Raw genomic sequence first — 56,539 nt, 5'->3', positions numbered from 1 at the left:
ACCGTATAGCCAAGCTCACGCAGGCTTTCGGACGAGACGCTGCGGACCCGCTCATCGTCCTCGACGACGAGGATGGTCTCGCCCTGAAGGCTTGCACCGGGATGCGCCGCGCCTGGCGACGAAGTCGAGACAGCCTCTTCGCCCGCGAAGCGCGGAAGATAGATCTTCACCGTCGTGCCGACGTCGACTTCCGAGTAGATTTTCACGTGCCCGCCCGACTGCCGCACGAAGCCGTAGACCTGACTGAGGCCGAGACCGGTGCCCTTGCCCACGACCTTGGTCGTGAAGAACGGATCGAACACCTTTCCCAGCAGGTCGGTCGGAATTCCGGTGCCGTTGTCCGTGACCGCAATCAAGACGTACTGCCCGGGCGACAATGCATATTCCCGGGCATATTTGCGGTCGATCGAGGCGTTGCTGGTCTCCAACGTCAACCGGCCGCCCTTCGGCATGGCATCGCGCGCATTGACCGCGAGATTGATAATGGCGCTTTCCAGCTGGGCCGGATCGGCCTTGACGCGCCAAAGGCCGGCCGCCAGCACGGTCTCGAGGCGAATAAGCTCTCCGAGCGAGCGTTCGAGCAGCTCGCTCATCCCCCCGACCATCTTGTTGATGTCCACGACTTCAGGCGCCAGAGGCTGTTGCCGCGAGAACGCGAGCAGCCTCTGTGTCAAGGTGGCCGCGCGGTTCGCACCGTCGATGGCCCCCTCGAGAAAACGGTCGATGTTGACCTCTCCCTTGCCGAGCCGTCGCTTGGCGAGATTCAAGCTGCCGAGAATCACGGCCAGCATGTTGTTGAAGTCGTGCGCGATCCCGCCGGTCAGCTGCCCGACGGCTTCCATCTTCTGGGATTGCCGCAATTGCTCCTCGGCCTTCATGCGCTCGGCGATCTCGTCGGCGACGCGCTGCTCCAGCTCGGCATTGAGCGCCTCGAGCCGGGTCAGAAGCTGGGCGTTGTCGATCGCGGTGGCGGCATGACCGGCAATTCCGAGCAACGCGGCCTCATGCTCGGCCTGGAATTTGCCGGTCTCGGCGTGGCCGAAGAAGAGCCCGCCCAGGACTTCGCCCGTTCGCGAGATCACTGGCACCGCAAGGTAAGATCGAACCGGAAGATGGCCCTCGGGCATGCCCTTCCGCGGCGCATTCTTGCCATAGCGCGGGTCCTGCAGGATGTCGTCGGACCGCACCACGCCCACGCCCTTGAACGTCGGCTCGAACACGGCCGTGCTGCGCGGCATCGGGAATCTCTCGAAAGCGGATCGCGGCACGCCCGACAGCGAATAAAGCATGTAACTGCCGCCATCCGCCGTCACGACATTGTAGAAGAAGGCCCCGAACTGCGCGCCCGTCAGCTCGACGCCGGCATCCGTCACGATCTGCACGATCTTATCGAGGTCGCGCTCGCGGGCCACCGACGCGCCGGTGTCGTTCAATATTCTCAGGTGGCGCTCGGTTTTCTTTTGCGCCGAGATGTCCAGCACGGTCCCGATGAAACGAACAGCCTGGCCGTTGGAGAAGATGGCCTGCCCCGTCGCGGCGATCCAGCGCTCGATACCGTCCTCGATGCCGACGGTTCGGTATTGGATGTTGTAGCTCGTCGGAGCCTGAGAATTCAGCGCCGCCGAGACGGCTTCGTGAGCGCGCTGCCTGTCGTCGGGATGCATGCCCTTCAGGAACGATCCCTCATAGCTCACCTCGGCGTCCGGCGAGAGGCCGAACACCTCCTTGCAACGGCTGTCCCATCGCAAGACGTCGCTGACCGGGTCGTAGTCCCATGTGCCGATGCCGGCCGCCTTGTTCGCGAGGACCAGCCGTTCGGCCGCGTCCCGGGCCGCCTGCTCCGAGCGGACGCGCTCGATATGCGCCCATGATCGTTCGGTCACCTCGGAGAGCAAGGCGAGCTCGCGCGACGTCCAGCGGTGCGGGCCGCGGCGATGAATGGCCATCAGGGCAGTGAGCCGGCCCTCCTTGACGAGGGGCATGCAGATCGTCGAACCGATCCCGATATTCTGGAACGCGGCAGCTTCCTCGGGCGCGATCTCCTTCAAATTGTCGTTGATGATGAGAGGCCTGCCGGCTCCAAGCTCTCGCACCGCCTTCCGGCCGAAATCGGCCAGGCTGTAATGCCCAAGGATGTGCATCGCGCCGGGCGCGGCCCAATCGCCGCGAATGGTGAAGCCGTCCTGATCGGGATCCATGTCGGCGTAGGCGCAATTGGAAACGCCGAGATGCTCGCCGAGCATCCTGGTCGTCACCGCCATCACACCATCGGCATCTTGGATCTTGGCCGTCTCCTTGTTGAGTGCGTCCAGAAAGAGCAGCCTGGCCTCGTTCTCCCGCACGGCCGTCTCCGCGCGGCGACGCTCGACCGCGGTGCGGGTGCGCTCGGCGACGTCGCGGATGAGCTCCAGTTCGTCAGGGCTCCATTCGCGCGGCGCCGCGTTATTGAGGTACAGCAGCGCCACGACCCCGTCGGGCTCGGAGATCGGCATATTGACGAGCGCGCGCGCAGAGATGGCTTCGAGCGCTGCGGCGCGGTCGCCGACGCGGGGATCTTTTTCCGCATCGGCGCAGACGACGGTCTCGCCCCGCTTCAGATCTTCGATGTAGCTGCCATAGTCGCGAAAGTGCAGCACGCCAGCGAGGCTCGAAATGCCCGGCGCGTTCCAGTCGCGGACGATGGTGATGGTTTCGGCGGAAGTATCGACCGTGCCATAGCCTGCCCGGCTGACCTTCAGACTCCGGCCGAGCAGCTCAGCCGCGGCGTAGGCAAGATCGTCGGGATTATTGATCTCTCGGATGTAGTCGCCAAGTGCAGCCAGGACGGCATTGCGATCGGTCGAGGTCCCCCCGGCCGCCGTTGTCATCTGCCTCCCCCCGACACTTGCTCGTTTCACCGAATAGCGTTCAAGGCAACCTCGCGACATCCGCTTCCGGCCACGACGACGCCAGCGAGAGCTCGACGCCCCGCGCGTCCTGATAACCTCATGAAGGCGCTAAGGTTCCGGCGAGGTCGCGGGCCGGATCGCAGCCGTGTCGATATTCACCGCGTGGTCCTCGCCGTCGATCTGGAGAAGCTGAAGCCTGCCGATCAGTCCTCCCTCTCGACCGGCGTGTAGATCACCAATTTCAGCGCGGGGTCGTCGTTGGCCTGGAAGCTGGTGTGCTCGAACCGGAGCAGGCCCCTGGTCGGGTGGTTCATGGTCTTGAAGCCGGACATCGTGCTGCGGATGTCGTGGGCCTCCCACCATTTGACGAATTCCGGGCTGCCCTGGCGCAGCCGCGTCAGCAGCTCCGCAAAGGCGGGATCGCCGGCCCAGACGTCGTGGGTGGCGCGAAACATCGCGACCATGCTCCTGGCGACGTCGGTCCAGCTCGCGCCGTAGAACTTTCGCGTCTGCTTGTTCGTCAGCACCAGCAGCAGCGTGTTGCGATCCTGCTCGGGCAATTGCCCGAAGCCGAAGATATCCTCGGCGGCCTCGTTCCAGGCCAGCACGTCCCAGCGCCGCCCGGTGACATAGGCCGGCTGTTGCAGGCTCGCGATCATCCGCCGGATCGGCGCCGGCACGATCTCGCGCGTGAACGCACCTCTGGCGCCATCACGCGCCAATGCCTTCAGGTGCGCGTGCTCGGCCTTGCTCAGACGGAGCGCACGGGCCAGCGCGTCGATGGTGGTGACGGACGGGCTGACGGTGCGGCCCTGCTCGAGGCGGATGTACCAGTCGACGCCGATACCGGCCAGCTGCGCGACCTCCTCGCGGCGCAGCCCCGCGGTGCGCCGGCGGCGCCCTGCCGGAAGCCCGACGGTCTTCGGCGACAGCTTCTCGCGGCGGGATCTGAGAAAATCGCCGAACTCGACGCGGCGTGGGTCGGCCATCGCTGTCGCTCCCGCGGATGGAGGGTCTCCGGAATACTAGGATAATACCAGGCCTTCATGGCTCTTCCAAGGCGGCGCATATCGGCATCATCCGACTTCGAGGTGAACATCATGAAAGCTGCCGTGCTCAAATCCTTCGGTTCGCCACTGGCGATCGAGAATGTCCCTGAACCGGTGCTCGGCACCGGCGAGATCATCGTCGATGTCGTCGCCACGCGCGTCTTGTCCTACATGAACGAAGTCTTCGACGGGACGCGCAATTACGCACTCGACCTGCCGATCATCCCGGGCCCCGGCGGCATTGGCCGGGTGCGCGCAATCGGCCCGGACGCAACCAGGCTCAGCATCGGCGACTGGGTGTTCTGCGATCCGACAGTGCGTTCGCGCGACGACGCGGTGGCGCCCGACATCGCGCTGCAAGGGCTCACCGCCGCCGGCCCCGGCGGCATGCGGCTGCAACAGCATTTTCGCCACGGCTCGTTTACCGAGCAAATGCGCGTGCCGACGGAGAACGTCAAACCCCTCGGGCCGATCGCGTCGGAGGACGCGACGCAATGGTGCGCGCTGGGTACGCTGCTGGTGCCCTATGGCGGCTTCCTCGCCGCAAACCTTCAGCCCGGCGAGACCGTGCTGGTGAGTGGCGCCACGGGTAATTTCGGCAGCGCCGCCGTCTCGGTGGCCCTCGCGATGGGCGCGGCCTGCGTGGTCACGCCGGGCCGCAACGAAAAAATCCTCGCCGACCTCGTCCGCCGCTTCGGCAGCCGCGTGCAACCGGTCAAGCTCACTGGCCATGAAGATCACGACCGCGAAGCGATGAAGCGCGCGGCGCCCTCGCCGATCGATTGCGTGCTCGACATCATGCCGCCGTCGGTCAGCCCGACGGTGGTGCGGGCCGCGATCATGACGGTGCGCCCCTATGGACGCGTCGCGCTGATGGGCGGCGTCGGCATGGCCGGCGGCGCGGGCCTCGAGCTGCCCTACCCCTGGATCATGCGCAACTGCATCAGCATCCACGGCGTCTGGATGTACCCGCCGGATGCCGCGAGCTGTCTGATCGCGCTGGTGCGTGCAGGACTGCTGAGACTAGAGGAGTACCAGGCAACTTCCTTCGACCTCGACCACGCCAACGAGGCCGTGGCGCACGCCGCTGCCAATGGCGGGCCGTTCAAGATCACGGTGATCCGGCCCTGAGGCCTAAGGGCGCGGGCAGCGCCGCCGCCCATTTTTCGCAAGTCCCGTCAGGCACTTGGCTACTGTGCATGGGGTTGTTTTCGCAAATTTTGTCAGTCGAGCTCGATGACCTGGCCGTTGGACAGCGAGACGCGCCGGTCCATGCGGCCGGCGAGCTCCATGTTGTGTGTCGCGATCAGCATCGACACCTTGGTCGCCTTGACCAGCTGCATCAGGGCTTGGAAGACGTGATCGGCGGTGTGCGGGTCGAGGTTGCCGGTCGGCTCGTCCGCGAACAGCACCCGCGGCGCATTGGCCACCGCGCGGGCGATCGCGACGCGCTGCTGCTCGCCGCCCGACAGCTCGGCGGGGCGATGGGTGATGCGGTCGCCGAGGCCGAGATAGCCGAGGATCTCCTTGGCGCGGATGACGCTCTCGGATTTCTTCAGGCCGCGGATCATCTGCGGCAGCATGACGTTCTCGAGCGCGGAGAACTCCGGCAACAGCCGGTGCGACTGGTAGACGAAGCCGATATCGGTACGGCGCAGCTGGGTGCGTTCGATGTCGGGCAGCTGCGAGGTCGGCGCGCCGTTGACATAGACCTCGCCGGAATCCGGCGCCTCGAGCAGCCCTGCAATATGCAGCAGCGTCGACTTGCCGGAGCCCGAGGGAGCCACCAGCGCGACCGATTGACCGGCCCACAGCGCCAGCTTGGCGCCGTCCAAAATCGTCAGCGGCACCTCGCCCTGCAAGTACTGCCGCTTTATCTCGTGGAGATAAATGACCGGTACATCGTCAGCCCCCTGCTGCTCCATCAGCCCCTCACTCGTACCGCAGCGCTTCGACGGGATCGAGGCGCGCGGCGCGCCACGACGGATACAGCGTCGCCAGGAACGACAGCGTCAGCGCCATGATGACGACGGCCGTGGTCTCGCCGATGTCGATTTCGGCAGGCAGCTTCGACAGGAAATACAGCTCGGGCGAGAACAGCTCGGTCGAGGTCAGCCAGGACAGGAATTGCCGGATCGATTCGATGTTGAGGCAGATCACGAGGCCGACGAAGAAGCCGACCAGCGTGCCGACCACGCCGATCGAGGCGCCCGTGATCAGGAAGATCCGCATGATCGAGCCCTGCGAGGCGCCCATCGTGCGCAGGATCGCAATGTCGCTGCCCTTGTCCTTCACCAGCATGATCAGGCCCGACACGATATTCAGCGCCGCGACCAGCACGATCATGGTCAGGATCAGGAACATCACGTTGCGCTCGACCTGGAGCGCGTTGAAGAAGGTCGAGTTGCGCTGCCGCCAATCGACCAGGAACACCGGACGTCCCGCGGCCTCCGTCACCGCCTTGCGGAAGGCGTCGATCCTGTCGGGATTGGTGGTGAACACCTCGATCGAGGTGACGTCGTTGCTGCGGTTGAAATAGGCCTGCGCTTCGGCCAGCGGCATGAACACGAAGCCGAGGTCGTATTCGGACATGCCGATCTCGAACACCGCGACGATCTTGTACGGCTTGATGCGCGGCGTCGTGCCCATCGGGGTCACCGCGCCCTTCGGCGCCACCAGCGTGATGCTGTCGCCGGCATGCAGCGAGAGCTGGTCGGCGAGGCGCCGGCCGATCGCCACGCCCTGCCCTTCGTCGAAGCCTTCGAGCGAGCCCTGCTTGATGTTCTTGGCGATCGAGGTGAGGTTGTTGAGGTCGTCGGAGCGGATGCCGCGCACCAGGACGCCCGAAGCGTTCCATGGCGACGACGCCAGCGCCTGGCCGTCCACCACGGGCGCGGCGAGCCGGATGCCTCCGACCTGGCTGAGGCGGTCGGCGACGTCCTTCCAGTCGGTCAGTGGCGATTCCAGCGGCTGCACCAGGATGTGGCCGTTGAGGCCGAGGATCTTGTCGAGCAGCTCCTTGCGGAAGCCGTTCATCACCGCCATGACGATGATCAGCGTCGCCACACCCAGCATGATGCCGAGAAAGGAGAACCCGGCGATGACCGAGATGAATCCCTCCTTGCGGCGCGCCCGCAAATAGCGCGCCGACAGCATCCACTCGAATGGCGCAAAAGGCGCGGTCTGCACGGTTTCGGTCATGGTCTCATCCATCGCTCGATAATCCCATGATTCGGGGTCAATTGTGGCCGGATTGGCGGCCGCGATATCGCGCGATGAACAATATTCAGCCGACCAGCCTTATCAGCCCACAAGTCTTGCGACCGCGTCCGCAGGCGACATGGTCTCGCGAGAGCCGTCACTTCGCCGCTTGATCTCGACCTTGCCGTCGGCGAGCCCCTTCGGCCCGATCATGATTTGCCAGGGAATACCGATCAGGTCGGCGGCAGCGAACTTGGCACCGGCGCGCTGGTCGGTGTCGTCGTAGAGCACGTCGACGCCCTTGGCGGTGAGCTCGCCATAAAGCTTCTCGCAGGCCGCATCGACGGCGGCATCGCCCTGCTTGAGGTTGAGGATCGAGACGCGGAACGGCGCCACAGCCTCCGGCCATTTGATGCCGGCATCGTCATGGCAGGCCTCGATGATGGCGCCGAGCAGGCGGGAGACGCCGACGCCATAGGACCCGCCATGGATCGGCACGTCGACGCCGTCGGGCCCCGCCACCAGCGCCTTCATCGGCTCGGAATATTTGGTGCCGAAGTAGAAGATCTGCCCGACCTCGATGCCGCGGGTGTTGACCCGCTTGTCCGCCGGCACCTCCTGCTCGAAGCGCGCGGAATCGTGGACGTCTTCAGTCGCGGCGTAGAGTGAGGTCCATTGCTTGATGATCGGCGTCAGGTCGCTCTCGTAGTCGACATCCTCGCCCGGCACCGGCAGGTCCAGCACGTCGCGATTGATGAAGACGCCGGATTCGCCGGTCTCCGCCAGCACGATGAACTCGTGGCTGAGGTCGCCGCCGATCGGGCCGGTCTCGGCGCGCATCGGGATCGCCTTCAGCCCCATCCGCGCGAAGGTGCGCAAATAGGCGACGAACATCTTGTTGTAGGCGACGCGCGCCGCGGCCTCGTTGAGGTCGAATGAATAGGCATCCTTCATCAGGAACTCGCGGCCGCGCATCACGCCGAAACGCGGACGCTGCTCGTCGCGGAATTTCCATTGGATATGATAGAGATTGAGCGGGAGGCTCTTGTAGGACTTCACATAGGCGCGGAAGATCTCGGTGATCATTTCCTCGTTGGTCGGCCCGTACAGCAGCTCCCGCTTGTGGCGATCGGCGATGCGCAGCATCTCCGGGCCATAAGCGTCGTAACGACCGCTCTCGCGCCAGAGATCGGCCAGCTGGAGCGTCGGCATCAAAACCTCGATCGCGCCGGAACGGTCCTGCTCCTCGCGCACGATCTGCTCGATCTTCTTCAGCACGCGGAAGCCGAGCGGCAGCCAGGCGTAGATGCCGGCCGCCTCCTGCCGGATCATGCCGGCGCGAAGCATCAGCCGATGCGAGACGATCTCCGCCTCTTTCGGATTTTCCTTCAGGATGGGCAGAAAGAACCGCGACAACCGCATGGCAATACTCTGGGAATCAGTGATCGGTTGCAGTGAAACCGGATTGAGAGCGAAAATACAAGACCGGGAATGAGGAAAAGCCGCTAAGCAGCGGAATTCCTGTCATTTTTCCGTCGGACTTCAAGTTCAGCGCGAACTTCAGACGCAGGGAAGGACAGCAGCTTCACGTCCGGCGCGGCCGGCTTGCCCTTGAACAATGCCCTACCCCTCGACCGGGATCTCGATCCAACGGCTGACGGTGTTGGCGAGCCCTCCGCAATGGAGCGAACAGCTTGTGGGACGCCGCGCCCACCTCCGCTTGCTTGGTGTCGAGGGACATGTGCGCCGCCGCCCCGGAAGGCGGCGAGCGCGGCAACCAGAAACAGTCAGGATCAGTTCGGCATATCAGGCCTTTCGAGAGCTCGGATCAGCCTCATTTCATCTTCATTCCCGAATGATCCGGCATCTTCTTCATGTCCATGTGACCTGAATGCCCGGCATCGCCGGGGGCCTGCGCGCCGACGCCCTGGACGTCGAGGGAGACCGCGACCTTGCCGGCCTTCTCGAATTGCAGCGTCACCGGTACCTTGTCGCCCTGCTTGAGCGGACCCTTCAGCTCCTGGAGCATCAAATGATTGCCGCCGGGCGCGAGCTTCACCGTCTTGCCGGCCTCGACCACCAGCCCCTTGTCGAGCGCGCGCATCTTCATCACGCCGTTGTCCATCGCCATCTCGTGGATCTCGGACTTGCCGGCGATATCGGCGGAGACGCCGACCAGCCTGTCCGGCGCCGTCCCCTTGTTCTCGATGACGAGATAGCCGCCGGCGACCTTTGCACCGCCCGGGGTCGCGCGGCTCCACGCCTGCGAGATGACGAGATCGCCGGCCTTGACGTCGTCGGCGAGCGACGGTGCTGCGGAGATCGCGAGAGCGAACGCGGCGAGCAGCACGTTTTTCGAGATTGTCTTCATGTCGGTATTCCCTTTGCAGATTTGAGGTTCAGTGTTTGGAGCGTTGTTGCGACGACCATTTTTCGAGATCGGCCATCTCGGCCGAGCCTTCGATCGTCGTGATGGTCCCTTCCGGAGAGATGAGCATGGTCCTGGGGATGTCGCCTTGCCACATCGGGTCGATCTCGAACCGCAGGCGCTCGACGAATCCGTCGTTGAAGATGAAGTTCTCGGTCGACGACAGACCCGCCTTGTCGAGCATCGCTTGCGTCGCCGCCGGCAGGTTCGGCACGAGATCGGCGCTGACCGTGACGACGTCGACGTCGGGATGATCCTTGGCAAACTGTCCGAGCAGCGGCAGCTCGATCTTGCAGGGGCCACAGGTCACGCCCCAGAAATGCACGAGCACGGGGCGGCCGGCGTGTCCCTTGAGGACGCCTTGCCAGGTGCCGCGTTCGAACGGCTTCAGGGCGGGAGATGCGTCCAGCGCCGCCGCTGACGCGATCAGAACGGCAAGGCTCGCAATGCCTGCAAATCGAAATCTCATGGCGTGTCCTCGATAGCTGTCAGCCGGTAGCCGTCCGCCTTCGTCATCCACGAAAGGTAGGTCTTCTTGCCGTTGGAGACGAGCAAGGGGTGATCGGAGGTGTCGCTCGTGCTCGATATCGTCTTCGGCGGCGACCAGGTCTCGCCATCATCTCGGGAGATCGTCATCTGCACCGAAGTCTTCTCGCCGTCGAACTCCTTCCAGACCATCACCGTCCCCACAGGGCCTGCCAGCACGAAGGGCCGCGTCGGGTTGCGGCCCGGCTGCCCCAGCGCCATGGGCGCGGAGAAGGTGCGGCCTTCGTCGCGGGAATGCGCGTAGAACAATCCCTTTCGCGCCTTCCCGTTCGTGTACCAGACCACATGATAGGTCCCGTTCGGCGCAATTGTGAGGCTCGGCCCGTGATGCGGGCAGGCGTTGATCTGCCAATCGTCGGTGCTGACCCGGCGGATTTCTCCCGGCGTTGCAACGTCGGCGAAGGTCATCACCGCATGATCGCGCACCCCGCCGTCAAAAATGTTCCTGAAGATCACGGCCGGCCGCCCGGGCGCGGCGAATGCCAGCCCCAAACGGCAGCACTCGCAGGTGCCGTCGCGCGCGAGACTGGCCTCTGTGTAACCGGCGCCGCCGTCGCGCGAGGCGGCAAAGAACAGCGCCGCGCCCTCGTACTTCCACCCCGCCTCCTTCGCAGGGACACGATTGCGCTTGTCGATCCAGGCTGCAAAGACCGTTCCGTCCTGATCGAGCGCCAGCGCTTCGAACCGCTGGCTCTCGTGGTTGGCGGTGATGGGCTTCAGCTCCGCAAAGCTCTTTCCGCCGTCGGCCGAGCGCGTGTAGAGCACTTCTCCGTTGAAGGCCTCGTCCCTGAAGGTCGAGAAGGCGAGCGCGACGCCGCCGTTGCGATCGACCACGATCTTCGGCCGCGCGTCCGGCCCCCAATCGAGGTTCAAGCGCTTCGTCGTGACCTGCGTCGGCGCCGAAAAATTGCGCCCTTCATCCTGCGAGCTTGCGACAGAGACCTGCCCTCCCGCCATCCAGACCAGCCACAAGGTCCCGTCCGGACCGAAGGCCGGCGTCGCCTTGGTCGCACAGCGCAGCGTCGGCTGCTCACAGGCCGCTTCAGATGCGGGCGGAGCTCGCATCTGTGCCAGCGCCGGCCCATGCGTGAATGCGAGCGCGACGATGGTAATCAGGCCAGTTCGCATCATGGCCCTGTTCGCTGAGAGAGTCCGGATCATCTGAATGCCACCTTCATACCCGCAACGAATGTGCGCGGCGAGCCCGCATAGATCGATCCCGTCGTGTTTGCCAGCACGCTCGCAGGATTTTGAAGGCCTGCGCCGGTGACGGTGTTGGCGATGTTGTTGGCGGAGGCGATGTAGGTGCGATCGAACACGTTCCTGACCTCGAGAAACAAGTTCAGGGATCTGAAGGTGTCGGACATCAGGTCGGTCTTGTAGTGAACGTTCACATTGACAAGCTCATAGCCCGGCGCCTTCAGCAGGTTTGCGTTGTCCATGTAGAAGGAGTCCTTCCACTGGACCTCGACGAAACCACCGAGGCCTGCCAGCGGCCCGGCGAACTCGTCGTAGCCAATTCGGGCCGTCAGCTCGTTGGGCGATATTCCTGGGATCTTGTTGCCGGCGCGGTTGAAGCTGAACACCGCGCCATTGGTGATGTTCTCGACATATTCGGTATAGACCTCGTCGAGATAGGTATACGCCGCCATGAACCGCCAGCCCGGATAGAACGTCCAGTCTGCGGCGAGCTCGATGCCGCGGTGCTCCGATCGCGGCGCGTTGAACGTGTAAGTCGTGTTGGGTGAGCCGGCAGGCGTCGCCTGACTGACGATCTCGTTGCGAAAGAACTCGTAGAAGCCGGTCGCGCTGAGCTTGAGCGTGTTGTTCGGGGTCCAGTCGAAACCGAGATCGTAGCCGAGATTTTTCTGCGCCTGAAGCTGGGTGTTATTGCCTGACAAGCCGGTCGGAAGAACGAAGAGATCCGAAACCTGCGGCGTCCCGTATCCCGTCGCGACCCGTCCGCGGAACAGCCACTCGTTGTTGAGATTGTAGAGGAGTGCCAATTCCGGCGCAGCATTTTGGAACTGCCGGTCCGCCGTCGTGAGGGTCGTTGTGGTGATACCAGTGGGACCTGCATACGCATAGGCCGTATTCGTCCCCTTCAGCAGGGTGGTCTCCCAGCCGACGCCGGCGATCGCCGTCAGCGAGGTCGTCAGCCTGACCTCCTGCCTGGCACGCACGCCATAATTGGTCGTCTCACTGAAGAGATTGCGCGAGAGCCTGCCGAGCGTCGCATTGCCCCCTGGCATCACGTTCCGCGTGTCACTCGACGCCGTCAGGGTGTTGTAGAACGCACCGAAGAACGTGGTCGACTCCAGGCCAAGAAACTCGCCGCGCTTGGTCAGGTCGCTCATGTAATTGTACGACGGAAAATCTCCGATCGAACCGGTCGTACCGGTCGGCTGGCTGATGTTTCGGTCGTCGAAGACGAACTGGTTGCGCCACGTCATGGTGTTGTCGAAATCGTGCTCCCACCGGCCGCCGACAATGGTCCGGCGATCGTTGCGGCCGAGCCCGGCCTGCAGGGCCGTCTCCGTGTCGGTCCCGCCTGTTGCGTTGAAGCCGTTGTTGAACAGCCGGACCGTGCCGCATCCCGGCGCGGCGGTGGCACCGGTCGCACATCCCTGCTGGAACGGGTTGAGATAATACTGGTTCAGCGATTGTCGGATCGGCAGTCGCGCGCTGAGATCGTTGTTGATGATCTTGACCGTGAAGCGATCATCGGGCGTTGCCTTGAGCGTGCCCAGGAAATTGACGGTCTGGGTGTTGAACCAGCTGTTCCCGATATAGCCGTCACCCCGCACGTCGCTCGCGAACAGCGAGCCCTCGAAATTCCCGACCTTCTTGCCGGCCGCCAGGTAATTGTTGAGATAGCCATAGCTGCCGCCGTCCACACCATATTCGACGCCGTCGATCGTGCCGCCCGGGCGCGTCCGAAAATTGAGCGCGCCGCCGGTCGCGTAATTGCCGTAGAGCGCCGACGATGGCCCGCGGATCACGTCGATCGCGCCATAGGCGTGAGGATCGATCAGGTCGCTACGCGACAGGCCGTCCGGCTGCGTCACCGGGAAGCCGTCCTCGAAGATCACGAGATTGCGGATGGCGAACCCGTTGCGGGCATTGGAGCCCCGAATCGAGATGCCGAAATCCCTCGGGCCGTTACCCTGCTTGCTCGAAATGCCCGGACTGTCCCGCAAGACGTCGCTGACCGAGAACGACGGGCGATTGTCGAACTGGCCGCGATCGATGGTGGTCGCGGTCTGTCCGGCCGGCGACTGGTTGAGGCCAGCCCGCACCTCGCCGGCGCTCCTCGTGTTGTTTTGCCCCTGGCTGCCATCGGTCGCGTTCTGCGCAACCGGCCTCGCTGTATTGGCCGTCGCACTGGCGCGCAGTCGCGACGACCGGATGATGGGTTTGGGACGGGACCTCTGCGGCGCTTCGACCGTCACCGCGGGGATCGCTTCCGAGGCTGGCTGGGCCAGCGCGTCTGAACCGATCGGGGACACCAGTCCGACAAGCACGGGCAAGCCCGCGCGCCCGATCGCACGAATGCGTAACATTTCCTAGATTCCTGACATCCGGCACGTCTGCCGGTCCATTGAGCACGCCGTCGGCACAGCAATGGCGCGCCAACGGTTCGGTTTGTCGCTACGTCAGGAAAATTGAGGCGGGCCGCGCGCCTGGGCGCTCGAGCCCTCTGGAGCGGCGATGGCAAACGCATCGACCGGATGCCACACCACCCGCTCGGCATGGCGGACGGGAATCGAGAATGCCGAAGGCGTCGGCGAATCGAGCGAGGCATTGGCCTGGGCCAGACAGCACAGGGCGCAAGCGCCCGCATGCGCTGTCGGCACGCCGGTCTGATCGTTCAGGCCGCCCTGCGCGCTCGCACTATGGCAGATGACGGCGGCAGACAGCGGATCGGCAATGGCCAAGCCGGTCGCCCAGCAGGCGGCAATCGGCGCCAGCACCTGCATCGCCAAGGCGAGCAGGACCAGAGGCAGGAATTTTTGTAGCCGAGCGCGCATCCGCCGAACCGTTCGTTCGCCTGCTAACTAAACACCGCACCAGCCCCAAGTCGAGGCCAGTTCCGCCTCCCTTCTTGGCCCAGCGCAAATTTCTCGGAAATCGTGACCTGGATAACCGGGCATCGGACCGAGGAGGCCATTTGAGGCAGGTCAAACGGCGCCGCCCTCCACAGATTTCTTTTATTTGTCATATACTTGTGCGCCGTGGCGCCCGATCATTTCGTCCACTGATCGAATTTTGAACATTCGTTGCCGAAAATGATGACAAGTGAGAAAAGTTGATCTAGCATCCCCCTCGCTCAGGCTGGCCGCGAGGTCGAAGTCTGGTGGTCCAAGTCTCGGGAGGAGCCCCTGACGCGCAAAATGCAGCGTCGCCCCGCCAATCAAGAGCAAATCTTAGAATCGGGGATAATAGGGTCGACACAATTTTTGAGCGGGGCCAGGGCCCCGCTCTTTTTTTGTCCGCAAGTTCTGTCGGCAAGGGACTGAAGCGCGGATGAATGCTTCGCCCAATCCGATCGAAATCAGTTTCGAACTGGCGGCCTCGCGCTGCGAGGATCTCACGCCTCTCGTCTACCGACGCCTCTTCGACGAGCATCCCGAGACACAGACGCTGTTCCGTCAAGAGGGCCGCGAACTCGTGACGGGGTCGATGCTCGCGCTGGCGATCGAGGCGATCCTCGATTTCGCCGGTCAGCGTCGCGGGCATTTCCGGCTGATCGCCTGCGAGGTCGCCTCGCACGATGGCTATGGCACGCCGCGTCAGCTGTTCATCACGTTCTTCGCCATCATCAGGGATACGATGCGCGACCTGCTCGGCGATCAATGGTCAACCGAGATGGCCCGCGCTTGGGACCAACTGCTCGTCGAGATCGACGCATTCGTCGGCACAGCGGCCTGACTCTTTGCGCTGCACCAACGCGGCTTGCTGCCACGTGCGAGTGATTGCGGATTGAGTGGCGCCAACTCTTGTGAGACACTTTCGGAGATCGGTAGCGCAACCAATGACGCACCGACGCTAAATTTTACGGGAGCGAGCGATGTCCGGGACGAAAGATTTCTCGACGACGAGGCGCGATCTTCTTCAGGCGGCCGCGACCGCCGGCGCCGGAGCTGCCCTTCTCGGCAGCATGGGCATAAACCCCGCATTGGCCGCCGCGGCCGGGCGAAGCGAGAAGCCGCTGAAGGCGGCGTTCTCCAATGCAGGCCTGCAGGCCACCTGGTGCGCGCAGGGCAAGCAGGCCGCCGAATTCTGGGGCAAGCTGTTCAACGTCGAAGTCACCTGGTTCGACGGCCAGCTCGACGCGGTGAAGCAGCGCGCGGCGATCGACAACATGGCTTCGCAGAAATGGGACTTCGTCGCGATCCAGGCCTTCGGCATCGGCACCCTCACCCAGCCCGTGCAGAAGATGATCGACGCCGGCACGCCGGTGATCGACATGGACACGCTGATCGCCCCGCTCGACCAGATCAACGTCCATTCCTTCCTCGCGCCCGACAACGAGTTCATGGGCGCCTCGGTGACGCAGGCCCTCTGCAACGCGATGGGCGGCAAGGGCAAGATCATCATGACGCAGGGCGCGCTCGGACATACCGGCGCGCAAGGACGCGCCAAGGGCTTCAACTCGGTGGTCAAGCAATTCCCGGGCATCGAGGTCCTCGACACCCAGCCCGCCGACTGGGACGTCTCCAAGACGGCGCGTCTGTGGGAAACCTACCTGACCAAATATCCGCAGATCGACGCGGCATTCTTCCACAACGACGACATGGCGCTTGCCGCCGCCAACATCATGAAGGCACGCGGCCGCACCAACATATTGATCGGCGGCGTCGACGCCATGCCGCCGGCGATCCAGGCGGTAAGCGAAGGCCGCATGTTCGCGACCGTCCGCAATCCCTCCTGCCGCATCCACGGCGGCGCCATCATCGCCGGCGTCTCGGCCGTGGTCGGCGGCGAGAAGAGCGGACAGGGCATTCCCAAGAACGTCGTCACCGACGGCCCGGTCGTGACCAAGGCCAATGCCGCCGGGATGCAGTGGATGCAGGATCACTTCCTGATCTGAACTTTCATGTCCGAGGGTCGTTCGCCCATCCTTGAACTGCAGGGCATCACGAAGAGCTTCGGCGGCGTCGAAGCACTTCGTGGTGTCGATTTCGCGCTCCATCCCGGCGAGATCCATGGTCTCGTCGGCGAGAACGGCGCCGGAAAAAGCACGCTGATGAAGATCATCGCCGGCGTGCATGCCGAATTCTCCGGCCGTTTCCTGATCGACGGGGTGGAGACGCATTTCCGCTCGGCCCGCGATGCGCATGCGGCCGGCATCGCCATGGTGCACCAGGAGCTCTCCGTCGCGCCCGACCTCACGGTGGCCGAGAACGTCTTCCTCGGCAACCAGCCGACCAACGCCCTCGGCCTCGTGCAATGGCGGCGGATGGCCCGCGAAGCCGGCGAGCAGCTCGCCCGCTTCGGCATCGACGTCGATCCGATGTCGCGGCTGGGCGACCTCCCGATCGGGCTGCAGCAGCTGATCGAGATCGCGCGCGTGCTGTTCTCCGGCGCCCGCATCGTCATCCTGGACGAGCCGACCTCCGCGCTCTCCCCGCCCGAGGTCGAGCGGCTGTTCGCAACGCTCAGGCGGCTGCGCGAGCAAGGCACTGCCATCGTCTTCATCTCGCATTTCATCGAGGACATCCTGCTCGTCTCCGACACGGTGACCGTGTTCCGCAACGGGCGGAAGGTCGCGGAGACCGCGAGCGCCGCGACCAGCAAGGGCGCGCTGATCGAGGCCATGATCGGCCGCGGCGGCGAGGCGCTCGAGCACAGCTACACCGACGATCTGATGCTGCCGCGGCCGAGCGACAGCCAGGTCGTTCTCAAGGTAGATCAGCTCTCGCTGTCCCGCAGCCTGAAGGACGTCTCGTTCGAGGCGCGTGCCGGCGAGGTGCTCGGCATCTACGGCTTCATGGGCTGCGGCCAGCAGGAGCTGTCGCGCATCCTGTTCGGCAAGCTCAAGCCCGATAGCGGCACGCTTGTCGTTGGCGGCACGCCGAAAACCTTCGCCAGCACGGCGGCGGCGCGGCGCGCCGGCGTGGCGCTGGTGCCTGAGAGCCGGCGCGACATGCTGTTCCACCAGGAGCCGGTCTACAAGAACATCTCGATCAGCATCCTCGATCGCATCTCCGCGCTGCTGCTCAAGCCGGCGCAGGAGCGCGACATCGCCAAACGTCAGGTCGAGCAGCTGCAGATCAGGCCGCCGGTGGTCGGTCTCGACCTCGGCATGCTCTCCGGCGGCAACCAGCAGAAGGTTGCGCTGGCAAAATGGCTGACCTATCCGCCAAAGCTGCTGGTGCTGTGCGAGCCGACCCGCGGCATGGACGTCGGCGCCAAGAACGACGTCATCAACATCGTCCGCGACCTCCGCGCCAAGGGGCTGGCGATCATCGTGCTGTCGACCGAGCCGGAGACGGTGCTGTCGCTGGCCGACCGCATCCTCGTGCTCAAGCGCGGCGCATTGGTGCGGGAATTCAAGAACGAGCCGGTCAGCAAGGACCGCCTGCTGGAAGCGGCGTGACGGAGAAGCACATGAGCAGCGAGACGGCCTTGGCGACAGGACGGCGGCAGCGGGGCCTTGCGCCCTTCCTGCGCTCGCAGATGCGCAACATCGCGCCGTTCCTCACCCTGATCTTCCTGTCCGCCTTCTTCGCCTTCGCCAGCCCCTCCTTCGCGACGCTGGACAATCTCGGCAACATCCTGACGCAGGTATCGATCACCGGCATCATCGCCGTCGGCCTCACCTTCGTGATCCTCTGCGCCGAGATCGACCTGTCGATCGCCGCCATCGCCAACGTCACCGGGATCGCGGTCGCCTACTTCACGCTGCAGGAATCCTACGTCAACATCGCCAACGTGCCGCTGCCCGGCGCGGTCGCGATCATCCTGTCGATCCTGCTCTGCGCCCTGCTCGGCCTCGTCAACGCGCTGGGGCTGACCGTGATCGGCATCCCCTCCTTCATCATGACCCTGGCGATGATGCAGATCGCCGCCGGCATCTCGGCGCTGCTGGTGCGCGGCCAGATCGCCTACAAGGTGCCGAGCCTGATCACGACGCTCGGCTCCGGCTCGATCGGCGGCATCCCCTGGCTCGTCATCATCGCCGCGCTGATGCTGCTCGGCGGTCACCTGGTGCTGACCTACACGCGCTTCGGCCGCTACGTCTACATGGTCGGCGGCAACCGCGAGGCGGCCGAATATTCCGGCCTCAACGTCAAGCTCATCCTGGGCGCCGTGATGGTGATCTCGGCGGTCTGCTCCGGCATCGGCGGCATGCTCGGCGTCGCCCATTTCGGCAGCGCGCAGCAGAACGAGTTCGACACCTATCTGCTCGACTCCATCGCCGCCGTCGTGGTCGGCGGCACCAGCCTGTTCGGCGGCCGCGGCGGCATCGGCAATACCATCGTCGGGCTGTTCGTGCTCGGCGTGCTCAACAACGGCCTCGACCACGTCAACATCGACAGCTTCCTGAAGATCCTGATCCGCGGCCTGATCCTGCTGGCGGCTCTGGTCATCAACGTCTACGCGCAGCGCTTGAGGGAGAAGGCGGCGGAGTAGACGACCGCCAAAGCAAAAAGTGCGAAAACAACCCCATGCACAGTAGCCGGGGCCAGTGGAATCAATGGCTTGCCGGCGACGCTGCGAGCTTGCGGATTTCACGAAGTCCGTTTGACGCGTCGGGCAAAACAGACCACGATGTCATCAGAACCTCAGGGTGACGGTTCGATTTCCGCAAGGCGCGAAAATCTGAAATCGCAGTGGCTGGCACCGCCCGCCAATGTTTGCGTCCTTTCCAGACGGATGCCTCGCGTCGCATAGGCGTCGAAGTCGAGCCCGCAGATGTTCGGCAGGATGTCCTTGTCGCCGTGACGCGCCGCAAGCTTGCAGAAGCCGCATGCCTTGTAGTTGATGCCGAATTCGAACCTGTCCTGCGGACCCGGCTCGACGAAATCGTAGACGAAGTCTTCCGGAAACTGCTGCTGATGGCTCTCAGTGACGCTGCTCGCCGCCTGCTCGCGCAACAACGCCTGGTTCTCCGGCGACATGAAATGGCGGCCCGCGGCGAGGCGCTCGGCTTCGGGCACCCCGAGCAATTGCGCCTTGTAGGTTTCCCGCTCGATCTCGCCGATCACGGGCACCGGCACGCCGTGCCGTCGCAGCACGCGGCTGATGGCCATGAAGCCGGTCAGACGCATGAAGAAATCGCTCATGCGGCTTGCCGCGCCGCCGACATAGGGCATCTGGGTGAGCACGACCTCGAATTCGTCCATCACCTCCCGGCTGAGTCCGCCGGTATCGGACAGGTGCCCGCGCTCGCGCAACATCGTTCCGGCAAGGTCGATGCGGTCGCGCATGGCGGCCTCCATGGCGCTTCGATGGGCCTCGTAGAAGGGATGGACGATCTCGGTCATTGGACACCCATTTCGGTTCGTTTCACTGCGAGGCCGGCAAGGCCCGGTTTCACTCCGCGGCGATCGCCTCGATCTCCAGCAGCCATTTGCTGTCGACGGTCTCGACGATCACGACCGTCAGCGCGGGCTGGTGCTCCCCGAGCATCGCGCGCCGAATGATGCGGTTGGTCACGACCTGGTTGCGGTCGGTCAGAAACGTCGTGATCTTGACCAGATGCTCCACGCCAAGGCCGGCCGCGGCGAGCACTTCCTTGACGTTGCGCCAGGCCTGCTCGCATTGCGCCTCGAAACCCTCCGGCACGCTGCCGTCGGCGCTTTCGGGAACCTGGCCGCTGACGAACAGCAGGCGGCGATGCTGTCTCAGCTCGAGTCCCATGCTGTAGCCGCCCAAAGGCGCGTTGACCGTTGCGGGATTGTGGCTGACGAGGTGAGCTGGCGGCATGACGTTTCTCCGGATTGCGAGACGACCCTACCCGCCGGACTCGCGACCGCGCAAAGCATCATTCCTGCGGTTCAGCGCAAGAAAATCTATTGCAAGGCCGCCCGCCATCGGTGTCAAAGTGCGGCGCGATGACCTACGCTCTTCCACCACTCAACGCGCTCCGCGCCTTCGAAGCCGCCGCGCGGCATCTCAGCTTCAAGCTGGCCGCGCACGAGCTGCACGTAACGCCTGCTGCCGTGGGGCAGCAGGTGAAGGCGCTGGAGGCGCGCCTCGGCGTGCAGCTGTTCGAGCGGCTGCACAAGCAGCTCATCCTCACCGCGGCCGGTCAGGCCTACCTGCCCGGCATATCCGAAGGTTTTCGCCACATTGCGGAGGCGACCTCGCAATTGAAACCGGCAGGCGCGATGCAGCTTCAATTGGGAGTCCATGGCAGCTTCGATCTGCGCCGGCTCGATCTGGCGGCATTTCGCAGCACGCATGAGGAGATCGGCTTGCGGGTGCTGCAGCCGGCCGGCCTGCACGAATTGGTCGAGGGCAAGGTCGACCTGTTGATCGCCCGCGGCCTCCGCCATCATCCGGGCTATCGCTGCGAGCGGCTCAGCGAGGACGCGGGCCTCGGCGATTGGCTGATTGCCCCCGAGGGCACTGCGGATTGCCCCGAGATCGTCAGTTTCCGCGCATGGCTGCGGGCCCTGCCGACCGAGATGCCGCTCGCAACCCTGCGCCCGCGCCTGGTTGGCGGCGTCGGAAGTTGAGGCGACGGGACCGATCAAGCCTCGCTCCATCATGCTTTAGGGTGACGCCGATGGCGCGAGACTCGCTGCACCAATCTCCTCGCTCCGCCAGCACCGCACCGCATGTCCATCGGCGCGCGTCTCCAGCACTGGCCCGGGCTCGCTCCGGCACACCGCTTCCGCATGACGACAGCGCGGGCTGAAGGCGCAGCCGTTCGGCGGATTGAGCGGGTTGGGAAGGTCGCCGCCGGTGGTCGCCAGCGGCGCGTGGCGCAGGGGATCGGGGATGGCTGATATCAGGGCTTGCGTGTAGGGGTGCGCCGGCCGCTCGAAGATCTCGCGCCAATGGCCGTTCTCGACGATGCGGCCGAGATACATCACGGCGACGCGGTCGCTCATGTGCTCGACGACGCCGAGATCGTGGCTGATCATGATGTAGGACAGGCCGAGCGTCTCCTTCAGCTCCAGCAGCAGATTGATGATCTGGGCCCGGATCGAGACGTCGAGCGCCGACACCGGCTCGTCGCAGATGACGATCTTGGGATTGAGGATCAGGGCGCGGGCGATGCCGATGCGCTGGCGCTGGCCGCCGGAGAACTCGTGTGGGTAACGACCGGCCTGCTCGGGCCGCAGGCCGACATGCCGCAGCATGGTCGCGACGCGGTCCTCGATCTCGCTTTTGGCGGTCACGCCGTGCACCCGCAGCGGATCTTCCAGCGTGCGGCGGACGGTCTGGCGCGGATTGAGCGAGGCGTAGGGATCCTGAAAAACCATCTGCACGGTGCGCGCCAGCGCCTTGCGGTCGCCGGATTGCCTGGTCCTGACGACCTCTCCGTCCAGCACGATGCGGCCGCGCGTCGGCGTCAGCAGGCCAAGGATCGACAAGGCGACCGTCGATTTGCCCGAGCCGGACTCGCCGACGAGGCCGAGGCATTCGCCGCGCTTCAGCTTGAGGTCGACACCGTCCACGGCACGAAGCAGCCGGCGGCCGCGGCCCAGCAGGCCGCCGCCGAGCTGAAAATGGACCGCGAGATCCTCGACGTTGAGAATGAGATCGTCGTCCGGCCGCCGCTCACCCGGCATGCTGTGCGGCTCATGCATGGTGATGACACCTCACCAAGCCGCCTGCCGCCAGCAAGTCCGTCTCCGGCACGACCGTCCGGCAGATCTCGGTCGCATGCGCGCAGCGCGGATTGAACCGGCAGCCATCGGGGAAGTTTGTAATGGCGGGAACGACGCCCGCAATTTCCTGGAGCCTGGCGCGGCCGAGCGCAGCGCGGCTGCCGAGCCGCGGCAGCGAGTCGACCAGCCCTTGCGTGTAGGGGTGCGAGGGCGCCCGAAAGATATCGGCCGAGCCGCGCTCCTCAACGATCCGGCCGGCATACATCACCGCGACGCGGCGGCAGACATTGGCGACGAGGCCGAGATCGTGGCTGATCATCAGGATCGCGGTTCCCCGCTCGGCGCAGAGGTTTCGCATCAGCTCGATGATCTCCGCCTGCACGGTGACGTCGAGCGCGGTGGTCGGCTCGTCGGCGATCAGCAGATCCGGACCGCAGGCTAGCGCGATGGCGATCATCACGCGCTGGCGCATGCCGCCGGACAGCTGGTGCGGATAGTCCTTCACCCGCCGCTCCGGCGCGGGCACGCGGACGCTTGCCAACGCCTCGACCGCCAGCCGGTTGGCTTCCTGCCAGCTCTTGCCCTTGTGCAGCACGAACATCTCGGCGATCTGCCGGCCCACCGGTGAGACCGGATTCAGCGCCGTCATCGGCTCCTGGAAGATCATGGCGATCCGGTCGCCGCGCAGCTCCCGCTGCCTGGCTGCCGAAAGATGCTGGATCTCCCTGCCCTCGAACCGGATGACGCCGCCGCCGATCGTCAAGGGCGGCCGCAACAGGCCGATCAGGGCGAGCGCCGTGATGCTCTTGCCGCAGCCGGATTCGCCGACGAGGCCGAACGTCTCGCCGCGATCGATGCGGAATGAAACGTCCTCAGCCGCCGCGACACGGTTCGATCCGACATCGAGATCGAGCCGGAGATTCTCGACTTCGAGCAGCGGCGTGCCCGTCATGTGCGCCTGCTCCGCGATTGCGGATCGAGAATGTCGCGCAGGCCGTCGCCGAGCAGATTGAGGCCGAGCACTGTCAGGAAGATGGCGAGGCCCGGAAATACCGAGAGCCACGGCGCCGTCGTGATCTGCTCGCGGGCCTCCGACAACATGCTGCCCCAGCTTGGAAATGGCGGACGGACGCCGAGGCCGAGGAACGACAGTGCGGCCTCGGACAACACCGCGCTGCCCATGCCGAGCGTGCCGATGACGATGATCGGCCCGAGCATGTTCGGCAGCAGCTGCGTCATCATGATGCGCAGATCGCCGTAGCCGAGCACGGTCGCCGCCTGCACATAGCCCTGGCTGCGGAGCGACAGCGCCGAGGCCCGCGCGATCCGGCAGGTAAAGGACCAGTTGGTCAGCCCGAGCGCGATCAACAGGCTGGTGAGGCCGGGGCCGAGCACGGCCATGATGGCCAGCGCGAAGATCAGCGAGGGGATGGCGAGCATGAGATTGGTCAGGGCGTTGACGAAATCGTCCCACCAGCCGCCGAAATAGCCGGCGCTCAGCCCTAGGGCCACGCCGATGACGCTGTTGATCAGCTGCGAGACGATTCCGACCGTCAGCGAGACCCGCGCGCCGTACACGACGCGGGAATAGATGTCGCGGCCCTGATCGTCCGTGCCGAACCACCAGGTCCAGCTCGGCGGCTCTTCCGCGTTCATCAGGTTGGCGTCCATCACGGGATCGGTGTGCGCCAGCCAGGGCGCGAGCAGGCCGACCAGGATCGCCAGCGCGAACAGAACGCCACCGATGACGAGGTTGGGGCGGAGCTTCATGCGTATCTGATCCTGGGATCGATCACGCCGTAGAGCACGTCGATCAGCAGATTGATCGCGAGAAAGGCCATCACCACCACGAGGATGGAGCCCTGGACCGCCGGAATGTCCCGTTGCAGGACGCTGTCGACCAGGAGCGAGCCGATGCCCGGCCAGGAGAACAATTTCTCGACGACGACCGCCTGCCCCATCAACCCGCCGAATTGCAGGCCGACGGTGGTGAGGATGATGACGAGCGCATTGCGCATCACATGCCACTTCACGACCCTGAATTCGCTCATGCCCTTGGAGCGCGCCGTGCGGACGAAATCGGCCGTCATGATCTCCAGGACCGCGGCGCGCGTCGTGCGGGCAAACAGCGCCATCGGCGAGACGCCGAGCGTGACGGCCGGCAGCAGCAGATACTTCAATCCGCCGTCGCCATAGCCGAAGCTCGGCAGCCAGCCGAGCTTCAACGCGAACAGGTACATCAGGACGAGGCCGAGCCAGAACTTGGCGATGGAGAGGCCCGACACCGCCACGACCATCGCGAGCGTGTCGACGATGCCGCCCGGTTTCAGCGCGGCGATGAAGCCCAGGGGAACGCCGATCACAATCGCAAACGCCATGGCCGCGAAGACCAGTTGCAGCGTCGGCCATGCCCGCTTGGCGATCATGGTCGTGACCGGCTCGCGCGTCCGGAACGAGGTGCCGAAATCACCGGTCGCCAGCTTGGCGATGTAGTTCCCGAAACGCACATAAACGGGATCGTCGAGCCCGAGCTGCTTCTTCATGCGCAGCTCGACCTGCGGATCGCTGTCGTCGCTCATGGAGGTGACGATGCTGCCGGGAACGACGCTGAACAGCACGAAGACCAGCAGCACGACGGCGAGCGCGGTCGGGACGGTTTGCAGCAATCGACGGATCAGGAAGGAGAGCATCGGCACTATTCCTCTCTCCCTCCATCGCTTGAGGCGATGGAGGGAGCGCGCGAGCGTTCGTCACTTCGCGGGCGAGGTCTCGTCGACCCAGAGATCCTCGACGTTCTGATGGGTCAGCTCCGTCGCGTTCAGCTGGATCCCCTTCAGCCACGGCTGCACCGCCATGACCGCCTTGTTGTAGTTGAAGAACCAGACCGGAGCCTCCTCGTAGAGCAGCGCATTGGCCTTTTGCAGCAATTCGCTGCGCTTTGCGACGTCGTCGGCCTGCCCTGCCTGATCGACGAGCTTGTCGAAATCGGCATTCTTGTAGGTCATGTAGTTGCAGGCCGGTTGCGGCGTCGACGAGTGGAAGCATTTGAGGGCGGCCAGCGGATCCGGCCCGCTGGCCTGGGAATAGATGAAGGCCTGGTAGTCGCCGGTGCGAACCACCTCCGCCAGCACGGCGGTCTCGACCTGCTTGACCTTGGCCTTGATGCCGACCTTGTCCAGCATCGGGATCACCGCCGACACGATCGGCAGGCCCCAGCTTTCATTCTGGCTGGCGGTCCATTCGAACTCGAAGCCTTGGGGATAGCCGGCCTCGGCGAGCAACTGCTTGGCCTTGGCGGGGTCGTAGGGGTAAGGCTTCATGGCCTTGTCGTAGGCGGGCGAGGTCAGCGGCAGCCAGCTGGTGGCGCGATAGGCCTTGCCCTTGACCAGCTTGTTGATGATCAGATCGGTATCGATCGCGTAATTGATCGCCTGCCGCACGCGCTTGTCGGAGAACGGCTTGAAGGAGGGATTCATGCCCATGTAGCGGGTGAAGACCTCGGCGACCTCGACGATGGTGCCCTTGAGGGCGGCGTCGGACTGATAGGCGACATATTGCGCAGGTCCCAGCACCGAGGTGTCGATCTCCTTGTTGCGGAAGGCGACGTCGCGCGCTGCGGCGTCGGCCATGATCGACACGATGACCTTGTCGGCGTAGGGCTTGCCGGGCTTGTAGAACCGGTCCCACCGCTCCAGGACGATGCGCGACCCCGGCACGTGCTCGACGAACTTGAACGGTCCGAGGCCGATTGGCTTTTGGATGAAGCTCTCCTTGGCGCCCTCGTCGGCAGGATAGATCGAAGTCAGCGCGGTGAAGAAGTAGAAGCCCGGATCGACCTTCTCGGTCAGCTTCATCTCGATGGTGAAATCGTCGATCTTCTTCAGGCCCGAGATTTCCTTGGCCTGGCCCTTCTCGACCGCGGCGGCGCCCTCGATGACGCGGACGAAGCGCGCTCCGGGATAGGCCTTGGTGCCGTCCATGATGCGATTATAGGACCAGATGACGTCGTCGGCCGTCATCTTGCGGCCATTGTGGAAATAAGCGTCGTCGCGCAGCTTGAAGGTGTGAATCAGGCCGCGGCCGGAGACCACATCCTCCTTGGCGAGTTCCAGAACCGGCTTGCCCTCCGCTGAATTCCAGATGTAGAGCGAGCGATGCAGCGCCTTGGCGTAAATCTCGTCCTGGGCGCGTTGCGTGGTGTGAATGTCGAGGCTGGTGAAGCTCGAGCCGTAGGGCGCCGTCATGCGGATGGTTCCGCCCTTGCGCGGCGTCTGGGCCTCCGCCGTTGCGGCGAGCGCCAGCCCCATCCCCGCGATGATTGCGATCATCCTGAACATCATGTGTCCCCCAACAACGCAGGTCGATGCCGATCAGAGATTTGATCATTCGCAGCCCATCGAATGCAAGCTTCGTTTTTGCTGGAGACCAATGCCTGTTCCTGGAGGTGGGGCTTCGGCGGAGATCCCGAGGATGGGGTTGCATCCCCGCAGCGATGCAATCCGCATTGACGCAGTGCGTCATCCGGCAGCCGACGCCCCCTTCCCTTTGCGGACCGTTTCGGCGGCCGCCGGGGCTCTTTCCGACATTGCCTGCGCAACGACTTGTCCGCCGAAGCCTTGGCGACGGCGGAAGCAACCCAGAGCCTTTGCGCGGCGACGGTCTGGATTGCTTCGTTGCAAGGGCTCCTCGCAACGACGGAGTGTGCGGCACGGCCCTTCGCGACGTCATCAGCCCGACAATTCCGGCATCCAGTGCCGCAGCTTTCGCGCGGCACCCGTAACGTCGGCGATCGTCCGGAACGTCGGCGTCTCCACCATCATGATGCGCGCCAGCCGCACCGCGCGCGCTTCGCTGATGGCGCGCGTCTTCGGATCCTCGATCAGCTCGAAATCGATGTTGTGGGCGAGGCCGAAGATGCGGCGGATGATCTTTGCGGCGGCGAAGCCGATCGTGTCGGCGAACAGGCGTTGCATATAGGCCTGCCGCTCGGCCTCCAGGCGCGCGGCGCCCTTCTCTCCGGCGAACAGCGAGGCGGGATAGGTGTCGCCTGCCGCGCCGGCGCGCCAGAGCTCGAGGAATTTGCGGGCGAACTCGCTCCAGACTTGCTCGACCGTCTCCAGGACCCAGGCCTCGAACGCGGCCCGCCCGCCCGGCGCGCGCTCGTGGCCGGCGGAGGCGAAATAGGCCATCAGGAGGTTGGCGAGCACGGCGCCGACGTCGAAGCCCATCGGGCCGTAGAATGCGAATTCGGGATCGATCACCCGCATCTCGCTCTCCGTGACCATGATCGATCCGGTGTGGAGGTCGCCGTGCAGCAGCGCTTCCGGGCTTGCCATGAACTTCAGCTTCAGCCGGGAGATCGCGACGTGCAGCTCCATGTCGTCGCGCAGCTCAGCGGCGAGGTCATCGAGATAGGGCGCGGTCCAGCGGTTCTGCTCGGCGATACGGTAGGGATCGGTGAAGATCAAATCCTCGGTGATCTTGCACAGCGCGTGGTTGCCGGCGAAAGCCGCGATGCCCTCCTTCTTCTCGGCCGCGGACAGCGCGAGGTCGGAGGTGAAGAACAGCGTTCGCGCCATGAACGTAGTGATGTCGCCGACGAAGCCGGGATATCGCGTGCCGGCAACCAGCCCCTTGCGCATGATGATATGGGGCTCGAGCAGCTCCATCACCGTCAGCGCCAGATCCTCGTTGTGATGCAGCAAAGCCGGCACGAGGCCGGGCGCGAGCTGGGCCTGCTTCGACAGCGCCAGATATTCGTAATGGGCCCGCGACAGCGGCAGCGGCCAGCTTTCGCCGACGAGGCGGACATAGGGCAGCGCCTGCTTCACGGCGATGCCGCCGCGCGAGCCCTTGACGATGAAGACGAGGTTGAGATTGCCGTCGCCGACCTCGGTGATGGTCCAGGACGCCGGCTCGCCGCCCAGCCGGGCCGCGACATCGAAAACTTCCGCAATGTAATCCCGCAAATCGGCTTCATGGAGAATTCGATAATCCTGCCGCCGCGGATCGGCCAACGGTCGAGGCGCTGAACTCATGCCGGTCTCCCCCACTATGCCGGCGGGAGCAGCTGTTCACTCCCATGTCAGGATTTGAGCCGGCCTTCTTTTCGGATCATCATAGCCACAAAGCGCGCTGGCGCCTATCGCCACGATCATTCGACTGAACCGAGCGTCTCGATGCGCTGTGCAAGCCAGATGGTGTGGCCGCCGCAATCGCCATCGTCGGCGACATGCGACACGACGCGGAAGCCGTTCCGGCCCAGGAGCGACCGATATTCGCTGGCATCCAGGCTCGCATGATACAGCGGCTCGCCGCCGAATTGTCCGATCGCCTCGCCGTGCGCGGGACCGCTCGTGAACATCAGCGCCGCATCCGGCGCGGCATGCTCGCGAAAGATCGGGAACATGCGGCGCTGGTCCTCGTAGGACAGATGAAAGAAGCTGTCCCAGGCCAGGATGCCGCTAAACCGTCGCCCCAACGCAACCTGGCGCATGTCGCCGACGCTCCACTCCTGCTGCGGGAAACGACGTCGGCACTCCGCGATCATCGCCGGGGCGGAATCCACGCCCGCGACGGGGTGACCAAGACCGATCAGATATCCGGCGATCGGCATGGCGGAGCCACAGCCCAAATCGAGGACCGGGCCGGCGGGAGGCAGCAGCGCGCGAAAGCGGTCGAGCCAGGCTCGCTCGAACAGATGGCTTTGGGCGCGCTTCTCGATCCAGTCGGAGGCCTGGCGCTGGTAGAGATCGATGATCCGGTCGGCGGCTTCCGATGACGGCATTTGCGTTCTCGCGCGGCGCTTGGTCCTGAGATCGTCCGGCTCCGCCGGGGTCGAGCTGAGATCGGATTTACTACCTCCTGCCGCCAACCCCGGCCAGCCCCACCCCGTCGTTGCTTCTCTCCCTCACGGCAGCGAGACGCTTCGCCGCGACTGATCATATGCGATCTCGGGAACTCTGGCCTGTCGAGACAGTTTCGCTCTTCTCGGATCCCGGATCTCAAGGAGACGCCAATGGCGCGCGGAATGCCTTCCATGACTGCCCTTCTGGCGATGCTGGCCATAGCTGGCTATCAAAACCGCGACAAGCTGGCCGAACTGCTGAAGGGTTCAGGCGCAGGGTCTGCGGGCGGAGGGCCCGCCGGCGGGAGTGCTCAGGAGCCGCTTGGGGGAATGCTGGGCAATTTGGGCGGCATGCTCGGCGCGGGCGGCATCGGGGGGCTGCTCAATGGAGGAATTGGCGAGCTCCTGGAAAGGTTTAACCAGAATGGACGGGGCGAGGTAGCCGACTCCTGGGTAAAGCCCGGCCCCAACAAGGAGATTGCGCCGCCTGAGCTGAAAACCGCCGTTGGCGCCGACGTGCTCGAGAAGCTCGAACAGCAGACGGGGCTCTCTCAAGACGAGATCCTCGCAAGGCTGTCCCGGGAATTGCCGTCGGCGATCGACAAGTACACACCGGACGGGCGCCTGCCGCAGGCTTAACTGCCGCTGCCTAACTCGAAGAGGTTTGAAATGAGCATTCTCTGGACGATCATCATCGGCTTCGTCGCCGGCGTCATCGCCAAATTCATCATGCCCGGGGACAACGAGCCGTCCGGCTTCATCCTGACGACCATCCTCGGCATCGTGGGCGCATTCGTTGCGACCTACCTCGGCCAGGCCCTCGGCTGGTATCGTCCCGAAGAAGGAGCAGGATTGATCGGCGCGGTCGTTGGCGCGATCATCGTGCTGCTCGTCTACGGAATGATCGCGGGCCGCCAACGCCGTACGATTTGATCGTCTTGCGCGAAAGTGCGACGAGGCTGCGCACTCGCATCAGGAACTGCGCAGTTCTGCGCCGAGCTCACGCAGGACACTGGACAATTACTCCCGCTCCAGGAAGCTCGAGCCGATCTCGGCCTTTCTCTTGATCGGATCGTAATCACAATAAACGAGATCTGCGACCAGCGTGTAGCTGGCGCTGACGTTGTATTTGTCGAGCTTGACCGAGTTCAGGCCGATCACCGAGGTGCTCTTGCCGCCGTTCCATTTGAACGGTGTCGAGCTCTTGGCCTGCTCGCAGGCCATCACCGCTTCGTTGAAGACGTAGCCCTCGACGAACGCCTTCAGCGTTCGCACCTGCACGGCCATCTTCCACTCGACATAGCCGATGGCGCCGAGGCCGGCGACGATCAGCACCAGCAGCGCGACGACGATGCGTTGAAAAGTCATTTGTGTCCCCCCGAACAATGCGCCAAGCGAAAAATTCTAAGCACGCGGCGAGATGAAGCAAGCGCCTCGTCCTTCGAGACGACCGCTTCGCGGTCTCCTCAGGATGAGGCTAACGGACATCGCCGCCCGTTGAAACTGCGGCCGCGCACTCCGTCCTCATCCTGAGGAGCCCGCCCAAGGCGGGCGTCTCGAAGGATGGGCCGCACGCAGATAGACCTAGAACGGCATGCCCATCAGCTTCGACAGGCGCTCGATCGAGAGATAGCCGGCGTTATAGGCGAGCATGCCGAGGCCGTAGATAATGGCCGAGATGATCGTGGTCCAGATCAGCTTGCGGCCCATCCGGGTCAGGATCGGGGCGCCGGGATCGGTGCCGGGCGCGCCGACGCCGTCCTCGTGCTGGCTGCGCACGCCGAACGGCAGCGTCACGAACAGCGCGACCCACCAGATGACGAAGTAGATCGCGATCGCGGTCGATATCTGGATGGCCATGGGACGGGCTTATGCCTGCTCGATTTCGACCAACGCGCCGGAAAAGTCCTTCGGATGCAGGAACAGCACCGGCTTGCCATGGGCGCCGATCTTCGGCACGCCGTCGCCGAGCACCCTTGCCCCCTCCTTCACCAGCGTGTCGCGCGAGGCGATGATGTCGACCACCTCATAGCAGACGTGGTGGATGCCGCCGTCGGGGTTGCGCTCGACGAATTTCGCGATCGGCGAGGCCTCGCCGAGCGGCTCGATGAACTCGATCTTGGTGTTGGGCAGCGTCGCGAATACGGTGATGACGCCGTGCTCCGGCAGCGGCACGGCGTCCGAGATCTGGGCGCCGAACGCGGCGCCGTAGATCCTGGCCGCCTTAACGGCATCCTTGGTCGCGATCGCGACATGGTTGAGCCGGCCCAGCATGGTTCTCTCCCGTTAGACTGTCAGCACGTGTACCAGACAGGGGGGCTTCTTGCCCCAATGTTCGTTGATGACGGCCCGGACGGCGCGTCGCACCGACTCGGCCAGCGCATCCGCATCGCGGCGGCGCGCCTTCGGCAGGCCCTCGATGGTCGACATCACGGCGTCGAAGACGATGTCGTCGAACGGCTCGCCCGCCCGGTTCTTCTCGGGGATTCCGACCAGGTCGACCTCGGGATCGTCGGCGAGCTCCCCCTGCTCGGTCATGGCAATGGCGACGAAGGCGCAGCCGGAGAAGGCCATGCGCCGCCGCTCGACCACGGCGCGGGACTTGGAATCCTCCAAGATCGTGCCGTCCTTGTAGAGACGCCCCGACGGCACCTCGCCGACGATGCCGGGATCGCCGGGGCCGAGCTTGACGAGGTCGCCGTTGCGGCAGACCAGCACGCGCGGCACGCCGGCGGCCCGCGCCAGCTTGGCGTGCTCGTGCAGATGCAGGGCCTCGCCATGGACGGGGATCAGGAGCTGCGGCCTGGTCCAGGCGATCAGGTCGCGCAATTCGTCGCGGCGGGGATGACCGGAGACGTGAACCAGCGCGTCGCGGTCGGTGATGATCTCGACGCCCTGCAGCACCAGATTGTTGACGATCGAGCTGACGGCCTTCTCGTTGCCGGGAATGGTGCGCGAGGAGAAGATGACGCTGTCGCCGCGGTTGAGCGTGATCTCGGGATGGTCGTCATTGGCGATCCGCGCCAGCGCGGCGCGCGGCTCGCCCTGGCTGCCGGTGCACAGCGCCAGCACCTTGTCCTGCGGCAGATGGCCGTAGACCTCGGGCGAGCGGAAATTCTGCACGCCGTCGAGATAGCCGGTCTCGCGCGCCACCTGCACCACGCGCTCCATGGCGCGGCCGACCACGACGACCTCGCGGTCCGCGGCCTTGGCGGCGGCGGCCACCGCCTTGATGCGCGCGACGTTGGAGGCGAAGGTCGTCACGGCGACGCGGCCCTTGGCCGATTTCACGAGGTCGATGATGGTCCGTGCGACCTCGGCTTCCGAGGGCGAGCGGCCGTCGCGCACCGCGTTGGTGGAATCGCCGATCAAGGCGAGCAGCCCCTCCTCGCCGAGCTCGCGCAGTCGCTTCTCGTCGGTGGGAGCCCCGAGCGTCGGGGTCGGATCGATCTTCCAGTCGCCGGTGTGCAGCACCGTGCCGGCCGAGGTGTGGATCGCCAGCGCGTGCGCTTCGGGAATCGAATGGGCGACGGGGATGAATTCGACGTTGAACGGACCGACGTCGATGCGCCCGCCCGACGGCACCACCGTCACCGGGATCTTCGGCGCGTTGCGCTCGGCGGCGCATTTGGCCTCGAACAGCGCGGCACTGAACTGCGTCGCATAGATCGGGCATTTCAGCTTCGGCCAGAGGTCGATAATGGCGCCGAAATGGTCCTCATGGGCGTGGGTCAGCACCAGACCCATCAGGTTCTTGCGTTCCTTCTCCAGGAAGGAGATGTCCGGCATGATCAGGTCGATGCCCGGCAGATGCTCCTCGTCGCCGAAGGAGACGCCGAGATCGACCGCCATCCAGGCGCGCTGCTGGCGGTTGCCGAGGCCGTAGATCGACAGGTTCATGCCGATCTCGCCGACACCGCCGAGCGGCGCAAAGACCAGTTCCTCGGGCTTCGCCATCATGCAGCTCCCACGGAGGCGGCCGAGCCGAAGAAGACCTCGCCTGCCGCCACCGGCAGGCGTCGGCCGTCCTCGGTGCGCACGATCAGGCACCCGGAGTCGTCGATGGTGTCAAAAATGCCGTCCAGCGTCATCGTTCCCGTGTTGATCGCGACCCGCTCGCCAAGGCCGGCGGCGCGCTCCAGCCAGAGCCGGCGGATCTCGGCAAAGCCGCTTCCATTGTCCCAGATCCCGCGGAACTCGACCCAGGTGTCGGATAGCGCCGTGAACAGCTCCTCGGCACTGATCTGGACGCCGAGCGCGGCCAACGACACCGCGGGCGTCGGGGTGCCCTCGGGCGCCGCGACGACATTGGTGCCGATGCCGACGACGATGGCGAGGCGATCGCCGACGGCCTCGGCCTCCAGGCCGATGCCGACCAGCTTCTTGCCATTGGCCAGCACGTCATTGGGCCATTTCAGTGCGTAGCGGGGACGGCCCTCGCCGAGCCGGAGCGCGGCCTCGAGGCTCACCTTTTCCAGGGCGGCCTCCTCGGCCAGCCCGGCGGCAAAGCCGATGGTGGCGGCAATTGCCGGCGCGACGTCCAGGACTTCGAGGACGCTGGCGGCGAGATTGCCGCGCGGCGCGATCCAGGGCCGCTGACGGCGGCCGCGGCCGGCGGTCTGCTCTGACGTGACGAACCACATCGGGCCGCGTTCGCCGGCCCTGGCGCGCTCGATCGCCTCGGTATTGGTCGAGCCGGTCCGCTCGAATGCCGCGAGCTTGTAGCCCGCGGATGAGGCGCGAGGACCGAGCGCGAAAGCCATCCTAAAACAGCGACTTTGCCGCGGCCGAGGCGACGCTCACCACGGGGCCTGCGAACAGCGCGAACAGGATGTTGAACAGGCCAGCAACCGCCAGCACCGTCTTCACCTCGACGCGCACCGGATCGACCTGTCCGGCCGGCTCGTCGAAATACATCGTCTTGACGATGGCGAGATAATAGTAGGCGCCGACCACGCTGGTCAGCACGCCGACGACGGCGAGCGTGAACAAATTCGCCTTGATGGCGGCGACGAAGACGTACCATTTGGCGAAGAAGCCGGCGAGCGGCGGAATGCCGGCGAGCGAGAACAGCAGCATCGCGAACACGAAGGCGAGCAGCGGATTGGTCCGCGACAGGCCGGCGAAATCGCTGATCTGCTCGACGGCCTGGCCGTTGCGGCGCATGGCGAGGATGATCGAGAACGAGCCCAGCGTCATCGCGACATAGATCACGATGTACATCAGGACGCCCTGCGCACCCTCGACCGTGCCGGAGGCAAGGCCGACCAGGGCAAAGCCCATGTGGCCGATCGAGGAATAGGCCATCAGGCGCTTGATGTTGGTCTGGCCGATCGCGGCGAAGGAGCCGAGCGCCATCGAGGCGATCGAGACGAACACCAGGATCTGCTGCCACTGCGAGACGATGCCCGGGAATGCGGTCAGCGTGACGCGGGTGAAAACGGCGAGCGCGGCCACCTTCGGCGCCGAGGCGAAGAAGGCGGTGACCGGGGTCGGCGCGCCCTCATAGACGTCGGGCGTCCACATGTGGAACGGCACCGCCGAGACCTTGAAGCAGAGGCCGACGAGCAGGAAAACCAGGCCGAACAGAAGGCCGACATTCGAGACGGTTGCGACCGCGGCGATGCCTGCGAAGCTGACCGTGCCGGTGAAGCCGTAGATCAGCGAAGCACCGTAGAGCAGCATGCCCGAGGACAGCGCGCCGAGCACGAAGTACTTCAGGCCGGCTTCGGTCGACTTGGCGTTGTCGCGGTTCGAGGCCGCCACGACGTAGAGCGCCAGCGACATCAGCTCGAGCCCGAGATAGAGCGAGATCAGATCGCCCGCCGAGATCAACACCATCATGCCGAGCGTCGAGAGCAGCACCAGGATCGAATATTCGAAGATGCGGCGCGACGGGTCGGACAGGAACTCGGTCGACAGGATCAGCGTCACCGCCGAGCCGATCAGGGCCAGGATCTTCATGAAGCGGGCAAAGTCGTCGGCGATGAAGCTGCCGCCGAAGGTCACCTGCTTGCCCGCGGGCTGCATGTAGACGAGCGCGCCGACCACGATCAGGAGCACCACCGACAGCAATGTGACCGTCCTGGTCGTCTCCTGCCCGCGATAGGCTCCCAGCATCAGAAGCGCCATCGCGCCGACCGCGAGCACGAGCTCGGGCAGCACCGGCGCCAGTTGATAACCTGCAGTCTCAAAGCTCATGGCGATATCCTGACCTGCCCGATCACTGGAGCAGTGCGGCGGCCTTCATGGCCGTCACAGCGGTGTTGTAGTTGTTGACGAGTTGCTGGACCGAGGCGGCCGACATGTCGAGCACCGGCTTCGGATAGACGCCGAACAGGATCGTCAGCGCGATCATCGGGAACAGGATCACGCACTCGCGCAAGGTGAGATCCTTCATGCTCGCCAGCGACGGCTTGGCCAGCGCCCCGAACACGACCTTGCGGTAGAGCCACAGCGCATAGGCCGCCGACAGGATCACGCCGAAGCTGGCGAAGAACGCCGTCGGGATCGAGACCTTGAAGGTGCCGAGCAGCGTCATGAACTCGCCGACGAAGCCGCTCGTGCCGGGCAGACCGACATTGGCCATGGTGAAGACCATGAACGTCATCGCGTAGAGCGGCATCCGGTTGACGAGGCCGCCATAGGCCGCGATCTCGCGGGTGTGCAGGCGGTCGTAGACGACGCCGACGCAGAGGAACAGCGCGCCGGAGACGATGCCGTGCGAGATCATCTGGAACACGCCACCGGCGACACCCTGCATGGTGCCAGCGAAGATGCCCATGGTGACGAAGCCCATATGCGCCACCGAGGAGTACGCGATCAGCTTCTTCATGTCCTCCTGCATCAGCGCCACCAGCGAGGTGTAGATGATGGCGATGGCCGAGAGCGTGAACACCAGCGGCGCGAAGTCGTGCGAGGCCAGCGGGAACATCGGCAGCGAGAAGCGCAGGAAGCCGTAGCCGCCCATCTTCAGCAGGATCGCGGCCAGCACCACCGAGCCCGCGGTCGGCGCTTCGACGTGCGCGTCCGGAAGCCAGGTGTGCACCGGCCACATCGGCATCTTCACCGCGAAGGAGGCGAAGAAGGCCAGCCACGCCCAGGTCTGCAAGTTCCGCGGCACGGCGGTGTGCATCAGGGTCGGGATGTCGGTGGTGCCGCCGTTCCAGTACAGCGCCATGATGGCGAGTAGCATCAGGACCGAGCCGAGCAGCGTGTAGAGGAAGAACTTGAACGACGCGTAGACCCGGCGCGGGCCGCCCCAGACGCCGATGATCAGGAACATCGGGATCAGGCCGCCCTCGAAGAACAGGTAGAACAGCACGAGATCGAGCGCCGAGAAGGTGCCGATCATCAGCGTTTCCAGGATCAGGAACGCCATCATGTATTCGCGGACGCGGTTGGTGATCGCCTTCCAGCTCGCGATGATGCAGAACGGCATCACGGCGGTGGTGAGGATCACCAGCGGCAGCGAGATGCCGTCGACGCCCATGTGGTAGGTGATGCCGGTGGCGAGCCAGTTCGCCTTCTCGACGAACTGGAAGTCGGGATTGGCGGGGTCGAAGCGCATGACCAGGATCACCGACACCGCGAAGGTGATCAGCGTGGTCCAGAGCGCGATCCAGCGCGAATTGCGCTTGGCCGCCTCGTCGTCGCCGCGGCTGAGATAGACGATCAGCGCGCCGACCAGCGGCAGGAACGTCGTGACCGAAAGGATGGGCCAGGTTGTCATTTACTGGCCTCCAAAGCCGAACATGAACCAGGTGATCAGGCCGGCGGCACCGATCAGCATGGCGAACGCGTAGTGATAGAGATAGCCGGTCTGGATCTTCACGACGTTGCGGGTGACGTCCAGCACGCGCGCCGAGACGCCGTCGGGACCGAAGCCGTCGATGACGAAGCCGTCGCCCTTCTTCCAGAGCTGGTAGCCGAGCCACTTCGCCGGACGCACGAAGATGATGTCGTAGAGCTCGTCGAAGTACCATTTGTTGAGCAGGAACTGGTACAGCATCGGCTGCGTGTTCGCGAGCTCGACCGGCAGATAGGGCCGGCGGATGTAGAACAGGTACGAGACCAGGAAGCCCAGCACCATCATCACCGTCGGCAGGAACGCGATGGTCTGCGGGATGTGGTGCATCTCCTCGATGATATGCGGGTTCATCTTCACGGACTCACGGAAGAACTCCTCGACGCCGTGACCGGCGAACAGCTCCTTGAACGGGAACCCCGCGACGAACGAGCCGACCGCGAGCACGCCGATCGGGACCAGGATCCAGAGCGGAGCTTCATGCGCGGCCTCGTAATGATGCTCGTCATGCGGCTCGCCGTGGAAGGTCTTGAAGATCAGGCGCCAGGAGTAGAACGAGGTCAGGCCGGCGGCGACGATCGTCATCAGGAAGCCGTACATCCCGAACGGATTGTGCGAGGCGTAGGCCGCTTCGATGATGGCGTCCTTGGAGAAGTAGCCGGCGGTGAGCGGGAAGCCGGTCAGCGCCAGGGTGCCGACCACCATCACCGCATAGGTATAGGGGATCTTCTTCCAGAGCCCGCCCATGTTGCGGATGTCCTGCTCGTGGTGCATCGCGTAGATCACCGAGCCGGAGCCTAGGAACAGCAGCGCCTTGAAGAAGGCGTGCGTGAACAGATGGAACATGCCGACCGAATAGGCCCCCGCTCCCATCGCCACGAACATGTAGCCGAGCTGCGAGCAGGTCGAATAGGCGACGATGCGCTTGATGTCGTTCTGGACGAGGCCGATCGTGGCCGCGAAGAACGCCGTGGTGGCACCGAAGAACATCACGACGGCCTGCGCGGTCGGGGCGAGCTCGAACAGCGGCGACAGGCGCGCCACCATGAACACGCCCGCGGTGACCATGGTCGCGGCATGGATCAGCGCCGACACGGGGGTCGGGCCTTCCATCGCGTCCGGCAACCAGGTGTGCAGCAGGAACTGCGCCGACTTGCCCATCGCGCCCATGAACAGCAGCAGGCAGGTCAGGGTCAGCGCGTCGGCGTGCCAGCCGAGGAAGTTGATGGTCTTGCCGGTGAGGCTGGGTGCGGCATGGAAGATCGTCTCGAAATCGGTCGAGCCGACCAGCATGAAGACCGCGAAGATGCCGAGCGCGAAGCCGAAGTCGCCGACGCGGTTGACCACGAAAGCCTTGATGGCGGCCGCGTTCGCCGACGGCTTCTGGTACCAGAAGCCGATCAAGAGGTAGCTGGCGAGGCCGACGCCTTCCCAGCCGAAGAACAGCTGCACCAGGTTGTCCGCCGTCACCAGCATCAGCATCGCGAAGGTGAACAGGCTGAGATAGCCGAAGAAGCGCGGCCGGTTCGGGTCCTCGTCCATGTAGCCGATGGAATAGAGGTGCACGAGCGAGGACACGGTGGTCACCACCACCAGCATCACGGCGGTGAGCGTGTCGACCCGCAGCGTCCACCAGACCTGGAGGTCGCCGGAGAAGATCCAGGGCAGCAGCTGAATGCGGGCGTCATGGTGCATGAATCCGACATCGACCAGCGTCATCCAGGACAGCGCGGCCGAGACGAACAGCAGCGCGGTCGTGATCAGTTCCGCAGCGCGCGAGCCGGCGGCCGGCGGCTCGGCCGGGCCGTGAGCGTGATCGTCGTGGCCATGGTCGTCATGGCCATGGGCGTCATGGGCATGGGCGTCATGGGCATGGGCGTCATGGGCCGTCGAGGCGTGAGCGTCGCCGTGGCCATGTCCATGGTCGCCGTGATGATCGAGCTCGTCACCCGAGGGGTTGCGGGCATGCGCGCCGACGAGCGCGATCAGGCCGGCCAGAATGGCGCCCAAGAGAGGCAGGAAAACGATTGCCTGAACCATTTGAGAGCTCAGCCCTTCATCAGATTGACGTCCTCAACCGCGATCGAGCCGCGGTTGCGGAAATAGACCACCAGGATGGCAAGACCGATCGCAGCTTCAGCCGCCGCGACGGTGAGCACCAGCAGCGCGAAGACCTGGCCGACGATGTCGCCGAGAAAGGTCGAGAATGCCACGAGGTTGATGTTGACCGAGAGCAGGATCAGCTCGATCGACATCAGGATGACGATGATGTTCTTGCGGTTCAGGAAGATGCCGAGGATGCCGAGCGTGAACAGGATCGCGCCGACCGCCAGATAATGTCCGAGCCCGATCGTCATTTCACCCACTCCGCCGCATCGGCATCCGAGAGCCCCTGCCCCGGCGCCACCTTGCGCATCGCCATCGCCATCTCGGGCGTGCGCGCGTTCTGAACGTTGATGTCCTGCCGCTTCACGCTCGCCTTGTGGCGCAGCGTCAGCACGATGGCGCCGATCATCGCGACCAGCAGCACCATGCCCGAGAGCTGGAAGTAGTGGATGTACTTCGTATAGAGCACGAGCCCGAGCGCCTCGGTGTTGGAGACGTTGGCCGGGATCGCCGCCGTGATCGTCTTGGAGACGCCGGGATTGATGACCCAGAAGCCGACCGTGAGCAGCAGCTCGAACAGGAAGATGCCGCCGATCACCAGGCCAACCGGCAGGTACTCGATGAAGCCTTCGCGCAGCTCGAGGAAGTCGACGTCGAGCATCATGATCACGAACAGGAACAGCACCGCGACCGCGCCGACATAGACGACGATCAGCATCATGCCGAGGAATTCGGCCCCCATCAGCACGAACAGGCCGGAGGCGTTGACGAAGGCCAGGATCAGGTACAGCACGGAGTGCACGGGATTGCGCGAGACAATCACCATCACCGCCGAGGCGACGCAGATTCCGGCGAAGAGATAGAAGAACAGCGCGGGAAGGATCATGCCCTCACCTCACCGGTACGGCGCGTCGAGCTCGATCGCTTTCGCGATCTCGCGTTCCCAGCGGTCGCCGTTGGCGAGCAGCTTGGCCTTGTCATAGAACAGTTCCTCGCGGGTCTCGGTCGCGAACTCGAAGTTCGGGCCTTCGACGATGGCGTCCACAGGACAGGCCTCCTGGCAGAGGCCGCAATAGATGCACTTCACCATGTCGATGTCGTAGCGCACGGTGCGGCGGGTGCCGTCGTTGCGGCGCGGTCCGGCTTCGATGGTGATGGCCTGCGCCGGGCAGACCGCCTCGCACAGTTTGCAGGCGATGCAGCGCTCTTCGCCGTTCGGATAGCGGCGCAGCGCGTGCTCGCCGCGAAAGCGCGGCGAGATCGGGCCCTTCTCGAACGGATAGTTCAGCGTCGGCTTCGGCTGGAAGAAATAGCGCATGGCGAGGAAGAACGCCGAGACGAATTCCGACAGCAGAAGCGAGCGTGCAGTGGCGTTGATGTTGATACCCATGAAAGCCCTCACTTCGGCGCGATGCCGGCGAAATGCAGCACGCCGGCCACCACGATCACCATCACCAGCGACAGCGGCAGGAACACCTTCCAGCCGAGGCGCATCAATTGATCGTAGCGGTAGCGGGGCACAATCGCCTTCGCCATCGCGAACAGGAAGAACATGAAGAACAGTTTCAGCGAGAACCAGATGATCCCCGGCACCCAGTTGAAGGGCGGCAGGTCCACCGGCGGCAGCCAGCCTCCGAGGAACAGGATCGTCGCCAGCGCGCACATCGTGACGATCGCGACATACTCGCCGAGCATGAACAGCAGGTACGGCGTCGAGCCGTATTCGACCATGAAGCCGGCGACGAGCTCGGATTCGGCTTCGACGAGGTCAAAGGGCGGACGGTTGGTTTCCGCCAGCGCCGAGACGTAGAACACCACGAACATCGGGAACAGCGGCCAGACGTACCAGTTCAGGATGGTGAGCTGCGGCAGCCCGATCAGGCTGGCGAGACCACGCGCGTGCTGGGCCTCGACCACGCCGGTGAGGTTCAGCGTGCCGGCGCAGAGCAGCACCGTGATGATGACGAAGCCGATCGAGACTTCGTACGAGACCATCTGCGCAGCCGAGCGCAGCGCGGCCAAGAACGGATATTTCGAGTTCGACGACCAGCCGGCCATGATGATGCCGTAGATCGACAGCGACGAGATCGCGAAGATGAAGAGGATGCCGACATTGATGTCGGCGATCACCCAGCCGAGATTGGTCGGAATCACGGCCCAGGCGGCGAGCGCGAGCACGCATGAGACCAAGGGAGCAAGAAGAAACACGCCCTTGTTGGCGCCGGCCGGAATGATCGGCTCCTTCAGCACGAACTTGAGCAGGTCGGCGAAGGATTGCAGCAGGCCCCAGGGGCCGACCACGTTCGGGCCGCGCCGGATCTGCACCGCCGCCCAGATCTTGCGGTCGGCGAGCAGGATGTAGGCGATCGCCACCAACAGGACGACGAGCACCAACACGCTCTGCGCGACCATGATGATCAGCGGCCAGAGGAAACCGGTCCAGAATGCGCTTTCGAAGAATTCCATCAGATCACGCTCACTCCGCTGCGGTCAGCATGTGCCCGGAGGCGAGGCGCGAGCATTCCGCCATCACGGCGGACGCACGCGCGATTGGGTTGGTCAAATAGAAGTCCTCGACCAGCGGCTTGAACGGCGCCTTCTCGGGCGAGCCGCCCTTCCCCGCCAGCTTCTTGATCTGGTCGGCCGAGCCGGCCTCGATCTGGTCGAGACGGATCAGGTGCGGCACCGCCTTGAAGATCGCCTGGCGCAGCTGCGCGAGCGAGTCGTAGCCGAGCTTCTTGCCGAGCGCCTCGGACAATGCGCGAACGATCGCCCAGTCCTCGCGGGCTTCGCCCGGCGGGAACGCGGCCCGGCCCGTCATCTGCACGCGGCCCTCGGTGTTGACATAGATCGCGGACTTCTCGGTGTAGGCCGCCGCCGGCAGGATCACGTCGGCGCGGTGCGCGCCGCGGTCGCCATGGGTGCCGATATAGACGACGAAGGTGCCATCAGGCGCGTTGATCTCGTCGGCCCCCAGCAGGAACAGCAGGTCGAGCGTGCCGAAGGTCGTCATCTGCGCGGCGTTCAGCCCACCGCCGGTTGCGGAGAAGCCGATGTCGAGCGCGCCGACGCGCGAAGCGGACTCATGCAGCACGCCGAAGCCGTTCCAGCCGTCCTTGAGCGCGCCGACGTCGAGCGCGAGCTTGGCAGCGGCGGCGAGGATGGCGGCGCCGTCGTGGCGCGAGGTGGCGCCTCCGCCGACCAGGATGATCGGATTCTTGGCGTTCTTCAGCACGTCCATGAAGGAGTGCTTGCCGGCCGCAAGCTCACCGAGCGTCTCGGTGCCCGCGCCGAGGTGATCGTAGTCGTAAGTGAGATCGATTTTGGAGCCGATCACGCCGACCTTGAAGCCGCCGGCGCGCCAGCGCTTGCGGATGCGGGCGTTGAACACGGCAGCTTCCTTCCGCGGATTGGCGCCGATGATGAGCAGCGCATCCGCCTGCTCCACGCCCGCCAGCGTCGGGTTGAAGATATAGGAGCCGCGGCCGAGCGCGGGATCGAAGGCATCGCCGCCCTGCACCGCCAGATTGCCGGAGCCGAACTTGGCGAGCAGGTCCTTCAGCGCGAACATCTCCTCGACACCGGCGAGGTCGCCGGCGATCGCGCCGATGCGCTTGCCGTCGGTGCGCGCCGCCTTGGCGGCGATCGCGGCAAAGGCTTCCTGCCAGCTCGCCGCGCGCAGCTTGCCGGCCTCACGGACATAGGGACGGTCGAGCCGCTGCGTGCGCAGTCCGTCGACGACGTGGCGGGTCTTGTCGGAGATCCACTCCTCGTTCACGGCCTCGTTGATGCGCGGCAGGATGCGCATCACCTCGCGGCCGCGGGTGTCGACGCGGATCGCAGAGCCCACGCCGTCCATCACGTCGATCGACTGGGTCTTGCCGAGCTCCCACGGACGCGCCGCGAAGGCATAGGGCTTCGAGGTCAAGGCGCCGACCGGGCAGATGTCGACGAGGTTGCCCTGCAACTCCGAGGTCAGCGCGTGCTCGAGATAGGTCGTGATCTCCATGTCCTCGCCGCGGCCGGTGGCACCCATCTCGGGCGCACCGGCGACTTCCGCCGAGAAGCGGACGCAGCGCGTGCACTGGATGCAGCGGTTCATCGAGGTCTTGACCAGCGCGCCCAGATACTTGTCCTCGACCGCGCGCTTGTTCTCGGCGAAGCGGCTGGTGTCGACGCCATAGCCCATCGCCTGGTCCTGCAGGTCGCACTCGCCGCCCTGGTCGCAGATCGGGCAGTCCAGCGGATGGTTGATGAGCAGGAACTCCATCACGCCTTCGCGCGCCTTCTTCACCATCGGCGAACGCGTCGAGATTTCCGGCGGCTCACCCTTGGGCCCCGGACGGCAGTCGCGCACGCCCCAGGCGCAGCTCGCGACCGGCTTCGGGCCACCCTTCACCTCGACGAGGCACATCCGGCAATTGCCGGCGATCGACAGCCGCTCGTGGTAGCAGAAGCGCGGAATCTCGGCGCCGGCCGCCTCGCACGCCTGAAGCAGCGTGTACTCCGGCGGGACATCGATCTCTTTGCCGTCGATGATGAGCTTGGTCATGTCTCTTACTCCGCCGCGACCATGTTCACGGGATCGCGGACGCCGATATCGTCAATGTCTGCCCTGTGCGAATATTGGTCGATGCGCGCTTCGATCTCGTGACGGAAATGCGCGATCAGGCCCTGGATCGGCCACGCCGCCGCATCGCCCAGCGCGCAGATGGTGTGGCCTTCGACCTGCTTGGTCACCTCGAGCAGCATGTCGATCTCGCGCTTGTGGGCGCGGCCCTCGGCCATGCGGGTCAAGACGCGCCACATCCACCCCGTGCCCTCGCGGCACGGCGTGCACTGGCCGCAGCTCTCGTGCTTGTAGAAATAGGAGATGCGGGCGATGGCGCGGATCAGATCGGTCGACTTGTCCATCACGATCACGGCTGCGGTGCCGAGGCCCGAGCGCAGCTTGCTCAGACTGTCGAAATCCATCGGCGTGTCGATGATCTGCTCGGCCGGCACCATGCGCACCGACGAGCCGCCGGGGATCACCGCCTTGAGATTGTCCCAGCCGCCGCGGATGCCGCCGCAATGCTTCTCAATCAGCTCACGGAACGGAATGCCCATGGCCTCTTCGACGTTGCAGGGTCGCTCGACATGGCCGGAGATGCAGAACAGCTTGGTGCCGACATTGTTCGGGCGGCCGATGCCGGCGAACCAGGCCGCGCCGCGGCGCAGGATGTCCGGCGCAACCGCGATGGACTCGACGTTGTTGACGGTGGTCGGGCAGCCGAACAGGCCGACATTCGCCGGGAACGGCGGCTTCAGGCGCGGCTGGCCCTTCTTGCCTTCGAGGCTTTCGAGCAGCGCGGTTTCCTCGCCGCAGATATAGGCGCCGGCGCCGTGCGCGACGTAGATATCGAACGGCCAGCCGTTGACGTTGTCCTTGCCGACCAGCTTGGCCTCATAGGCCTGGTCGATCGCGGCCTGCAGGCGCTCGCGCTCGCGGATGAACTCGCCGCGGACATAGATGTAGCAGGCATGCGCGTTCATCGCGAAGCTGGCGATCAGGCAGCCCTCGACGAGGAGATGCGGATCGTGCCGCATGATCTCGCGATCCTTGCAGGTGCCGGGCTCGGATTCGTCGGCGTTGACGACGAGATAGCTGGGACGACCATCGGTGGACTCCTTCGGCATGAAGGACCATTTCAGGCCGGTCGGGAAGCCGGCGCCGCCGCGGCCGCGCAGCCCCGAGGCCTTCATCTCGTTGATGATCCAGTCGCGGCCCTTGTCGATGATGGCCTTGGTGCCATCCCAGGCGCCCCGGCGCCGCGCGCCCTCGAGCCCCCAATCGTGGAGGCCGTAGAGGTTCTTGAAGATGCGGTCCTTGTCCTCGAGCATGTCAGTGCTTTCCGATCAACGAGTGGACTGCTTGTAGGCAAGTCCGGCGGCGCAGACTGCGAAGAACAGCGCCCAGAGCAAGCTGGTCTCCTGTGACGCGTTCAGGAAGAAACGCTGCAGCAGGAACATGAAGGAAGCCGCGATCGCGGCGTGCATGGCGACGAAGCCCCATTTCTTCACGACCTCGGTCCCTCCGATTGCGACGAGATCACTCATCAGGTGATCTCCTTCAATGTGGTCGGCCCGGTGATCGGCGCCGAGAACTGGCGGCCGTTCTGCGGACCGGGCTTGGGCGGATTGCCCGAGGCGAAGCCGTCGAGCACCTTGCCGAAGCTTTCCTTGGTCAGGTCCTCATAGGTGTCCTTGCCGATCAGCACCATCGGCGCGTTCACGCAGGCGCCCAGGCACTCCACCTCTTCCCAGCTGAAATTGCCGTCCTTGGACAGATGGAACGGCTCGTGATGGATGCGGTGCTCGCAGACGTGGATCAGATCCTCGGCGCCGCGCAGCCGGCACGGCGTGGTGCCGCAGACCTGGACGTGGGCCTTCTTCCCGACGGGGGCGAGCTGGAACATGGTGTAGAAGGTCGCGACCTCCAGCACCCGGATGTAGGGCATGTCGAGCATGTCGGCGATGACGCGGATCGCGGCTTCCGAGACCCAGCCCTCGTTCTGCTCCTGCGCGCGCCAGAGGATGGCGATGACGGCCGAAGCCTGCCGACCGGCCGGATATTTCGCGATCTGCTGCCTGGCGAACGCAAGGTTCTCCTCCGTGAACGCAAAGCTCGCGGGCTGGACTTCCTTCGGTGCTAATCGACGAACGGACATCTCTTCAATCTCTCACTGCATACGGCGCGCGGTCTTCGCATTCAGGGCTTCGATCCGGTCCTGCCAGAATGCGCTTGCGGTGCCGAAAACGTTGTAGCCGACGTGAGTCGAGACCTTGATGCGGTCGAGGATCGACAGCTCGGTCACGGTCTCCATCCGTCTGCTGCGCGGATCGAACACGATCAGCTTCAGCGGGGTCTGTTCGAGGATGTAGCGCGACACGGAGTGATTGCGGTCGCTGCCGTGCTCCTCGCACATGATGACGCTGTCGGCCTGGAGCAGCCGGGCGCCGCCCTTGATGGCCTCGATCTCGACGCCCTCGACGTCGAGCTTGATCAGGTACTTGCCAGATGCCGCGACCTTGCCGTCCTCGATCAGATCGTCGAGCGAGATGACCGGCACCTCCTCACCGCCCGCCGAGGGATCGCCGGCGATGCTGAAGGCCTCGTGCTTGGTGCCGGACAGCCGCGCGGTGCCGCGGACGGCACCAATCGCGCATTTCATCGTCTCGAAGCGATTGCCGTTGACGCGGGCGTTGTTGACGAGCTTCGGGTAGTTCTGCCCCGACGGCTCGATCGCGATCGCCTTGTGCGCGCCGAACGGCTTGCTCGAGACCAGCACCGACCAGTAGCCGTAATTGGCGCCGCAATCGAGCAAGGTGTAGTCGACGTCGATGCTATCGGCGAACAAGAGCTCGAGCTCATCCTCGTAATTGTAGGAGCGGTTGAGCAGCTTGCTCCAATAGCCGTCGCCGTAGGGGAATTCGAACACGGCGTCGGGGTTGAGCCTGATCGCGATGTTGCGCTCGGGCAGCGTCTTGCGCAGCAAGTTCGCGCAGGCGATGTAGCCCATGTGCGAGAAGTGCGAAGAGATCTTCGATCCCGTCACCAGCGCCAAGGCAGCCGTCCGCTCCCACAGGTTGGCCCCTTCCAGGGCCCCCGAGGCACGGTCGAACTGGATCGGCGCTTGTTGCCCCATCAACGATCGACCTCTCCGAACACGATGTCGAGCGAGCCGAGGATCGCGGAGACGTCGGCGAGCAGATGGCCGCGGCAGATGTGGTCCATGGCCTGTAGATGGGCGAAGCCCGGCGCGCGGATCTTGCACTTGTACGGCTTGTTGGTGCCGTCGGAGATCAGATAGACGCCGAACTCGCCCTTGGGCGCCTCGACCGCGGCGTAGACTTCGCCGGCCGGCACGTGCACGCCCTCGGTGTAGAGCTTGAAGTGATGGATCAGCGCTTCCATCGAGCGCTTCATCTCGCCGCGCCGCGGCGGCGCGACCTTGTTGTCCTCGACGACGACCGGGCCCTTGCCGTCAGGCGCGTTCAGCTTCTGGATGCACTGCTTCATGATGCGCACGGACTGGCGCATCTCTTCCATGCGGATCAGATAGCGGTCGTAGCAATCGCCGTTCTTGCCGATCGGAATGTCGAAATCCATCTCGGCGTAGCATTCATAGGGCTGCGACTTGCGCAGGTCCCAGGCCGCGCCCGAGCCGCGCACCATCACGCCGGAGAAGCCCCACTCCCAGGCTTCCTTCAGCGGCACCACGCCGATGTCGACATTGCGCTGCTTGAAGATGCGGTTGGCGGTGAGCAGGCGGTCGAGGTCGTCGACGACCTTCAGGAACGGATCGCACCAGGCCTCGATGTCGTCGACCAGCTTCTGCGGCAGATCCTGATGCACGCCGCCGACGCGGAAGTAAGCTGCGTGCATACGGCTGCCCGAGGCGCGCTCGTAGAACACCATCAGCTTCTCGCGCTCCTCGAAGCCCCACAGCGGCGGGGTCAGCGCGCCGACGTCCATCGCCTGCGTGGTGACGTTGAGAAGGTGAGAGAGAATGCGGCCGATCTCGCAATAGAGCACGCGGATCAGCTGGCCGCGGCGCGGCACCTCGATGCCCAGCAGCTTTTCGGCCGCGAGGCAGAAGGCGTGCTCCTGGTTCATCGGCGCGACGTAGTCGAGCCGGTCGAAGTACGGGATCGCCTGCAGATAGGTCTTCTGCTCGATCAACTTTTCGGTGCCGCGGTGAAGCAGGCCGATATGGGGATCGACGCGCGCGACGACTTCGCCGTCCAATTCGAGCACAAGGCGCAGCACGCCGTGCGCCGCCGGATGTTGCGGTCCGAAGTTGATGGTAAAGTTGCGAAGCTGTTCAGGTTGCTCGTTCATGATCAGGCCTTCGGTCCTGCTTTCTCATCGCCAGGCAGGGGGTAATCCGCACCCTCCCAAGGCGACAAGAAATCAAACTTGCGGAATTCCTGGTTCAGACGCACGGGCTCGTACACCACCCGCTTCTCCTGGTCGTCGTAGCGGACCTCGACGAAACCGGTGGTCGGGAAGTCCTTGCGCAGCGGATGCCCCTCGAAGCCGTAATCGGTGAGGATGCGGCGCATGTCGGGATGGCCGACGAAGAACACGCCGTAGAGGTCATAGGCCTCGCGCTCGAACCAGTCGGCGCCGGGGAAGACGTCGATCAGCGACGGCACCTGGGTGGTCTCGTCGGCCTGGGCCTTGAGCCGGATCCGTGCGTTCAGGGTCGGTGACAGGAAGTGATAGATCACGTCGAAGCGCTTTTCGCGCGACGGATAGTCGGCGGCCGTGATGTCGGTGAAGTTGACGAAGCGGCAGCCGGGGTCGTCGCGGAGGTACTTGACCACCTCGACGATCCTGCTGGCCTCGACCTCGACCGTGAGCTGGTTGAAGGCGACCGAATGACCGGTGGCGGCGCCCGGAAGCGCGCTAACGATCGTCTGCCCCAGGGCGTCGAGCTTGGCGTCGTCCATGACGTAAAACCTTAGCGTTCGATGGTGCCGGTACGCCGGATCTTCTTCTGCAGCAGCAGCACGCCGTAGAGCAGCGCTTCCGCCGTGGGCGGGCAGCCCGGCACGTAGATGTCGATCGGCACGATGCGGTCGCAGCCGCGCACGACCGAGTAGGAATAGTGATAATAGCCGCCGCCATTGGCGCAGGAGCCCATCGAGATGACGTAGCGCGGCTCAGGCATCTGGTCGTAGACCTTGCGCAGCGCCGGCGCCATCTTGTTGGTCAAGGTCCCTGCGACGATCATCACGTCGGACTGGCGCGGCGAGGCGCGCGGCGCGAAGCCGAAGCGCTCGACGTCGTAGCGCGGCATCGACACCTGCATCATCTCGACCGCGCAGCAGGCGAGACCGAAGGTCATCCACATCAGCGAGCCGGTGCGCGCCCAGGTGATGAGGTCGTCGGTCGCGGCGACGAAGAAGCCCTTGTCCGACAGCTCGGAATTGACCTCGAGGAAGAACGGATCATTGGCCCCGACCGGCTTGCCGGTCGACGGGTCCAGGATGCCCTTGGGGGCCGGCGCTAGAACCGGGCCCGTGGACGCTGCAGGGGTCAATCCCATTCCAGTGCTCCCTTCTTCCATTCATAGGCGAACCCGACCGTCAGCACGGCAAGGAACACCACCATGGACCAGAAGCCGGTCGCGCCAAGCTTGCCGAACGCCACCGCCCAGGGAAACAGGAACGCCACCTCGAGGTCGAAGATGATGAAGAGAATGGCGACCAGGTAGAAGCGGACGTCGAACTTCATGCGCGCGTCGTCGAAGGCGTTGAAGCCGCACTCATACGCCGACAGCTTTTCCGGATCCGGCTGCTGAAACGCAACGATGAACGGCGCGATCAGCAGCACGAGGCCGATCAGGCCCGCTACTCCTATAAAGACGACGAGTGGAAGATAGTTCTGCAGAATGCCGCTCATTGGCGAGCCCTTTTTCCCGCAGCCTCGGGACAGCCACGGATTCGTCCGATTTGGAATTATTCTGAGCCTTAGCGCAGTGCACCAATGGGCGCAAGACACGCTCTTTTTAGGCCCTTTGCCGCTGCCAGAACGGTGAAAATCCCGGAATCACCCCGCGCTGGTATGGAGCAGATCGCAGGGCCCAGCAAGGGCAGCCGCCGGTTTTGCAGGGGAGCAGCGCGGAGATTGCGGCGCGCGGGCCATGTCAGCGTCTTGCCGTCGATCGCCCGAGAAAAATACCGGCTTTTCGGCTGCGGCAGCACAGGCAACCCGGGATGGGACCCACTTCAGGAACCTTCGCCCTGCCCCCCGCCGGTGACATCTTGGCTGGCCTTATCGGGCTTCAACGCCCGAGGGCCCGGGGATTGTCGCAGCCACGAGCCAAGACAGGTCCAGGTCAAGCCGGAGCAAGGACACCTATCCACAGGCGCAGGCCATCAGACAAGCCATGCATCGCGGCAGGGACGGTGCTGGCCGGGGCCCCGCCGCGAGCGCGGCGACGGCGACGTGGAGGGCCGTCGCGCGTGCCGCGCTCGGATGAGCTTCGGGCCGGAGGCATAGCCCGGGAGCTCATCTATCTCCTGAGGGAAGCGTGGCGACAGTCCAAACAGGTACGGAAGGACCGTCGAGATCAGGCCGGCCCGACCGATATCGCCCCTCGCCCCTCCTCACCATTTGTAGGACACGCTGGCGGTCACGCGCCGGCGATCGCCATAGAAGCATGACGCGGCCGACGCGCAGCTCGCGACGTAGATCTTGTCGGTCAGGTTGATCACGTTCAGCGCGGTACGCCAGTTCTGCCATTCGTAGTGGAGCGCGAGATCGCCGAGCACGACCGCGGGAACCTCGAGGGTGTTGGCTGTATCCGCCCAGGACGCGCCGATGTAGCGCACGCCACCGCCGAAGCCGAACCCTGCGAGCGGTCCGTCCCGGAATGTGTAGTCGGCCCAGCCCGAGACCAGAAGTTCGGGCGTGTTGGTCGGCGTCTTGCCGATCAGCGTCGGATCGAGATCCTTGCTCACAAAGAGATTGTAGGACGTGAAGGAGCCGATGAATTTCAGCTCCTTGGTGGCATTGGCGACCGCTTCAAGCTCGATGCCGCGCGAGGTCACCTCGCCGGTCTGATTTTGCAGAATCGGGACGCTGCCCGGCAATGTGGTCGCGACATTCTGACGGACCAGATCGAAAGCCGAGACCGTGAAATAGCCGTCGAATCCCACCGGCGCGACCTTCACGCCGATTTCGGCCTGCTTGCCGGTCTCCGGCAGGAACAGCTGGTTCGACGCGTTGAGCCCGATGATCGGATTGTAGCTCGTCGAATAGGAGACGTAGGGCGCGATGCCGTTGTCGAAATTGTAGATCAGCCCGGCGCGTCCGCTGAACCTGCTGTCGTCGCGGCTGCTGACCAAACCGCCGGTGTCACGGGCTTCCTGTGTCGTCTCGACCCAGTCGTTGCGGCCGCTCAGCACCAGGGTGAAATTGCCGAGCTTCATCTGGTCCTGGAGATAGGTGCCGGCCTGCTTCTGCGTGATGAGGAAGTTACGGAACGGCGCGCTCGGCAAGGAAACCTCGGCTGCCCCATAGGCCGGATTGAAGACGTTGATCGAGGGCACACCGAACCCGAAGGCCTGGTAGTCGTCGATCTGATAGCCTTTCAGGTCAACACCGAACAGCATCGTGTGTCGGACCGGACCGGTGTTGAAGCGATACTCGAGCTGGTTGTCGAGATTGGCCTGATTGGCTGTGTTCTTCGCATACCAATTGTAGCGATTGAGCGTAGCCGTATTGATGTTGGCCCAATCATTGCCGACGTAGCCGCGATAGCTAATGTCGACATGCGCAAAGCGAGCGTTCTGACGGAACGTCAGGTCGTCGGTGAGGTGGCGCTCGAACCGATAGCCCAGCATCTCCTGCTCGCGCGTGAACTTGTCGACGGTGGGGTCGCCGACGAAGAAGCTGGTGGGTATCTTGCCGAAGGGTGCGGAGGTCACCGTGCCCTGATAGGGTAGGAAGTTTATACCGCGGGTATCCTGCTTCGAGGCCGAGGCCAGCACCGTGAAGGTGGTGTCGGCGTCCGGCTTCCACGTAAACGACGGTGCGATGAAGTAATTGTTGTCGGGCGTGAAGTTGACCTGGGTACCACCGTTCTGGACCTGGCCAACGACGCGATAGAACAGCTTGCCGTTCTCGGGCGCGACCGTGACCGGTCCGCCGAAATCGAAGCCGACATAGGCGTTGCCGAAATTGTTGACGCCGGTCTCGACGTAGCGGATCGGCTCGGCCGGCGGCATCTTGCTGATGACGTTGACGATGCCGCTCGGGCTCGATCCGCCGTACAGCACCGCCGACGGACCGCGCAGCACCTCGACCCGCTCCATGTTGAACGGCTGCAGCTTCCAGCTCGCATAGGAGGTGTAGAACAGCTGCATGCCGTCGAGGAACAGGCCAATATCCTCGGACTTGAAGCCGCGGATCAGCCACCAATCGTTGCGGGTGTCGGTCCCGAAAGTGCCTGCCCGCACGCCGGCGGTGTAGCGCAGCACCTCGTCCAGCTTGTTCGGCTTCTGGTCACGGATCTGCTCGGCGCCGATCACCGACACCGATTGCGGCGTCTCGATGATCGGCGTGTTGGTCTTGGTGCCGGACGAGCTGCGCCCGGCGACGTAGCCGTTCACCGGACCGTGCGGCGTCTCGACGAAGCCGACATTGCGCTGCGGTTGCTGCGGTCTGTTTCGAGTGGCGACCTGTTCGGACGCCCGCGGCAAACGGCGCTGAGGAGTTGTGGCTGCGCGGCGACGCGCTTCCGGCGCGGTGACGGTCACCGCCGGCAAATTCTGTGCCCCACTCTGCGCGGAAGATTGAGCAAGCGATGCCTGCGGCATCAACACCAAAGCGGATGCGGTCGCCAGCACGGCCGACCGCAGCATTCCAAGACTGTTCAACGCGCCACCCCAAAGCTGCATGTTCGCTGCGACATGCCGCCTGTCCCGGACGGCATGCGCTCGGACGTCACGCTTATGGGAGGGCGCGCAAATTCCCTAATTGAAAGCTTCTTAGAAGGACTCTTAGAACCGATGCAACTCTGCAAAGATTGCCGCGAGATCAGCGCGGGCAATGCTTCGGATTAACCGATTCATATGCCAGTCAGCGGAAGCCCCTGGCACGTCGCCGGGAGCCGGACGCGACCAGCCGGCCCGGCTTCGGGCTGCCGAGCGACGAAACCAGCTGGGCGGCAAGATGAAACCATTTTGCGAAACCCGCGAAACCATCCGGAAACAGATGGTCCTTAAGACAAGAGCCCTAGACGGCGGCAAAGCCCGTCGGGAGGCTCAGATGAACCACTCAATTCACTCTGCTGATCGTGCGACCCACCTGAAGATCGTGGTGGTGGCGCTGGTTGCCGGCATCATGGTGGCCGGCTTCGGGATCGCGGCCCGCACCAATGCCGATTACAGCCAGACCGCCCAGTCCAGCCAGGTGATCAAGGCCGGCAAGCCCGTGGTGGTGACCAGCGCCGGGACGTCGGCGATCCGCTAACAACCAAAAAAGGTCCGATTTGGTACCAAATGGCCGCCCTCGGGCGGCCTTTCCGTTTGGCTACGGCGGGCATCCGTCTTGGAGATCACCCTACCAGGTATAGCGAAGGCCGGCCTGAGTACCGGCGATCGAGGTTCCGAGTCCGCCAACGCCAGGCAGAAGCGGGTTCGGCACGGTGATGCTGCTGCCATGAACTTCGAGGTAGGACGACAGCTGCGGCGTCCAGAGCACGTTGACCTTTGCGGAACCGCGAAGGCCATTGGTACCGATCACGCCGGCCGCAACGGGGACCGCACCTCCGACGGCGCCGGTGCCGCTCGCATCCACGATCCTGTAGTACTGACCCGAGATCGACGGCTGGATCTTAAAGCCCAGCAAGTCCGCCTCGAATCCGACGCGCATGCCACCGTGAAATTCGGTTGAATCGCCCGCCTTGGTGCCGAAATTGGCGGTATAGCTTTCCGAATAGGTCAACCCGACGGTGGGCTCGATCCACACCGTGTACGGGAAGTCGAACCGATATTGGCCGTTCCAGGTATAGGCCATGCTGCTGCCGTCCGCGGGCGCAACAAGGGCCACGTTGGACGTGTTGCGCGTCCAGCTCGCGAGCGCCGTGAAGTCGGTCGAAAAACCACCGTTGAGATAAGAGAGGGTGCCGGAGGTCGATGGAATTGAGCCATCGGTCGTCACTCCGCCCGTCGTGAAGGTGTGCGCCCACGAATGAGAGCCGGTCGCAATGAAGGTCAGCGCGTCGGTTGCGGTGAAGATGCCGATCCTGGTCACATCGACCGCGCCGGTCATCGTGGCGACGCTGACTTCGACCCCGGACGCCTGCGCCCTGTCGCCGCTGCCGACCAAGTTCGCGCCGTAAAGCCACGCGGCGGGGGGCGGCGCCGCAAGGGCCGGAGCCTTGACGTAAGGAGCCTTGGCGTAGGCCAGCGCGCCGAACGGATTGCTGACTCCTCTGGACGCGAAGGGGTCGCGGCGGTCGAAATCCGCCTCCTCTCCGCTGAAGCGCAGCATTCCCGGAGGCGCAACGACCCTGCGCTTCTGAATCTGATCGCGAACGGTCTGGATGATGTTCTGGACGGTGTTGTTGATGACTTGCTGCGGAACATTGACCTCCTGTGCCGAGGCCGGCCCCATCGCAAACGAAGAACTAAGCAAAAAAGGTACGGCAACGGCAAAGCCGCGGCGGAGAACTCCTGCCCTCATGGTATTCGATCAGCCCCCTGCTGGTTCAGCCCGAGCCTTGGCGAGAGAAAAATCCCGCAAGCTTCTGGTGCAGAGTTTTATGGGCAGACTGCCCGCCGCGTCTTCACCCGATTGGCTGAATTGTGGGGGCGGATGCATCAAGCGCGCCCACCTGATACTCATTTGCAACACTTTCCCGGGCCACGGGGGCGCGCCGATCTCCGTCTACTCCGCCCCCGCACGGTTTCGCTTCTTCGTGGCGCGAGCCTGCGTTGCCGCTTGGCTCTGTTCCGGACGTTTCGTGGCCTTGCCTGCTTCCCGTGACCGGATGTGTCGCCGCACGTCCTCACGAACGTTCTGGATGATCGTGTCGCGCGACGACTCGGCCGGATCATTACAGCGGGCCACGCCGCACAAAGCGACGAACAGCGGAAGGGCGAGCATCGGCGCACGGGCGAAATTGACGGTCCTGATCATCGGAGTCTCCGAACATGTCGCCGGCTTGAGCCGCCCTGCTCGCCCTCAACACAGCGCAGCACGGTTGGTTTCACCGCTCGCGACGGGCAGCTTTTTGGTCGAGGCGTCCCGGACCCGGTTCACGAAGCGCTGAACACCGAGGCCTTTGATGTCGTCATCCCGCATCCCATGATGTAGAATCCACCAACAAGCCGGCCAAGTCCGTTTGTTCGATTTTTCATTTTCTGAGTTTCCACTGATGCCTGGTCATTTCGGGATCTTCGTTCTCGCAAGCGCGCGTCCCGTCTTCAAGTTGCAGAGTCTGGCGCGCCGGTTCGCCGTTCTCGGCTGCGTCGCGCTGTCGATCCTGGTTTCGACGAAACTGCAGGCCGCCGCTGGCGATAGGATCGCGCTCGTCGTCGGCAACAGCGACTATCGCAAGGTCCCCAAACTCATCAACCCCGCCAACGACGCCGCGGACATGGCGGCCTCGCTGGGCCGGCTCGGCTACTCCGTCAGGCACCTCGCCGACCTCGACTACAACCGCTTCCGGCAGGCCCTCATCGAATTCGGCAACGCGGCGAAGACGGCCGACAAGGCGGTGATCTTCTTCGCCGGCCACGGCGTCGAGTTGGACGGCAAGAACTGGCTGATCCCGGTCGATGCCGAGATCAAGTCCGAGATCGACGTCTATGCCGAGGCGATCAATCTCGAGACCCTGATCGACATCTCGGTGATGCCGAAGACTATCGGCCTCGTGGTTCTCGACGCCTGCCGCAATGATCCATTCGAAACGACCAAGGTTGCCGCTGCGGGGCGCGCGCTGTCGCCGCGGCCGCCCAAGGCGGCATCCGGCCCGTCCGGTGCCCCGACGCCGCTCGCGGCCGGCGCGCGCGGCCTCGCCCCTGTCGAGGTCAGCGACAACGTGCTCGTTGCCTTCGCGGCCGCTGCCGGCACGACCGCGAGCGACGGCGCCGGGCGCAACAGCCCCTACTCCGGCTCGCTGCTGCGTCATGTCGAAACGCCGCAGCTCGAGATCAACTATCTCTTCCGGATCGTGCACGACGAGGTCTGGAAAGAGACCGGGACGCAGGAGCCCGCGATCTATGGGACGCTTCCGAAGGACGACATCTATCTCTACGGCGAAGCCGCCGTGGCACACGGCGATGGCGGAGCCGATGCCGAACAGCTCGCCTGGGAATTCGTCCGCTCGACCAACGAGATCGCGACCTTGCGTCGTTTCGTCCAGCAATTCCCGGCGAGCCCCCATGCCGCCGCAATCGATCAGCGCATTGCGCAGTTGCAGACCGCCGAAGCCAACGCCTGGACCGTCGTCGAGCGACAGAAGTCGCCCGCGGCCTACCGTGCCTATCTGGATCTCTATCCGTTCGGCGAGCATGTCGAGAGCGCGCGGGTTACGCTGGCCGCGCTCGAGAAGTCGGCGAAGCCGGGCCAGGCCGGCGGCCAGATCGACATGCCCGCGCCGCCGCCCGCGAGCTATCAGCTCGCATCGGCCGCAACGACCGCCGGCAATTCGGAGGCGATCGAGAAGGCATGGGACGTTCTGAAGGAGTCGCGCGACAAGAGCGTGGTCGGCCGGTTTGCCGAGCGCTACCCGAGCTCGCGCCACAACCGGCTGCCGCCGGGCAGCGACCTCGCATTGCGCCCCGTCAATTCCACCGAACTGATGCTGCGATCAGCCCAGGACGGCGACGTGAACGCCTGCTTCGACGGCGATGCCGCGGCTTGCGTCAGATCCATCAAGACATACCCCGACTACGTCCAGCTGCAATTCCAGCTGTGCCGGTCCAAGGGCAATCCCAGGGGATGCATGGCCAACGCGGTGGCCGAGGCGCGCAGGCGCGGGCTCCTGGTTTCCGCCTATACCCGGTCGGAACAGGAAAAGGTTCGCAATCGCGAATATCGGCGCGTCGTTGCCCGCGTAAATCAGAATGTCGGCAACGTGGTCAGCGGCGTCGTCAGCAATGTGGTCGGCAACGTCGTCAGCAATGCCGTTTCGACGGCGGTCAGCAACGCCGCATCCAGCGCCGCCAGCCGCGCGGCATCGCAGGCCGCATCAAATGCAGCCAGCCGCGCCGCGTCGAACGCCGCCGGCCGCTCGGCGTCGAGTGCCGCGTCGAGCGCGGCCGGCAGAGCCGCGTCTGCGGTGGCCTCGAATGCGGCAAGCCGTGTCAC

General features: G+C 64.6%; 53 protein-coding genes (2 of these 53 only partly in view). 10 read left to right on the top strand and 43 right to left on the bottom strand.

Annotated elements, in window-relative coordinates:
• Together WI560_RS14195 and WI560_RS14190 are read right to left on the bottom strand one after the other, a co-directional pair.
• Nucleotides 1-2,867, bottom strand: partial view of a GAF domain-containing protein gene (locus WI560_RS14195; protein ID WP_375308483.1) — the 5' portion only. Its footprint begins 283 nt before the window's first position; 2,867 of the gene's 3,150 nt are visible here — the first part of the coding sequence; it begins with the start codon at nt 2,865-2,867; its stop codon lies beyond the left edge, outside the window.
• A gap of 224 nt (nt 2,868-3,091) precedes the next feature.
• Nucleotides 3,092-3,877: a helix-turn-helix transcriptional regulator gene (locus tag WI560_RS14190; RefSeq protein WP_375308482.1), complete on the bottom strand. Its 786-nt coding sequence runs from the start codon at nt 3,875-3,877 to the stop codon at nt 3,092-3,094.
• Between the two features lie 111 nt (nt 3,878-3,988).
• On the opposite strand from WI560_RS14190, the gene WI560_RS14185 reads away from it, so the two are divergent.
• Nucleotides 3,989-5,068, top strand: coding sequence for a zinc-binding dehydrogenase (locus WI560_RS14185; protein WP_375308481.1), 1,080 nt, complete (start codon nt 3,989-3,991; stop codon nt 5,066-5,068).
• A 92-nt stretch (nt 5,069-5,160) separates the two neighbouring features.
• Here the strand turns inward: WI560_RS14185 and WI560_RS14180 are convergent, their stop codons facing one another.
• From WI560_RS14180 to WI560_RS14145, 8 genes are all read right to left on the bottom strand, one after another.
• Nucleotides 5,161-5,862, bottom strand: a complete 702-nt coding sequence (locus WI560_RS14180) for an ABC transporter ATP-binding protein (RefSeq protein ID WP_375160533.1) — start codon at nt 5,860-5,862, stop codon at nt 5,161-5,163.
• Between the two features lie 7 nt (nt 5,863-5,869).
• Complete coding sequence (locus tag WI560_RS14175; protein WP_028136099.1) at nt 5,870-7,150, bottom strand: lipoprotein-releasing ABC transporter permease subunit; 1,281 nt, start codon at nt 7,148-7,150, stop codon at nt 5,870-5,872.
• A gap of 90 nt (nt 7,151-7,240) precedes the next feature.
• Nucleotides 7,241-8,560 (bottom strand): proline--tRNA ligase, encoded by a 1,320-nt coding sequence (gene proS / locus WI560_RS14170; RefSeq protein WP_375308480.1) that lies wholly within the window; start codon nt 8,558-8,560, stop codon nt 7,241-7,243.
• A gap of 412 nt (nt 8,561-8,972) precedes the next feature.
• On the bottom strand, nt 8,973-9,509 hold the full coding sequence (locus tag WI560_RS14165) for a copper chaperone PCu(A)C (RefSeq protein ID WP_375308479.1): 537 nt from the start codon (nt 9,507-9,509) through the stop codon (nt 8,973-8,975).
• Nucleotides 9,510-9,537: 28 nt separating this feature from the next.
• Nucleotides 9,538-10,035: a TlpA family protein disulfide reductase gene (locus WI560_RS14160; protein WP_375308478.1), complete on the bottom strand. Its 498-nt coding sequence runs from the start codon at nt 10,033-10,035 to the stop codon at nt 9,538-9,540.
• Complete coding sequence (locus WI560_RS14155; RefSeq protein WP_375308477.1) at nt 10,032-11,243, bottom strand: sialidase family protein; 1,212 nt, start codon at nt 11,241-11,243, stop codon at nt 10,032-10,034. The genes WI560_RS14160 and WI560_RS14155 overlap by 4 nt, the downstream gene beginning before the upstream one ends.
• 26 nt (nt 11,244-11,269) lie before the next feature.
• Nucleotides 11,270-13,675 carry a TonB-dependent receptor family protein gene (locus WI560_RS14150; RefSeq protein WP_375308476.1) on the bottom strand — a complete coding sequence of 802 codons (2,406 nt, stop codon included), beginning with the start codon at nt 13,673-13,675 and terminating at the stop codon, nt 11,270-11,272.
• A gap of 93 nt (nt 13,676-13,768) precedes the next feature.
• Entirely contained in the window at nt 13,769-14,143 is a 375-nt protein-coding gene (locus tag WI560_RS14145) for a DUF2946 family protein (protein ID WP_375308475.1), read from the bottom strand.
• Nucleotides 14,144-14,639: 496 nt separating this feature from the next.
• Here WI560_RS14145 and WI560_RS14140 point away from each other — a divergent pair, with 496 nt between their 5' ends.
• The 4 genes from WI560_RS14140 (at nt 14,640) to WI560_RS14125 (ending at nt 18,752) form a co-directional block, all read left to right on the top strand.
• Nucleotides 14,640-15,044, top strand: a complete 405-nt coding sequence (locus tag WI560_RS14140) for a globin (RefSeq protein WP_375308474.1) — start codon at nt 14,640-14,642, stop codon at nt 15,042-15,044.
• A 139-nt stretch (nt 15,045-15,183) separates the two neighbouring features.
• On the top strand, nt 15,184-16,206 hold the full coding sequence (locus WI560_RS14135) for a sugar ABC transporter substrate-binding protein (protein WP_257180006.1): 1,023 nt from the start codon (nt 15,184-15,186) through the stop codon (nt 16,204-16,206).
• Nucleotides 16,207-16,212: 6 nt separating this feature from the next.
• Nucleotides 16,213-17,715, top strand: a complete 1,503-nt coding sequence (locus WI560_RS14130) for a sugar ABC transporter ATP-binding protein (protein ID WP_375308473.1) — start codon at nt 16,213-16,215, stop codon at nt 17,713-17,715.
• A gap of 11 nt (nt 17,716-17,726) precedes the next feature.
• Nucleotides 17,727-18,752, top strand: coding sequence for an ABC transporter permease (locus WI560_RS14125; RefSeq protein WP_375308472.1), 1,026 nt, complete (start codon nt 17,727-17,729; stop codon nt 18,750-18,752).
• Between the two features lie 152 nt (nt 18,753-18,904).
• Here WI560_RS14125 and WI560_RS14120 read toward each other — a convergent pair whose 3' ends face one another.
• Nucleotides 18,905-19,606, bottom strand: coding sequence for an L-2-amino-thiazoline-4-carboxylic acid hydrolase (locus WI560_RS14120; RefSeq protein WP_375308471.1), 702 nt, complete (start codon nt 19,604-19,606; stop codon nt 18,905-18,907).
• 49 nt (nt 19,607-19,655) lie between these two features.
• Nucleotides 19,656-20,048 carry a RidA family protein gene (locus tag WI560_RS14115; protein ID WP_375308470.1) on the bottom strand — a complete coding sequence of 131 codons (393 nt, stop codon included), beginning with the start codon at nt 20,046-20,048 and terminating at the stop codon, nt 19,656-19,658.
• A gap of 128 nt (nt 20,049-20,176) precedes the next feature.
• Between WI560_RS14115 and WI560_RS14110 the strand changes: the two genes are divergently transcribed.
• The gene (locus WI560_RS14110) at nt 20,177-20,803 is read left to right on the top strand and encodes a LysR family transcriptional regulator (protein WP_375308469.1); all 627 of its coding nucleotides are present in this window, start codon (nt 20,177-20,179) and stop codon (nt 20,801-20,803) included.
• Nucleotides 20,804-20,839: 36 nt separating this feature from the next.
• Here the strand turns inward: WI560_RS14110 and WI560_RS14105 are convergent, their stop codons facing one another.
• From WI560_RS14105 to WI560_RS14075, 7 genes are all read right to left on the bottom strand, one after another.
• Nucleotides 20,840-21,883 (bottom strand): ABC transporter ATP-binding protein, encoded by a 1,044-nt coding sequence (locus WI560_RS14105; protein ID WP_375308468.1) that lies wholly within the window; start codon nt 21,881-21,883, stop codon nt 20,840-20,842.
• Nucleotides 21,876-22,856 carry an ABC transporter ATP-binding protein gene (locus WI560_RS14100; RefSeq protein WP_375308467.1) on the bottom strand — a complete coding sequence of 327 codons (981 nt, stop codon included), beginning with the start codon at nt 22,854-22,856 and terminating at the stop codon, nt 21,876-21,878. Before WI560_RS14100 ends, WI560_RS14105 begins: the two co-directional genes overlap by 8 nt.
• Nucleotides 22,853-23,674, bottom strand: coding sequence for an ABC transporter permease (locus WI560_RS14095; RefSeq protein ID WP_257180014.1), 822 nt, complete (start codon nt 23,672-23,674; stop codon nt 22,853-22,855). Before WI560_RS14095 ends, WI560_RS14100 begins: the two co-directional genes overlap by 4 nt.
• Nucleotides 23,671-24,594, bottom strand: a complete 924-nt coding sequence (locus tag WI560_RS14090) for an ABC transporter permease (RefSeq protein ID WP_375308838.1) — start codon at nt 24,592-24,594, stop codon at nt 23,671-23,673. The genes WI560_RS14095 and WI560_RS14090 overlap by 4 nt, the downstream gene beginning before the upstream one ends.
• Before the next feature lie 60 nt (nt 24,595-24,654).
• Nucleotides 24,655-26,244: an ABC transporter substrate-binding protein gene (locus WI560_RS14085; protein WP_375308466.1), complete on the bottom strand. Its 1,590-nt coding sequence runs from the start codon at nt 26,242-26,244 to the stop codon at nt 24,655-24,657.
• Nucleotides 26,245-26,631: 387 nt separating this feature from the next.
• Nucleotides 26,632-27,942, bottom strand: a complete 1,311-nt coding sequence (gene mtnK / locus WI560_RS14080) for an S-methyl-5-thioribose kinase (protein WP_375308465.1) — start codon at nt 27,940-27,942, stop codon at nt 26,632-26,634.
• 116 nt (nt 27,943-28,058) lie between these two features.
• Nucleotides 28,059-28,691, bottom strand: a complete 633-nt coding sequence (locus WI560_RS14075; protein WP_375308464.1) for a class I SAM-dependent methyltransferase — start codon at nt 28,689-28,691, stop codon at nt 28,059-28,061.
• A gap of 231 nt (nt 28,692-28,922) precedes the next feature.
• On the opposite strand from WI560_RS14075, the gene WI560_RS14070 reads away from it, so the two are divergent.
• Together WI560_RS14070 and WI560_RS14065 are read left to right on the top strand one after the other, a co-directional pair.
• Nucleotides 28,923-29,390 (top strand): YidB family protein, encoded by a 468-nt coding sequence (locus WI560_RS14070; protein WP_375308463.1) that lies wholly within the window; start codon nt 28,923-28,925, stop codon nt 29,388-29,390.
• Nucleotides 29,391-29,420: 30 nt separating this feature from the next.
• Nucleotides 29,421-29,684 carry a GlsB/YeaQ/YmgE family stress response membrane protein gene (locus tag WI560_RS14065; RefSeq protein ID WP_257180018.1) on the top strand — a complete coding sequence of 88 codons (264 nt, stop codon included), beginning with the start codon at nt 29,421-29,423 and terminating at the stop codon, nt 29,682-29,684.
• Nucleotides 29,685-29,771: 87 nt separating this feature from the next.
• On the opposite strand, the gene WI560_RS14060 is transcribed toward WI560_RS14065, so the two are convergent.
• The 22 genes from WI560_RS14060 to WI560_RS13955 all read right to left on the bottom strand — a co-directional run bounded on the left by WI560_RS14060 (nt 29,772) and on the right by WI560_RS13955 (nt 52,083).
• Nucleotides 29,772-30,119, bottom strand: a complete 348-nt coding sequence (locus WI560_RS14060; RefSeq protein WP_028136081.1) for a hypothetical protein — start codon at nt 30,117-30,119, stop codon at nt 29,772-29,774.
• A 216-nt stretch (nt 30,120-30,335) separates the two neighbouring features.
• Nucleotides 30,336-30,611 (bottom strand): DUF1467 family protein, encoded by a 276-nt coding sequence (locus tag WI560_RS14055; RefSeq protein ID WP_028136080.1) that lies wholly within the window; start codon nt 30,609-30,611, stop codon nt 30,336-30,338.
• 9 nt (nt 30,612-30,620) lie between these two features.
• Nucleotides 30,621-31,025: a methylmalonyl-CoA epimerase gene (gene mce / locus WI560_RS14050; protein WP_028136079.1), complete on the bottom strand. Its 405-nt coding sequence runs from the start codon at nt 31,023-31,025 to the stop codon at nt 30,621-30,623.
• A 12-nt stretch (nt 31,026-31,037) separates the two neighbouring features.
• Entirely contained in the window at nt 31,038-32,708 is a 1,671-nt protein-coding gene (locus WI560_RS14045) for a ribonuclease J (RefSeq protein WP_375308837.1), read from the bottom strand.
• Nucleotides 32,708-33,514 carry a biotin--[acetyl-CoA-carboxylase] ligase gene (locus WI560_RS14040; protein ID WP_375308462.1) on the bottom strand — a complete coding sequence of 269 codons (807 nt, stop codon included), beginning with the start codon at nt 33,512-33,514 and terminating at the stop codon, nt 32,708-32,710. The genes WI560_RS14045 and WI560_RS14040 overlap by 1 nt, the downstream gene beginning before the upstream one ends.
• A 1-nt stretch (nt 33,515) precedes the next feature.
• Entirely contained in the window at nt 33,516-34,952 is a 1,437-nt protein-coding gene (gene nuoN, locus WI560_RS14035; RefSeq protein WP_375308461.1) for an NADH-quinone oxidoreductase subunit NuoN, read from the bottom strand.
• A 22-nt stretch (nt 34,953-34,974) separates the two neighbouring features.
• A complete protein-coding gene (locus WI560_RS14030; protein WP_375308460.1) occupies nt 34,975-36,483 on the bottom strand; it encodes an NADH-quinone oxidoreductase subunit M in 1,509 nt (502 codons plus the stop codon).
• The gene (nuoL, locus tag WI560_RS14025; protein ID WP_375308459.1) at nt 36,484-38,598 is read right to left on the bottom strand and encodes an NADH-quinone oxidoreductase subunit L; all 2,115 of its coding nucleotides are present in this window, start codon (nt 38,596-38,598) and stop codon (nt 36,484-36,486) included.
• Between the two features lie 8 nt (nt 38,599-38,606).
• Nucleotides 38,607-38,915, bottom strand: coding sequence for an NADH-quinone oxidoreductase subunit NuoK (nuoK, locus tag WI560_RS14020; RefSeq protein ID WP_008547737.1), 309 nt, complete (start codon nt 38,913-38,915; stop codon nt 38,607-38,609).
• On the bottom strand, nt 38,912-39,550 hold the full coding sequence (locus WI560_RS14015; RefSeq protein WP_028136073.1) for an NADH-quinone oxidoreductase subunit J: 639 nt from the start codon (nt 39,548-39,550) through the stop codon (nt 38,912-38,914). Before WI560_RS14015 ends, nuoK begins: the two co-directional genes overlap by 4 nt.
• A gap of 9 nt (nt 39,551-39,559) precedes the next feature.
• Nucleotides 39,560-40,048, bottom strand: coding sequence for an NADH-quinone oxidoreductase subunit NuoI (gene nuoI, locus WI560_RS14010; RefSeq protein ID WP_026232873.1), 489 nt, complete (start codon nt 40,046-40,048; stop codon nt 39,560-39,562).
• A gap of 14 nt (nt 40,049-40,062) precedes the next feature.
• The gene (gene nuoH / locus WI560_RS14005; protein ID WP_257180028.1) at nt 40,063-41,130 is read right to left on the bottom strand and encodes an NADH-quinone oxidoreductase subunit NuoH; all 1,068 of its coding nucleotides are present in this window, start codon (nt 41,128-41,130) and stop codon (nt 40,063-40,065) included.
• 10 nt (nt 41,131-41,140) lie between these two features.
• Complete coding sequence (gene nuoG / locus WI560_RS14000; protein WP_375308458.1) at nt 41,141-43,216, bottom strand: NADH-quinone oxidoreductase subunit NuoG; 2,076 nt, start codon at nt 43,214-43,216, stop codon at nt 41,141-41,143.
• A gap of 5 nt (nt 43,217-43,221) precedes the next feature.
• A complete protein-coding gene (nuoF, locus tag WI560_RS13995) occupies nt 43,222-44,547 on the bottom strand; it encodes an NADH-quinone oxidoreductase subunit NuoF (protein WP_028136070.1) in 1,326 nt (441 codons plus the stop codon).
• 15 nt (nt 44,548-44,562) lie between these two features.
• Nucleotides 44,563-44,763 (bottom strand): hypothetical protein, encoded by a 201-nt coding sequence (locus tag WI560_RS13990; RefSeq protein ID WP_375308457.1) that lies wholly within the window; start codon nt 44,761-44,763, stop codon nt 44,563-44,565.
• Complete coding sequence (nuoE, locus tag WI560_RS13985; protein ID WP_091885987.1) at nt 44,763-45,374, bottom strand: NADH-quinone oxidoreductase subunit NuoE; 612 nt, start codon at nt 45,372-45,374, stop codon at nt 44,763-44,765. Before nuoE ends, WI560_RS13990 begins: the two co-directional genes overlap by 1 nt.
• Before the next feature lie 12 nt (nt 45,375-45,386).
• The gene (locus WI560_RS13980) at nt 45,387-46,352 is read right to left on the bottom strand and encodes an FkbM family methyltransferase (RefSeq protein WP_375308456.1); all 966 of its coding nucleotides are present in this window, start codon (nt 46,350-46,352) and stop codon (nt 45,387-45,389) included.
• Nucleotides 46,352-47,548, bottom strand: a complete 1,197-nt coding sequence (locus WI560_RS13975) for an NADH-quinone oxidoreductase subunit D (RefSeq protein WP_028136066.1) — start codon at nt 47,546-47,548, stop codon at nt 46,352-46,354. The genes WI560_RS13980 and WI560_RS13975 overlap by 1 nt, the downstream gene beginning before the upstream one ends.
• 2 nt (nt 47,549-47,550) lie before the next feature.
• Entirely contained in the window at nt 47,551-48,162 is a 612-nt protein-coding gene (locus WI560_RS13970; protein ID WP_028136065.1) for an NADH-quinone oxidoreductase subunit C, read from the bottom strand.
• Nucleotides 48,163-48,173: 11 nt separating this feature from the next.
• Complete coding sequence (locus WI560_RS13965; RefSeq protein WP_375308455.1) at nt 48,174-48,761, bottom strand: NuoB/complex I 20 kDa subunit family protein; 588 nt, start codon at nt 48,759-48,761, stop codon at nt 48,174-48,176.
• Nucleotides 48,752-49,117 (bottom strand): NADH-quinone oxidoreductase subunit A, encoded by a 366-nt coding sequence (locus WI560_RS13960; RefSeq protein ID WP_008136158.1) that lies wholly within the window; start codon nt 49,115-49,117, stop codon nt 48,752-48,754. Before WI560_RS13960 ends, WI560_RS13965 begins: the two co-directional genes overlap by 10 nt.
• Nucleotides 49,118-49,824: 707 nt before the next feature.
• Nucleotides 49,825-52,083, bottom strand: coding sequence for a TonB-dependent siderophore receptor (locus WI560_RS13955; RefSeq protein WP_375308454.1), 2,259 nt, complete (start codon nt 52,081-52,083; stop codon nt 49,825-49,827).
• Nucleotides 52,084-52,489: 406 nt separating this feature from the next.
• Between WI560_RS13955 and WI560_RS13950 the strand changes: the two genes are divergently transcribed.
• The gene (locus WI560_RS13950; RefSeq protein ID WP_028136062.1) at nt 52,490-52,693 is read left to right on the top strand and encodes a hypothetical protein; all 204 of its coding nucleotides are present in this window, start codon (nt 52,490-52,492) and stop codon (nt 52,691-52,693) included.
• Nucleotides 52,694-52,783: 90 nt separating this feature from the next.
• Here the strand turns inward: WI560_RS13950 and WI560_RS13945 are convergent, their stop codons facing one another.
• Nucleotides 52,784-53,908 (bottom strand): hypothetical protein, encoded by a 1,125-nt coding sequence (locus tag WI560_RS13945; protein ID WP_375308453.1) that lies wholly within the window; start codon nt 53,906-53,908, stop codon nt 52,784-52,786.
• 204 nt (nt 53,909-54,112) lie between these two features.
• Complete coding sequence (locus WI560_RS13940; protein WP_375308452.1) at nt 54,113-54,364, bottom strand: hypothetical protein; 252 nt, start codon at nt 54,362-54,364, stop codon at nt 54,113-54,115.
• A gap of 238 nt (nt 54,365-54,602) precedes the next feature.
• Between WI560_RS13940 and WI560_RS13935 the strand changes: the two genes are divergently transcribed.
• Nucleotides 54,603-56,539: the 5' portion of a caspase family protein gene (locus WI560_RS13935; RefSeq protein WP_375308451.1), read on the top strand. Its footprint extends 262 nt past the window's final position; 1,937 of the gene's 2,199 nt are visible here — the first part of the coding sequence; its start codon is at nt 54,603-54,605; its stop codon lies beyond the right edge, outside the window.

It is taken from the genome of Bradyrhizobium sp. A11 (assembly GCF_042077125.1).
Classification (GTDB): Bacteria; Pseudomonadota; Alphaproteobacteria; order Rhizobiales; family Xanthobacteraceae; genus Bradyrhizobium; species Bradyrhizobium japonicum_B.
This window is presented reverse-complemented; position numbering and strand designations above follow the sequence as displayed.

Bases quoted from the DNA above. Each gene is read 5' to 3' on its own strand.
- WI560_RS13980 (WP_375308456.1), bottom strand. From the start codon at position 46,352: ATGGGGCAACAAGCGCCGATCCAGTTCGACCGTGCCTCGGGGGCCCTG.
- nuoL (WP_375308459.1), bottom strand. From the start codon at position 38,598: ATGGTTCAGGCAATCGTTTTCCTGCCTCTCTTGGGCGCCATTCTGGCC.
- WI560_RS14165 (WP_375308479.1), bottom strand. From the start codon at position 9,509: ATGAAGACAATCTCGAAAAACGTGCTGCTCGCCGCGTTCGCTCTCGCG.
- WI560_RS14055 (WP_028136080.1), bottom strand. From the start codon at position 30,611: ATGGCCATCCAGATATCGACCGCGATCGCGATCTACTTCGTCATCTGG.
- WI560_RS13950 (WP_028136062.1), top strand. From the start codon at position 52,490: ATGAACCACTCAATTCACTCTGCTGATCGTGCGACCCACCTGAAGATC.
- nuoH (WP_257180028.1), bottom strand. From the start codon at position 41,130: ATGGAATTCTTCGAAAGCGCATTCTGGACCGGTTTCCTCTGGCCGCTG.
- WI560_RS14060 (WP_028136081.1), bottom strand. From the start codon at position 30,119: ATGACTTTTCAACGCATCGTCGTCGCGCTGCTGGTGCTGATCGTCGCC.
- WI560_RS14095 (WP_257180014.1), bottom strand. From the start codon at position 23,674: ATGAAGCTCCGCCCCAACCTCGTCATCGGTGGCGTTCTGTTCGCGCTG.
- WI560_RS14190 (WP_375308482.1), bottom strand. From the start codon at position 3,877: ATGGCCGACCCACGCCGCGTCGAGTTCGGCGATTTTCTCAGATCCCGC.
- WI560_RS14030 (WP_375308460.1), bottom strand. From the start codon at position 36,483: ATGACAACCTGGCCCATCCTTTCGGTCACGACGTTCCTGCCGCTGGTC.
- WI560_RS14045 (WP_375308837.1), bottom strand. From the start codon at position 32,708: ATGGCGAAGCCCGAGGAACTGGTCTTTGCGCCGCTCGGCGGTGTCGGC.
- nuoK (WP_008547737.1), bottom strand. From the start codon at position 38,915: ATGACGATCGGGCTCGGACATTATCTGGCGGTCGGCGCGATCCTGTTC.
- WI560_RS13975 (WP_028136066.1), bottom strand. From the start codon at position 47,548: ATGAACGAGCAACCTGAACAGCTTCGCAACTTTACCATCAACTTCGGA.
- nuoF (WP_028136070.1), bottom strand. From the start codon at position 44,547: ATGCTCGAGGACAAGGACCGCATCTTCAAGAACCTCTACGGCCTCCAC.
- WI560_RS14115 (WP_375308470.1), bottom strand. From the start codon at position 20,048: ATGCCGCCAGCTCACCTCGTCAGCCACAATCCCGCAACGGTCAACGCG.
- WI560_RS13970 (WP_028136065.1), bottom strand. From the start codon at position 48,162: ATGGACGACGCCAAGCTCGACGCCCTGGGGCAGACGATCGTTAGCGCG.
- nuoN (WP_375308461.1), bottom strand. From the start codon at position 34,952: ATGAGCTTTGAGACTGCAGGTTATCAACTGGCGCCGGTGCTGCCCGAG.
- WI560_RS14015 (WP_028136073.1), bottom strand. From the start codon at position 39,550: ATGATCCTTCCCGCGCTGTTCTTCTATCTCTTCGCCGGAATCTGCGTC.
- WI560_RS14040 (WP_375308462.1), bottom strand. From the start codon at position 33,514: ATGGCTTTCGCGCTCGGTCCTCGCGCCTCATCCGCGGGCTACAAGCTC.
- WI560_RS14180 (WP_375160533.1), bottom strand. From the start codon at position 5,862: ATGGAGCAGCAGGGGGCTGACGATGTACCGGTCATTTATCTCCACGAG.
- WI560_RS14105 (WP_375308468.1), bottom strand. From the start codon at position 21,883: ATGCATGAGCCGCACAGCATGCCGGGTGAGCGGCGGCCGGACGACGAT.
- WI560_RS14160 (WP_375308478.1), bottom strand. From the start codon at position 10,035: ATGAGATTTCGATTTGCAGGCATTGCGAGCCTTGCCGTTCTGATCGCG.
- WI560_RS14135 (WP_257180006.1), top strand. From the start codon at position 15,184: ATGTCCGGGACGAAAGATTTCTCGACGACGAGGCGCGATCTTCTTCAG.
- WI560_RS14120 (WP_375308471.1), bottom strand. From the start codon at position 19,606: ATGACCGAGATCGTCCATCCCTTCTACGAGGCCCATCGAAGCGCCATG.
- WI560_RS13940 (WP_375308452.1), bottom strand. From the start codon at position 54,364: ATGATCAGGACCGTCAATTTCGCCCGTGCGCCGATGCTCGCCCTTCCG.
- mce (WP_028136079.1), bottom strand. From the start codon at position 31,025: ATGCTGGGCCGGCTCAACCATGTCGCGATCGCGACCAAGGATGCCGTT.
- WI560_RS14125 (WP_375308472.1), top strand. From the start codon at position 17,727: ATGAGCAGCGAGACGGCCTTGGCGACAGGACGGCGGCAGCGGGGCCTT.
- WI560_RS13955 (WP_375308454.1), bottom strand. From the start codon at position 52,083: ATGCTGCGGTCGGCCGTGCTGGCGACCGCATCCGCTTTGGTGTTGATG.
- WI560_RS14130 (WP_375308473.1), top strand. From the start codon at position 16,213: ATGTCCGAGGGTCGTTCGCCCATCCTTGAACTGCAGGGCATCACGAAG.
- WI560_RS14155 (WP_375308477.1), bottom strand. From the start codon at position 11,243: ATGATGCGAACTGGCCTGATTACCATCGTCGCGCTCGCATTCACGCAT.
- WI560_RS14090 (WP_375308838.1), bottom strand. From the start codon at position 24,594: ATGCTCTCCTTCCTGATCCGTCGATTGCTGCAAACCGTCCCGACCGCG.
- nuoE (WP_091885987.1), bottom strand. From the start codon at position 45,374: ATGTCCGTTCGTCGATTAGCACCGAAGGAAGTCCAGCCCGCGAGCTTT.
- proS (WP_375308480.1), bottom strand. From the start codon at position 8,560: ATGCGGTTGTCGCGGTTCTTTCTGCCCATCCTGAAGGAAAATCCGAAA.
- WI560_RS14100 (WP_375308467.1), bottom strand. From the start codon at position 22,856: ATGACGGGCACGCCGCTGCTCGAAGTCGAGAATCTCCGGCTCGATCTC.
- WI560_RS14185 (WP_375308481.1), top strand. From the start codon at position 3,989: ATGAAAGCTGCCGTGCTCAAATCCTTCGGTTCGCCACTGGCGATCGAG.
- WI560_RS14140 (WP_375308474.1), top strand. From the start codon at position 14,640: ATGAATGCTTCGCCCAATCCGATCGAAATCAGTTTCGAACTGGCGGCC.
- WI560_RS14085 (WP_375308466.1), bottom strand. From the start codon at position 26,244: ATGATGTTCAGGATGATCGCAATCATCGCGGGGATGGGGCTGGCGCTC.
- WI560_RS14150 (WP_375308476.1), bottom strand. From the start codon at position 13,675: ATGTTACGCATTCGTGCGATCGGGCGCGCGGGCTTGCCCGTGCTTGTC.
- WI560_RS13965 (WP_375308455.1), bottom strand. From the start codon at position 48,761: ATGGGATTGACCCCTGCAGCGTCCACGGGCCCGGTTCTAGCGCCGGCC.
- nuoG (WP_375308458.1), bottom strand. From the start codon at position 43,216: ATGACCAAGCTCATCATCGACGGCAAAGAGATCGATGTCCCGCCGGAG.
- mtnK (WP_375308465.1), bottom strand. From the start codon at position 27,942: ATGAGTTCAGCGCCTCGACCGTTGGCCGATCCGCGGCGGCAGGATTAT.
- WI560_RS14065 (WP_257180018.1), top strand. From the start codon at position 29,421: ATGAGCATTCTCTGGACGATCATCATCGGCTTCGTCGCCGGCGTCATC.
- WI560_RS14075 (WP_375308464.1), bottom strand. From the start codon at position 28,691: ATGCCGTCATCGGAAGCCGCCGACCGGATCATCGATCTCTACCAGCGC.
- WI560_RS14175 (WP_028136099.1), bottom strand. From the start codon at position 7,150: ATGGATGAGACCATGACCGAAACCGTGCAGACCGCGCCTTTTGCGCCA.
- WI560_RS14070 (WP_375308463.1), top strand. From the start codon at position 28,923: ATGGCGCGCGGAATGCCTTCCATGACTGCCCTTCTGGCGATGCTGGCC.
- WI560_RS14110 (WP_375308469.1), top strand. From the start codon at position 20,177: ATGACCTACGCTCTTCCACCACTCAACGCGCTCCGCGCCTTCGAAGCC.
- WI560_RS13990 (WP_375308457.1), bottom strand. From the start codon at position 44,763: ATGAGTGATCTCGTCGCAATCGGAGGGACCGAGGTCGTGAAGAAATGG.
- WI560_RS14145 (WP_375308475.1), bottom strand. From the start codon at position 14,143: ATGCGCGCTCGGCTACAAAAATTCCTGCCTCTGGTCCTGCTCGCCTTG.
- WI560_RS13945 (WP_375308453.1), bottom strand. From the start codon at position 53,908: ATGAGGGCAGGAGTTCTCCGCCGCGGCTTTGCCGTTGCCGTACCTTTT.
- WI560_RS13960 (WP_008136158.1), bottom strand. From the start codon at position 49,117: ATGAGCGGCATTCTGCAGAACTATCTTCCACTCGTCGTCTTTATAGGA.